The 44,476-nt window shown below is 59.4% G+C and carries 40 protein-coding genes; 27 read left to right on the top strand and 13 right to left on the bottom strand.

Annotated elements, in window-relative coordinates:
• The 10 genes from dgcN to CKF42_RS18920 all read left to right on the top strand — a co-directional run.
• Positions 1-935, top strand: a 935-nt coding sequence (dgcN, locus tag CKF42_RS18965; RefSeq protein ID WP_111208924.1) for an N-acetyltransferase DgcN, incomplete at its 5' end; no start/stop codon positions are given.
• A 1-nt stretch (position 936) separates the two neighbouring features.
• Positions 937-1,902, top strand: coding sequence for an N-acetyl-D-Glu racemase DgcA (gene dgcA / locus CKF42_RS18960; RefSeq protein ID WP_111208923.1), 966 nt, complete (start codon positions 937-939; stop codon positions 1,900-1,902).
• A gap of 15 nt (positions 1,903-1,917) precedes the next feature.
• Complete coding sequence (locus CKF42_RS18955; RefSeq protein ID WP_111208922.1) at positions 1,918-3,783, top strand: ABC transporter ATP-binding protein; 1,866 nt, start codon at positions 1,918-1,920, stop codon at positions 3,781-3,783.
• A gap of 22 nt (positions 3,784-3,805) precedes the next feature.
• The gene (locus tag CKF42_RS18950) at positions 3,806-5,347 is read left to right on the top strand and encodes a glutathione ABC transporter substrate-binding protein (RefSeq protein WP_111208921.1); all 1,542 of its coding nucleotides are present in this window, start codon (positions 3,806-3,808) and stop codon (positions 5,345-5,347) included.
• A gap of 83 nt (positions 5,348-5,430) precedes the next feature.
• Positions 5,431-6,363 carry an ABC transporter permease gene (locus CKF42_RS18945; RefSeq protein WP_111208920.1) on the top strand — a complete coding sequence of 311 codons (933 nt, stop codon included), beginning with the start codon at positions 5,431-5,433 and terminating at the stop codon, positions 6,361-6,363.
• Positions 6,360-7,244, top strand: a complete 885-nt coding sequence (locus tag CKF42_RS18940; RefSeq protein ID WP_111208919.1) for an ABC transporter permease subunit — start codon at positions 6,360-6,362, stop codon at positions 7,242-7,244. Before CKF42_RS18945 ends, CKF42_RS18940 begins: the two co-directional genes overlap by 4 nt.
• Before the next feature lie 2 nt (positions 7,245-7,246).
• The gene (locus tag CKF42_RS18935; RefSeq protein WP_111208918.1) at positions 7,247-8,290 is read left to right on the top strand and encodes a P1 family peptidase; all 1,044 of its coding nucleotides are present in this window, start codon (positions 7,247-7,249) and stop codon (positions 8,288-8,290) included.
• Positions 8,287-9,108 carry a M55 family metallopeptidase gene (locus tag CKF42_RS18930; RefSeq protein ID WP_046101681.1) on the top strand — a complete coding sequence of 274 codons (822 nt, stop codon included), beginning with the start codon at positions 8,287-8,289 and terminating at the stop codon, positions 9,106-9,108. Before CKF42_RS18935 ends, CKF42_RS18930 begins: the two co-directional genes overlap by 4 nt.
• Positions 9,109-9,278: 170 nt before the next feature.
• Positions 9,279-10,187 (top strand): LysR family transcriptional regulator, encoded by a 909-nt coding sequence (locus CKF42_RS18925; RefSeq protein WP_058956636.1) that lies wholly within the window; start codon positions 9,279-9,281, stop codon positions 10,185-10,187.
• Between the two features lie 191 nt (positions 10,188-10,378).
• Complete coding sequence (locus CKF42_RS18920; protein WP_111208917.1) at positions 10,379-12,235, top strand: hypothetical protein; 1,857 nt, start codon at positions 10,379-10,381, stop codon at positions 12,233-12,235.
• Positions 12,236-12,423: 188 nt separating this feature from the next.
• On the opposite strand, the gene CKF42_RS18915 is transcribed toward CKF42_RS18920, so the two are convergent.
• Together CKF42_RS18915 and CKF42_RS18910 are read right to left on the bottom strand one after the other, a co-directional pair.
• On the bottom strand, positions 12,424-13,482 hold the full coding sequence (locus tag CKF42_RS18915; RefSeq protein ID WP_111208916.1) for a hypothetical protein: 1,059 nt from the start codon (positions 13,480-13,482) through the stop codon (positions 12,424-12,426).
• A gap of 15 nt (positions 13,483-13,497) precedes the next feature.
• On the bottom strand, positions 13,498-14,166 hold the full coding sequence (locus CKF42_RS18910; RefSeq protein WP_111208915.1) for a hypothetical protein: 669 nt from the start codon (positions 14,164-14,166) through the stop codon (positions 13,498-13,500).
• 463 nt (positions 14,167-14,629) lie between these two features.
• On the opposite strand from CKF42_RS18910, the gene CKF42_RS18900 reads away from it, so the two are divergent.
• The 11 genes from CKF42_RS18900 (at position 14,630) to CKF42_RS18850 (ending at position 26,858) form a co-directional block, all read left to right on the top strand.
• A complete protein-coding gene (locus CKF42_RS18900; RefSeq protein ID WP_111208913.1) occupies positions 14,630-15,622 on the top strand; it encodes a sigma 54-interacting transcriptional regulator in 993 nt (330 codons plus the stop codon).
• Positions 15,623-15,759: 137 nt separating this feature from the next.
• Positions 15,760-15,999 carry a hypothetical protein gene (locus tag CKF42_RS18895; protein WP_058956631.1) on the top strand — a complete coding sequence of 80 codons (240 nt, stop codon included), beginning with the start codon at positions 15,760-15,762 and terminating at the stop codon, positions 15,997-15,999.
• 62 nt (positions 16,000-16,061) lie between these two features.
• Entirely contained in the window at positions 16,062-16,430 is a 369-nt protein-coding gene (locus tag CKF42_RS18890) for an EscI/YscI/HrpB family type III secretion system inner rod protein (protein WP_111208912.1), read from the top strand.
• A gap of 5 nt (positions 16,431-16,435) precedes the next feature.
• Positions 16,436-17,200, top strand: a complete 765-nt coding sequence (gene sctJ, locus CKF42_RS18885; RefSeq protein WP_111208926.1) for a type III secretion system inner membrane ring lipoprotein SctJ — start codon at positions 16,436-16,438, stop codon at positions 17,198-17,200.
• A gap of 3 nt (positions 17,201-17,203) precedes the next feature.
• Positions 17,204-17,788, top strand: a complete 585-nt coding sequence (locus CKF42_RS18880) for a serine kinase (protein ID WP_111208911.1) — start codon at positions 17,204-17,206, stop codon at positions 17,786-17,788.
• Positions 17,775-18,371, top strand: coding sequence for a type III secretion system stator protein SctL (sctL, locus tag CKF42_RS18875; protein WP_111208910.1), 597 nt, complete (start codon positions 17,775-17,777; stop codon positions 18,369-18,371). Before CKF42_RS18880 ends, sctL begins: the two co-directional genes overlap by 14 nt.
• Before the next feature lie 75 nt (positions 18,372-18,446).
• Positions 18,447-18,674 (top strand): HrpF protein, encoded by a 228-nt coding sequence (locus tag CKF42_RS18870; RefSeq protein ID WP_111208909.1) that lies wholly within the window; start codon positions 18,447-18,449, stop codon positions 18,672-18,674.
• 24 nt (positions 18,675-18,698) lie between these two features.
• Positions 18,699-20,747 (top strand): type III secretion system outer membrane ring subunit SctC, encoded by a 2,049-nt coding sequence (gene sctC, locus CKF42_RS18865; RefSeq protein ID WP_111208908.1) that lies wholly within the window; start codon positions 18,699-18,701, stop codon positions 20,745-20,747.
• Between the two features lie 17 nt (positions 20,748-20,764).
• Entirely contained in the window at positions 20,765-20,950 is a 186-nt protein-coding gene (gene hrpT / locus CKF42_RS18860; protein ID WP_058956625.1) for an HrpT family type III secretion system protein, read from the top strand.
• A gap of 62 nt (positions 20,951-21,012) precedes the next feature.
• The gene (locus CKF42_RS18855) at positions 21,013-26,412 is read left to right on the top strand and encodes an AvrE-family type 3 secretion system effector (RefSeq protein ID WP_111208907.1); all 5,400 of its coding nucleotides are present in this window, start codon (positions 21,013-21,015) and stop codon (positions 26,410-26,412) included.
• Between the two features lie 35 nt (positions 26,413-26,447).
• Positions 26,448-26,858 (top strand): type III secretion system chaperone, encoded by a 411-nt coding sequence (locus tag CKF42_RS18850; protein WP_111208906.1) that lies wholly within the window; start codon positions 26,448-26,450, stop codon positions 26,856-26,858.
• A gap of 27 nt (positions 26,859-26,885) precedes the next feature.
• On the opposite strand, the gene sctU is transcribed toward CKF42_RS18850, so the two are convergent.
• Genes sctU through sctW form a run of 11 tightly spaced genes read right to left on the bottom strand, consistent with a single transcriptional unit; the run spans position 26,886 to position 37,240 of the window.
• Complete coding sequence (gene sctU, locus CKF42_RS18845; protein ID WP_111208905.1) at positions 26,886-27,971, bottom strand: type III secretion system export apparatus subunit SctU; 1,086 nt, start codon at positions 27,969-27,971, stop codon at positions 26,886-26,888.
• Complete coding sequence (gene sctT, locus CKF42_RS18840; protein WP_111208904.1) at positions 27,968-28,783, bottom strand: type III secretion system export apparatus subunit SctT; 816 nt, start codon at positions 28,781-28,783, stop codon at positions 27,968-27,970. The genes sctU and sctT overlap by 4 nt, the downstream gene beginning before the upstream one ends.
• Positions 28,783-29,043: a type III secretion system export apparatus subunit SctS gene (gene sctS / locus CKF42_RS18835; protein WP_111208903.1), complete on the bottom strand. Its 261-nt coding sequence runs from the start codon at positions 29,041-29,043 to the stop codon at positions 28,783-28,785. Before sctS ends, sctT begins: the two co-directional genes overlap by 1 nt.
• Before the next feature lie 7 nt (positions 29,044-29,050).
• On the bottom strand, positions 29,051-29,704 hold the full coding sequence (gene sctR / locus CKF42_RS18830) for a type III secretion system export apparatus subunit SctR (protein WP_111208925.1): 654 nt from the start codon (positions 29,702-29,704) through the stop codon (positions 29,051-29,053).
• A gap of 5 nt (positions 29,705-29,709) precedes the next feature.
• Positions 29,710-30,753, bottom strand: coding sequence for a FliM/FliN family flagellar motor switch protein (locus CKF42_RS18825; protein WP_111208902.1), 1,044 nt, complete (start codon positions 30,751-30,753; stop codon positions 29,710-29,712).
• Complete coding sequence (locus tag CKF42_RS18820; protein WP_146239960.1) at positions 30,750-31,298, bottom strand: type III secretion system HrpP C-terminal domain-containing protein; 549 nt, start codon at positions 31,296-31,298, stop codon at positions 30,750-30,752. Before CKF42_RS18820 ends, CKF42_RS18825 begins: the two co-directional genes overlap by 4 nt.
• Positions 31,295-31,759 carry a hypothetical protein gene (locus CKF42_RS18815; protein WP_058956615.1) on the bottom strand — a complete coding sequence of 155 codons (465 nt, stop codon included), beginning with the start codon at positions 31,757-31,759 and terminating at the stop codon, positions 31,295-31,297. The genes CKF42_RS18820 and CKF42_RS18815 overlap by 4 nt, the downstream gene beginning before the upstream one ends.
• Positions 31,737-33,095 carry a type III secretion system ATPase SctN gene (sctN, locus tag CKF42_RS18810; protein ID WP_111208900.1) on the bottom strand — a complete coding sequence of 453 codons (1,359 nt, stop codon included), beginning with the start codon at positions 33,093-33,095 and terminating at the stop codon, positions 31,737-31,739. The genes CKF42_RS18815 and sctN overlap by 23 nt, the downstream gene beginning before the upstream one ends.
• Positions 33,095-33,961, bottom strand: coding sequence for an FHA domain-containing protein (locus CKF42_RS18805; RefSeq protein WP_111208899.1), 867 nt, complete (start codon positions 33,959-33,961; stop codon positions 33,095-33,097). Before CKF42_RS18805 ends, sctN begins: the two co-directional genes overlap by 1 nt.
• 2 nt (positions 33,962-33,963) lie before the next feature.
• Positions 33,964-36,087, bottom strand: coding sequence for a type III secretion system export apparatus subunit SctV (sctV, locus tag CKF42_RS18800; protein WP_111208898.1), 2,124 nt, complete (start codon positions 36,085-36,087; stop codon positions 33,964-33,966).
• Between the two features lie 10 nt (positions 36,088-36,097).
• On the bottom strand, positions 36,098-37,240 hold the full coding sequence (sctW, locus tag CKF42_RS18795) for a type III secretion system gatekeeper subunit SctW (RefSeq protein ID WP_111208897.1): 1,143 nt from the start codon (positions 37,238-37,240) through the stop codon (positions 36,098-36,100).
• A 274-nt stretch (positions 37,241-37,514) separates the two neighbouring features.
• Between sctW and CKF42_RS18790 the strand changes: the two genes are divergently transcribed.
• The 6 genes from CKF42_RS18790 to CKF42_RS18765 form a co-directional block, all read left to right on the top strand.
• Positions 37,515-38,060, top strand: a complete 546-nt coding sequence (locus CKF42_RS18790) for an RNA polymerase sigma factor (RefSeq protein WP_058956610.1) — start codon at positions 37,515-37,517, stop codon at positions 38,058-38,060.
• A 225-nt stretch (positions 38,061-38,285) separates the two neighbouring features.
• Positions 38,286-39,665 carry a PAS domain S-box protein gene (locus CKF42_RS18785; RefSeq protein WP_233501059.1) on the top strand — a complete coding sequence of 460 codons (1,380 nt, stop codon included), beginning with the start codon at positions 38,286-38,288 and terminating at the stop codon, positions 39,663-39,665.
• The gene (locus CKF42_RS18780) at positions 39,658-40,299 is read left to right on the top strand and encodes a response regulator transcription factor (protein WP_058956608.1); all 642 of its coding nucleotides are present in this window, start codon (positions 39,658-39,660) and stop codon (positions 40,297-40,299) included. The genes CKF42_RS18785 and CKF42_RS18780 overlap by 8 nt, the downstream gene beginning before the upstream one ends.
• A 320-nt stretch (positions 40,300-40,619) precedes the next feature.
• Positions 40,620-42,113: a cytosine permease gene (locus CKF42_RS18775; RefSeq protein ID WP_009090700.1), complete on the top strand. Its 1,494-nt coding sequence runs from the start codon at positions 40,620-40,622 to the stop codon at positions 42,111-42,113.
• Positions 42,113-43,819 (top strand): nitrilase-related carbon-nitrogen hydrolase, encoded by a 1,707-nt coding sequence (locus tag CKF42_RS18770; protein WP_111208896.1) that lies wholly within the window; start codon positions 42,113-42,115, stop codon positions 43,817-43,819. Before CKF42_RS18775 ends, CKF42_RS18770 begins: the two co-directional genes overlap by 1 nt.
• Positions 43,820-43,862: 43 nt before the next feature.
• A partial coding sequence (locus tag CKF42_RS18765) for a transporter substrate-binding protein (protein ID WP_146239959.1) occupies positions 43,863-44,476 on the top strand: 614 nt, incomplete at its 3' end.

The raw sequence follows: 44,476 nt of genomic DNA, 5'->3' as shown, positions 1-44,476 counted from the left end.
GTATTCATATCTGGCGGCCGGAGCAGTGCGTTGGCGAAATCAAACTGCCGGGCTGCACGGTCAGTCTGGGTCTGGATGAACTGGATATTTCCGGTGCCAAAGCGCGTGGCGCAAAAACCCTGGTGCTGGGCACGGCTAACGCAGGCGGCTATCTGCCTGCGCACTGGCTGGATACGGTGAAAAGTGCCATTAAAGCAGGCATGAATGTGGCCAGTGGTCTGCACCACCGTCTGGTAGATGAGCCGGAACTGGTCGCGCTTGCGCAGGCGTCGGGCGTTGCGCTGTTTGACCTGCGCCATATGCGTCCGGCGCTTAATGTTGGCAGCGGCAAGAAGCGTTCAGGTAAGCGCATCCTGACAGTGGGCACGGACTGCTCAGTGGGCAAGATGTACACCTCCCTGGCGCTGGAAGCGGCGATGCGTGCACGCGGCATGAAAGCGGATTTTCGCGCCACGGGCCAGACCGGCATTCTGGTCGCGGGTGAGGGCATTGCTGTGGATGCGGTCATCGCGGATTTTATTGCCGGCGCTGCTGAAGCGCTGTCACCCGCGAATGACGCGGACCACTGGGACATCGTCGAAGGGCAGGGCTCACTGTTCCATCCCTCTTATGCAGGCGTGAGTATGGGGCTGATGCACGGCGCGCAACCGCACTGGCTGGTCATGTGTCATGAAATGGGACGCCCGCATATGCGTCATCTGCCCCACCAGCCGATGGTCAGCCTGAAGGAATGCGTTGAAGCCAATCTGCGCGCCGCGCAGGTGACCAGTGAGTCGGTGCAGCTCGCGGGCTTTGCGATTAACACCTCAAATTACAGCGAAGAAGAGGCGCTCGCGTATTGCGCTGAAATCACCGCTGAGTTTGGCCTGCCGGCAACCGATCCTGTGCGTTTTGGTATCGACGGGATCGCCGCGCTGCTTCAGGAGCGTGGCTGAAATGAGAACATTGCAGATCGATGTGGTGGAGCTGCCGCTGGCGCGCCCCTTTGCCATCTCGCGTGGAACCCGGACCGTCGTGACGGTCATCCGGGTCACCCTGCAGCAAAACGGGTTCATCGGGCAGGGCGAATGCACTCCGACGGCCCGCTACGGTGAGACGCCCGAAAGCGTGCAGGCGATGCTTGAAGCCGTGCGTGCTGAGGTGGAGGCGGGCCTGAGCCATGACGATCTGCAACAGCGCTTACCCGCAGGCGCCGCGCGCAACGTGCTGGACTGTGCGCTATGGCGACTCGACGCCGCACGGACGCATCAGACGCTGTGGCAGAAGAGCCAGTGCCCTCAGCCACCGTCGGTGGTGACGGCCGAAACCCTCAGCCTCGACACGCAGGAAAATATGGCGCTCGCGGCGGCAGAGGCCGTCTCACGCGGGGCCATCCTGCTCAAAATTAAGCTCGACCGTGATGCGGTTCTGGAAAAGGTCGCCGCGATCCGTGCGGCGGCACCGCGCGCCACGCTCATTATTGATGCCAATGAAGCCTGGTCGGGGCTGGACCTGGAGAGCCTGCTGGTGGCACTGAAGGCCTACAGCATCGCGATGGTGGAGCAACCGCTGCCCGCCGGGCAGGATCATGACCTGCAACGCTTCAGGCATCCCATCCCGGTCTGTGCGGATGAGAGTTGTCATACGCGGGCGGATATTGCGGAACTGCGCGATCGTTACGAGATGGTCAACATCAAACTCGATAAGTGCGGGGGCCTGACCGAAGCGCTGGCGATGGTGGAGGCGGCCCGGGCGCAGAATATGCGCATTATGGTTGGCTGCATGCTGGGTTCGTCACTGGCGATGGAGGCCGCCTTGCCCGTCGCGGTCAATGCGGAGTTCATCGACCTGGATGGCCCCATCTGGCTGGCCGCCGACAGTTCTCCTTTTTTGAGCTACTCCCAGGGCCGCATCTGGCTATAACTTTGCGAGGCGACGATGACGGACACACGACTTACCTCTTTTGCAGCGCGCACAGCCTCTGCCTCTCCCGTGCTGGCGATTCAGGATCTCAGCGTCTCGTTTCGGGGACGCAGCGGTGAGAATCAGGCTCTCAGGGGGATCAGTTTTGCCATCAATCCGGGTGAGATTGTCGCCGTGGTGGGTGAAAGCGGCTCCGGTAAATCTGTCACGTCACTGGCGGTGATGGGCTTACTGGCAAACGGCGGCCGTGTCGATCGCGGCAGCATGCAGTTTCGCGATCGCAGTGGAAACGTGCACGCGCTGGAAACGCTGGATGAGAATCAGCGTCGCGCGTTACGGGGCCGTGAAATGGCGATGATCTTTCAGGAGCCCATGACCTCGCTGAATCCGGTGCTGCGCATTGACGATCAGCTGACCGAAGCGTTACGCGATCACCAGCAGTGCAGCAGAAAAGAGGCGCAGGCGCGCGTGCGTGAACTGCTGCGACAGGTGCGCATCGCCGATGTGGATCGCGTCATGAAAAGCTATCCGCACTCGCTGTCCGGCGGCATGCGGCAGCGTGTCATGATTGCGCAGGCGCTGGCCTGTGACCCGCAGCTCCTGATCGCCGACGAGCCGACCACCGCGCTGGATGTCACCGTGCAGGCGCGTATTCTGCATATCCTGCGGGAACTGCAACGCGAAAAACAGATGGCGGTGCTGTTTATCACGCATGATATGGGCGTGGTGGCAGAAATCGCCGATCGGGTGGTGGTGATGCTGCGCGGCGAAGTCATCGAGCAGGGCACCGTCTCTGAGATTTTTGCCGCTCCGCAGCACGCTTATACCAAAGCATTACTGGCGGCCGTGCCCAGACTCGGTGATATGCGGGAGCACAACTGGCCGCAACGTTTTCCTCTGCCGGGTGCCCGCGACGCGGTGCAACGCGAACAGCAGACCGCGCGCTACGACGTGGCGCCGCTGCTCGATGTGCGCGGGTTGAAAGTCTATTACCCGATCCGCAGCGGCATCTTATCGAGCCTGACGCACCATGTACATGCGGTCGAGCAGATTGATTTCACGCTGTGGCCCGGTGAAACCCTGGCCATCGTGGGTGAAAGCGGCTGCGGCAAATCGACCACCGGACGCGCACTGATGCGCCTCATCAGCAGTGAGGCCGAAAGCATTCACTTTGAGGGAAGAGAGATCTCCGACCTGAAAGAGGCGGCATTCCAGCCGCTCCGCCGTGAAATTCAGATGGTCTTTCAGGATCCCTACGCCTCACTGAATCCCCGCCTGACCGTGGGTTTCACCATCGCCGAGCCATTGCTCCTGCACGGCATCGTGAAATCGCTGGAGGAGGCTTCGCCGCAGATCGATGCGTTACTGAAGAGCGTCGGCCTGCTGCCGGAGCATGCGCGTCGCTATCCGCATGAATTTTCGGGCGGGCAGCGTCAGCGGATTGCCATCGCCCGCGCCATGGCACTGAAGCCGAAAGTCATTATCGCCGACGAGGCGGTCTCAGCCCTCGACGTCTCAATTCAGGCGCAGGTGGTCAATCTGATGATGGACCTCCAGCAGCAGACCGGCGTGGCGTGGATCTTCATCTCTCACGATATGGCGGTGGTAGAGCGCATTGCGAATCGCGTGGCGGTGATGTACCTCGGCCAGATTGTGGAGCTTGGACCGCGCCAGTCGGTATTTAATCATCCGCAGCACCCCTATACCCAGCGTCTGCTGGCCTCCGTGCCGGTAGCCGATCCTGAGAACCGTCAGCCCCGCCTTGTCGATGACAGCGAGATCCCTTCGCCGTTACGTAAGGTGGGCGAAACGGTCACTAAGCCCCGTTATCGACAGGTTGCGCCTCTGCACTGGGTCGCTGACGGCATTGCATTGCGATAATCCTCAACGACCAGGAGATTTCATGAAACCCATTTTTCGCCGTACCTCACTAGCCTTCGCCCTGACGACGATGCTGGTCTCTGCTGCGCAGGCGCAGGATCTGCGTATCTCCATGTATGCCGATATCACGGGGCTGGACCCGCACGACACCTCGGATAACATCAGCTACTCCGTACAGAGCGGTATCTTTGAACGCCTGTTCCAGTTTGATCCGCAGATGAAGCTGCAACCCTGGCTGGCGACCGGTTATACCGCCAATGAGAGCGCGACCGAATTTACCCTGACGCTGCGCAAGGGCGTCACCTTCCAGGATGGCACCCCTTTTGATGCGGAAGCCGTCAAAGCCAACCTCGATCGTCTGGCTGACCAGAAAAAAGGGCTGAAGCGTAACAGCCTCTACAAAATGATCGACAGGGTGACGGTGCTGGCACCCGACCAGGTCAGAATCGACCTGAATCAGTCGTTCGGGGCTTTTATTAACACGCTGGCGCACCCCTCGGCGGTGATGTGGAGCCCGGCGATCCTGAAGCAATACCCGGACGAAGCCCAGCTCCGGCTGCATCCGGTAGGAACCGGTCCGTTTAAATTTGTCGACTGGAAACCGGGCAAAGCCGTGACGATGGCGAAGTATGCGGGTTACTGGCAGGCGGGGTGGCCGAAAGTCGACCAGGTGATCTTCTCGCCGAGCCCGGAAGATGCGACACGCGTTGCGGCTTTAAAATCGGGGCAGGTGGATGCCATCTGGCCACTGCCGTCCGACCTCCTTGCGGCGGTGCAGCAGGACAGCCATCTGACGGTGCAGCGCGATCCGAGCATCTATCTCTATTACATGGCGATGAACACGCAGCATAAGCCGCTGGCGGATGTTCGCGTGCGTCAGGCCATCAACTATGCAATTGACCGTAATCTGTGGCTGAAAGTGGCCTTTGCCGGTCTGGGCAAACCGGCCACCTCGGCTATGCCGGAAGGGGTGCAGTTCTATCAGAAACAAACGGATCCCGATTACCACTATGCACCCGATAAGGCTAAAGCCCTGCTGAAAGCGGCAGGCTATCCGCAGGGGCTGGATCTCAAGCTCTGGGTCACCAATGCCACGGCCGCCGTGCGAGCCGGTCAGGTGCTGAAGGCGCAGCTGGCCGCGGTGGGTATTCGTGCCACGGTTACCCCGATGGATTCGGGAACGCGCAATGCGAAATTGTGGGGCGTGAAGGATCCGAAAATGGCGGAGTTTGACCTCTATTATGGCGGCTGGTCGACCTCTACCGGCGATGCGGACTGGGCGCTGCGCCCGCTGTTTGCCACCGAGTCCTGGGTGCCGACCTCCTATAATGTCTCCTACTTCAGCAACCCGGAAGTGGACAAAGCGATCGCCGCCGGGCTGGTGACGGCCGATGCGGCGAAGCGTGGCATCGCCTATGCGCAGGCCCAGACGGCGCTATGGAAAGCGGCACCGGTAGCCTTTCTTGGCACGCCAGACAACCTGGTGGGCAAGCGGAGCAACCTGAGCGGCGTTTCAATGCTGCCTGATGGCAATTTCATATTCACTCAGGCGTCCTTTAAATAAGACGATTTCTTCCTCCACGCCCCTGACCTCATGCGGGAGAGGGGCGTGGAAAGGCCCGTCGCACCTCTGTTTCAGGGAATCGCATGTTTGCATACATCCTTCGCCGATTGCTCGAGATGATCCCGGTTTTGCTGGTGGTCTCGCTGCTGGTTTTCGGTTTTATCAAGCTGCTGCCGGGCGATCCGGCGCGCATCTATGCCGGACCGGATGCGCCCATCGAGGCGGTAGAGGCGGCACGTCAGCATCTCGGGCTGAACGATCCGCTGCCGCAGCAGTATCTCCACTGGGTCGGCAGCCTGCTGCAGGGCGATCTCGGCATCACCTACCGCACGCAGCAACCGGTGCGGGAGGTGATCGCGCAGGGATTCATGCCGACACTGTGGCTCGCCCTCGCAGGGTTTACCTGGTCCGTGATCCTCGGCCTGCTCTTCGGCGTTCTGGCGGCGCTGAAACGGGGGAAATGGCAGGACTGGACATTGATGAGCGTGGCCGTCGGCGGCATCTCCATGCCCGCCTTCTGGCTGGGGCTGCTGCTGATCCAGTTCGTCGCGATGCCCTCTGGACTCTTTTCGGTCAGCGGCTTTAACAGGGCCAGCGATATTGTCCTGCCTGCCATCACCCTGGGGTCGTCGGTGGCGGCCGTGATGGCGCGCTTCACCCGCTCGGCCTTTCTTGAGGTGGCGCAGGAAGATTACGTGCGCACCGCAAAAGCGAAAGGGCTGCGAAAACGGCTGGTGACGTGGAAACATGTGATGCGCAACGCACTCATCCCGGTGATCACCATGCTGGGCCTGCAGTTCGGTTTTCTGCTGGGGGGCTCTATCGTCGTGGAGAGCGTCTTCAACTGGCCTGGTCTGGGCTGGTTACTGATTGAGTCGATCAAGGCGCAGGACCAGCCGGTCATTCAGGCGCTGGTGATGCTGTTCGTGTTTGAATTTATCGTGATTAACCTGCTGGTCGATCTGCTCTATGCAGTCGTCAATCCGGCCATTCGTCTGCGACAGGAGCCGAGATGAGTTCGTCATCACTGACTGAAAACCCGCCACAGATCATTCGTTCACCCTTGCGCGACTTCCTGCACGCCTTCGTGCGTAATCCCCTGGCGCTGGTGTCGGGCGGATTTGTGCTGCTGCTGATCGTGGTCGCTCTCTTTGCGCCCTGGCTGGCTCCCTGGGACCCGATGGCACCGGACTGGATGGCGTTATCGTCGCCGCCTACGGCCGCCCACTGGATGGGGACCGACGAGCTGGGACGTGACCTGCTGAGCCGGATTATTTACGGCGCCCGCATCTCGCTCTATGTCGGGGTACTGTCGGTCACGCTGGGCATGATCGTCGGGGTGATTCTGGGTTTACTGGCCGGCTACTACGGTCGCTGGATCGATATGCTGATTATGCGCGGCGCCGACGTGCTGTTCGCCTTTCCCGGCATGCTGCTGGCGATTGCGGTGGTGGCGCTGCTGGGAACGGGCCTGAACAATGTCATCATCGCGGTCGCGGTGTTCAGCGTACCGGTCTTTGCCCGTATCGTGCGTGCTTCGACGCTTTCACTGCGACAGGCGGCGTATGTTGAGGCGGTGCGCTGCGCCGGTGCGCCAGACCGGGTGATTATTCTGCGGCATATTCTGCCCGGCACGCTCTCCAGCGTGATTGTCTATTTCACCATGCGCATTGGCACCAGTATTCTCACGGCAGCGGGCCTGAGCTTTATCGGACTGGGCCCGGAACCTGACGTGCCTGAATGGGGCAATATTCTGGCGATGAGCCGCAGCATGATGATGGCCGGGGCCTGGCATATGAGCGTCTTTCCGGGGCTGGCGATCTTTCTGACCGTGCTGGCCTTTAACCTGCTTGGGGATGCGCTGCGCGACACCCTCGATCCCAAACTCAAGGGCTGACGATGAATTTTCAACATGTGCAGCGCACGCTGCTGCTGGAGCGCTGGCGTGAGACGCGTCAGCTGGGTCAGCCGCGCAGCGCCTGCGGAGCCACTAATCGCATCAGCGATGTGACGGGCGTGCGGGTCGGCCACTCTACGCTGAATGCAGGTGAGATTCAGACAGGCGTCACCGCTATCGTGCCGCCCGGCGACAATCTGTTTCTGACGCCGCTGCCGTGCGGGGCAGAGGTCCTGAACGGGTTTGCCAAACCGGTCGGGCTGGTTCAGATCGAGGAGCTTGGCGTGCTGCAGACGCCAATTCTGCTCAGCAACACGCTGGCGGTCGGCACGCTGTTTACCACGCTGGTACGGGATGCCATCCGTCGCAACCCGGAGCTGGGGCGAACGCTGCCAACGGTCAATCCCCTGGCGCTGGAGTGTAACGATGGCTGGCTCAACGATATTCAGGCACTGGCTGTCAGCGAGGCGATGGCGCAGACGGCCCTGCAGACCGCCTCAGCCGACTTCGCGCGCGGCAGCGTCGGGGCCGGACGCGGCATGAGCTGTTTCAGCCTGAAAGGGGGGATCGGCACCGCTTCGCGGCTGATCCCCTCGCTCAGCGCCACGCTTGGCGTGCTGGTGCTGGCCAATTTTGGTGCCCTGGAGGCCCTGACGCTCGATGGCGTGCGGGCCGGTGAGATGATTGCGCCGCTGCTGCCAGGCCACACGCCGCAGCGCGATGCCGGTTCTGTCATCATCATCATGGCAACGGATGCGCCGCTGGAGGCGCGACAGTTAAAGCGCCTCGCGAAGCGCGCCGGTGCCGGCCTGGGACGGCTGGGCAGCCACTGGGGCCACGGCTCGGGCGACATTGCGGTGGCGTTTTCAACGCAACCGCTGCCGCAACCGCCACAGGAGGAGCAGCTGGAGCCGCTGCTTGCCGCCGCGGCCGATGCCACCGAACAGGCTGTACTGGACGCCCTGTTGAGCGCGGAGGCCGTGACCGGCTTTCGGGGTCATCATCGGCCCTCACTGACTCAGATACTGGACAGGTTAACCTCATGAAAATTTTTATCTCTGCCGATATCGAAGGCATTGCGGGCGTCATGTGCCCGGAGCAGTGCACCCCAGGCAACCCGGAGTACCAGCTGGCCCGGGGGCTGATGGAGCAGGAAGTCAATGCTGCGATTGAGGGCGCTTTCGCGGGCGGCGCCACGGACGTGGTGGTTGCAGACAGCCATGCCCGGATGACCAACCTGCGGGCGGAAAATATCGATTCCCGCGCCCGGCTGGTGCAGGGCAAACCTCGCGGGCTGTCGATGGTGGAAGGCATTGAACAGCAGCAGTTCGACGGCTTATTTCTGGTGGGCTATCACAGTGCCGCGGGTGAACCCGGCGTGCTGGCGCATACCATTAACGGCCGGGCATTCTGGCGTATCCATATCAATGGTCTGGTGATGGGCGAAACCGATATTTACGCCGCCGCCGCGGCTGAGCAGGGCACGCCACTGCTGCTGGTGACGGGCGACGATCAACTGCAGGGCTGGATAGCGGAACACTACCCGACGGTCGATTACGTCTGTGTCAAACGCGCCATTTCCCACACCTGCGCGGAATCGATCAGCCCTCACGCCGCGCAGCGTGCGATTGCTGCCGCGGCACGCACCGCATTGCAGCATCAGCCTCAGGTGAGCACGACCCGCCTGACGGCACCCTACGCGATGCGGCTGCAGGCCAGCAGGCCGGTGCTGGCCGATCTGTTCTGCCTGATCCCCGGCGTCACGCGTCTTGATGGTGTCACCGTCGGCTATCGGGCGGAGAAAATGGCGACGTTAATCAGCCTGCTCAGTGCCTTCTCTTATCTGGCGACGACCCAGTCGTAGCGACATTACCCCGTAGATGTAACCCTGTCTGTGAGGCGGGTAACTGCCTCCTCTCTGGCTTTGCGGTACAGTTTTTGCATGAGGAGACGATTCGCCTCTCCTCCGCCCGGACCTGATCAGGCCACCTGGCGGAGGCGCCTTTATTCGCTATTCCATCCAGGGTAAAAATTATGCGGCTCCGCCATATAGAGGTCTTTCAGGCCATCGTTCAGACCGGCAGCATCAGCGCAGCGGCGCGCCTGCTGAATGTGTCGCAGCCGAACATCAGCCGGGTGCTGAATCACGCTGAGCAGCAGCTGGGGTTTGCGCTGTTTGAACGCCGTATTCAGGGGATGAGCGTGACAGCAGAGGGGCGGCGCCTGCTGCCGGAAATCGACGAACTCTGTCAGCGCCTGCAATCCATTACTCAGCTCGCCGAACAGCTGCGGCGCGGCGAAGGGCAGTTAGTGCGCGTCGGGGCGGCTCACGCATTTGGTCAGATGGTGATGGCTCCCGCCCTGGTGACCTGGCGGCAGCAGATGGCCTCTGTCAGCGTTGAACTGGTCACCGAGCACTTCAGTACCTTATGCCAGATGATCCTGGAGAATCAGCTCGATTTTGCCCTGGTTTTCGGTCAGCAGGTCGACGCGGCTCTGCTGGCTGAACCCCTGTTTCACTCCTCCATGGTGGCGCTGCTGCCACGTCATCATCCCCAGGCTGACCCCGTTACGCTGGCGTGGTTATGCGACAACAATCTGCTGATGATGCAGGCCCAGGACCCTTTAGGGCGCGTGCTCCATCGTGCGCTGCGCGATAAAAAACTGAATCCCGCCGTGTCGTTATCGATCAAAACCTACTCGGTCATCGCGGATATGGTGCTGGCGGGCGGCGGCGTGGGCGTCGTGGATCTCTTCACCGCCTGCCGCTATGCCGACCAGCTGAAATTGCTGCCCGTGGCCCAGCCCCTGCCGTTTGAAGTGATGCTGATCAGCCGGCGCGACCTGCCTCAGTCGCAGTCCACGCTGCAGCTTAAGCAGGTGATCCGCAACCGACTGTGGGAGATTGCCCGGCAGTGTGAAACGCAGTTTATTGCTGGCTGAGACGTCGCGCATTCCCGCGTCCCGACAGGGCGTTTTATGATGTGCATCACAAAACCTTAAGAATGTCGCTCAGGTATGAAACCGGACTCGCGCCTGCCGCACTCAACTCTCACGTTGCGGGGTGAGTCACTCACTTCGCAAGTCATCAACTGACCGGTTGCTGGTAACCGGCACAACCTGGCGGAGTGAGAATGATGGATGGAATCAGAAGTCACGGGCGCACACCTGCATCCGGACATGAGGAGATCGCCCTGCGGTCACGTACGACGGCGTCGACCGGCGCAGCGGCGGGCGTTGATGCCGCCGCGGCAAACCGGCTACAGGAGATTGCGCGTATTGAGCAGGTCCTGAAAAATGAATCCAGTAGTGCCGACGGCGTGCACGAACACATGCAGCGGGTCGCTGTCACGCTACATGATGAAATGGGGCAGACTGCAGATAATGTCAGCGATGTGCTTAAACACGCCCGCGACAGTGACAGACGAACATCGGCACTCGCCGAGTCTGCGATAGGGCTGGCTTACGGACTTTCCGGCGTGCCCGGTGACCTGGCGGGTAAGTTGCTGGCACATCAGCTCAATCTGGAGCCGGGCACCAAAGCACACGATTTTGTGACAGGTCTCACCGCTGGACTGACGGCGGTCGCCTTCAAGGCGGTTGTCTCTAAACTTGTCGATAACAGCCTTAAAGAGGGTAAGTGGATGCAGGCTGACGAAAATTACCTCGAACCCTTTATGCAGGAGGTAATGAAAAGGCACGACACGCTGGGGCATAAGACACAGCAGGCGGCGCTGGGAGGGACAGGGTATAACCTGCGCAACCCGATTAACGCAGCGATCTCCGCGGGTACACAGACACTCGCAGAAAACGCGCCGGGTGCGCAACCCATGAGTATCCTGAAGAGTGCAGGTAAAGCGGCTTATCTTGGCAGTCAGATGGCCAGTATGGCCTTAACCTACGGTGCCGGGGCGGCAAGTGGGGTTGCGCAGAACCGTTTCGACCGCCTGAATAACGCGGAGTACTTATTTGGCCGCACTGACTGGCAGGAACGTTATAACGCCTTAGCCAGCGGGCAGGGGCATAGCGCGCAAGGTGGCCGTTTTGATGCTCTGATGAACAATGCGAAGACGCCAAAAACCTGGTGCAGTGCCGTGCGAAATCTTGTCGCGCTCTCTCAGCTGGTTGAAGGCTTCGCGTTGGGCGGCGGGCTGGGACTGGCAAATATGTCGAAAAGAGGCGCGAGTGAGGCTATGGCATCGTCTATGGCCAAAGGGCTGGGCAGTATCGAGGAGGTCATGAAAAATCCGGCTAACCGCGCCGTGCGTGAACTTGCAGGTCAGGGGGCCTATATCCCGGTGGCGGCGGCGGCCTATTTTTCACAGGGGGCGGCCGCCATTGCCTATGATGAGCTGAAAAAAGCGGTGAAAAACAAACTGGGTCTGAATGACGAAGGCAATACAGGCTCTTCATCATCTGCCGTCACTGACACCACGGACGGTGACGCCCATACCGCTTCGGGCGCAGGAACACCTGAAGGTTCGCCTGCGCCAGATGGCAGCGCCGGAGCGAGCCTGCATGAATCAATGCCAGCCTCAGACGCGGATGCCAGGGCGGCATCCCCGGCCGGAACGCCAGCGCCAGGTGAAAGAACCGGAACCGCAACGCCGTCAGAAGCAGACGTGTCGGACAGCGGCAGTGTGCAGTCGGGCTATTCCGGCGAGCTGAGAAACAGCCCGCCAGCACGCTCACAACAGATGCACGAGACGGGCGATACCCATGCCTGGTGGAAAGAGTTCCCCTCGACGGAAGCGATAAAGTCAGATCCGAAAGAGCATACCGAGGCTGATAAGGCAGCCCTTGATGCGTTGCTGAACGTAGAAACAGCCAGCATGGAGGAGCGTATCGAAGAGATGATCCCGCTGTCAGACGCCTTAACCTCGTTGTCTGCCTCATCAGACGCCGCCGGGCCAGCCGCAGGATCGCCAGAACCGGCAGCCCCGGCAGCAGCCGCTCCGGCAGAAGCCGCCGAACCGAAAAAACCTTCCTGATACCTCCCGTCTGAAAGCCGCAGCGATGCGGCTTTTTTTATGCCTGAATTGTGTGGCCTCACATGTCCGCCGTAACCCGCATCTGCGCTGTCCACCCCCGGAAGCGCGCGTTATGGCGGGCACGCTACCGGCCTGAGCAAAAAAAAGTCCCTGTATCAGCTACAGGGACAAACGTCAGCTGCCAGAGATCAGGCAAACGGTGGCGGATCGTTCTTTCCTTTTCCGCCGGCATTCTCCATCGCAATCTGCACGGTATCGGTGGCTGCCGTAATGCCCCAGCCAACCGGCCCTCGTGCTGCACTCAGTCCGCCTTCGGCGAGTCCTTTCAGGCCGCCGGTAAAGACTTCACCCACGTTACGCGCCTCACCAATATTGTTAAAGAAAGGCGCAGCAACAGATTTCAGGATGGGGATGTTCGACAATATCTTGCCAAACTCACCCATCCCCCACTGGAAGTTATCTTTATTGGTTCCATCCGGACGCACATGTGTATCGTTCGTCTGTGGCAGCTGTTTATTCTCCGGCAGCATCTTCAGCCCCTGCTCGGCGATATCCTTCAGTACACCCGCCTCGGTACCGTGGCGGGCGTCGCCATCTCTGGTGATGCCCTCAATCTTGTCGTTCGCTGAGATCTCTTTTCGCTCGCTGCCGTCGCGGGCGTTAAGACCTTTGATGCTGTTCAGCACGCAGGCCATGTTATAGGCTGCATCAGCACGACTCTTCGGATCCTTATTGGCATCCGTCCAGTCGCCGAAGCGCTCCTTAAGCTGCTCGCGCTTGATATCTTTCTGATTGCCGAGGTTTTTCAGCACTGGATTCTCATCAATGATCTGTTCGGCGCTGCGGTTATCCCCCGGCGGGCGGCCCGTCAGGTTCTCCTCTGTCGGCCTGACGCGGGTGTCCTTCTCACTGCTCCGCACGCCATCGCCCGCTGCCTGCGGAACGTCTTCACCGGCTGTTTCGCTGACAAATAACGCCGTGGGTAGCGCGCCTTCATCAGCGGCGGCCGGATCGACCAGCGCCCCTGAACCCAGCTGGGATAACAGCTGATCCAGCTGGCACGTCGGATCGGTCAGCCCCGCGAGCGGGGTTCCGCCTGCACTGGCCCAGGAGACGGGAAGATCACGTCCCGCACCCGCCAGCGAAGCGCCGGACTGGAAAGCGGGCAAGGGCAGATTACCCGGCAGTTGCCTGCCGGGTGAAAACGCAGGCGTGATGCCGCCTGCGCCAGGTATATTCATCACCATAGAGTTTCCCCTGCATCAGCTTTGCGTATTTTTCCCGGAAGATTGCCCCTCGCCACCGCCCAGCAGCCCCTGCAACAATGAAGAGAGCCCCAACAGCGACAGCAGGTTCTGCATCATGCCACCCTGGCCTCCATTATCCGTTGCGCCCTGACCCGGTGCCTGTGGGGCATTACCGCCGGATTCTCCGCTCTCTGCGCCTTTACCTTTATCAGCCCCCATCATCTGCTGGAGCAGCTGCTGAAGCATCTGCATCAGCTGCTCAAGCGGATTGCCGCTGCTGCTCGCGCCCTGTGACGGCGCCGGGGTCGTCGCTTCCGCCGGCTGCTGCGCTTTGTTTCCCCCGCCCAGCAGCTGTTGCAGGCCGGTCAGCATCATAATCTGCTGCAGTAAGCCACCGCCGCCCAGAGCGTCAGGCGAGCTGGCTCCTTTTGACGGGCTATTGTTCTGGCTGCCGCCTGAACCGGTCAGCGAAGCCAGCGTGCTCAGGCCGCCAAAGGCGTTACTGGCAAACGAGAGGGGGTTGGTTTTCGCATTATCAAGAAAAGATAACGATGATTTACCCGGCTGATCGGGTAAATCAGCTTTACCTGCCGGACTGCCTCCCGCTTTGCCGGGCATTGTGGCCGACGGCAGATCGACTCTGTTCGCATTTGCCGCACCCCCACCCAATCCTGGAATTTTCATGATGTTACTCCTCAGTATTAATCAGTCAGTGATGAAATGGGCAGCTGCTGAAGCCGTAATATTTTGCAATCCTATTTTCTGCCGATTGCACAATTTTACTTTTCAGGCTGATGCTACCTCGCACTGTGAGTGGCGATTGTTCCGGGCTGGTTCCAGGCTGAATATTCTCTTTGTGATACGGGTTCAGATTCTCACCACGCAGAGGCGCCTTCAGGAAAATCATATCTTAATGTTTAATAGGGTTTTTTATTAAATCCTGTAAGGTAATCCTTACCGGCTGCACGTCAATCCCTACAAAACAATAATCCTGGACTGATAGCGGGCCTGGACAGATTGAGTGAGAGTGAAGCCGCGGTAAATTTGTAATTCTTTACATCAGGCTCTGCTTCCGGAATTTCCAAACGTGCTGAATTATCCGCGTGTCTTCTGTAAGACGCGCTTAAGTGAAGCTAACGGAGAATGTATGGTTCGTCTTTACAGGACACAGTCAGGCCAGGCGACTGTTGATGAGGAGAGGGCGGATAGCGTTTTACGTCAGGTTGATTCCCGTCCCTCTGTAGTGACGGGAGATGCCGAACCCGTAACCGATATCCATACCCATCTGTATAAGATTCTGAATACGATTGCGCCATTGAACATCGATGTCTTAATTGAGGGAGAAACGGGCACCGGGAAAGATGCGCTGGCCCAGCGGCTCTATCAGCTGTCCGGCTGTCGCGGCCCGATGGTGCCGGTCAACTGTGCAGCCATTCCGGAAACGCTGGCCGAAAGCGAGCTGTTTGGCGTCATGGCCGGGGCGTATACCGGCGCGAGCAGTTCCCGGGCGGGATATATAGAGAGTGCCAATCACGGCGTGCTGTTTCTGGATGAAATTGACAGTATGCCGCTGACGATGCAGGCCAAGCTGCTGCGCGTCCTGGAGAACCGCGCGGTGGAGCGCCTGGGCAGCACTAAAAGTATCGGACTGGATCTGCGCATCGTTGTCGCCTCGCAGATTCCGCTGGCGCAGCTGGTAGCGCAGGGGCGTTTTCGCCGGGATCTCTTCTTTCGCCTCGACACGATTAAAATTGCCACGCCAACCGTTCGATCACGACCGGAGCTGATTCTGCCGATGTTTCGCCAGTTTACCCAGGAGGCGGCGCTGCGCCTCAATCAGCCACTGCCGCCAGCGTCGCCCGCGCTTGATGAAACCCTGCTGCTGCATAGCTGGCCGGGAAATATCCGCGAGCTGAAAGCGGCGGCTGAACGCTTTGTGCTGGGCCTGCCGCCGCTGTGCAGTGAGATCAGGCAGGAAGGGGGTGGATTACTCAAGGAGAGAATGCGGCGCATTGAGCGCAGCCTGATCCACGACTGCCTGAACCGCCACGATCATCGTATCGACGATGTCATTCTTGAATTAGGTATCCCCAGACGTACCCTCTATCACCGCCTGAAGCTGTTAAAACTTATCGCCTGACCAGTCGCCCGCCTCACCCGGGGTGGGCCAGACGCCTTACCGGCAGAAATATTTACTTTGCGATGGAACCGGATCGCCTCCTTTTTTACTTAATGAAGGCAACACCCAACGACAAATCATCAACGCGAGGAATTATTATGTCAGGTGCGAGCTTACTTTCAAACGGCATCACCAACGCAGCGTCTGCTTACACGCAGGTTGCCGGAGCCTACAGCGGTGCGAAATATATGGTCCGGTCACAGCAGGCGATGGACAAAATGCAGGAAAATCAGGCCGATAAAATGGATCGTGATGTAGAGTTCCAGCGCATTAACGGCATCGCCGAAAGTAATGCGCAGGCTGCCTCTGCGGCTGCCCAGGTCAAAATTCAGTACTAATCCGCTCCGGCAGGGGGCCAGTTCCTGTCTCCCTGCTCTTTCATGCCACAGGAGTGCTACGGATGAAAGTCTCTCAATCTTCTTCACTCACCTCCGAACCGGTTCCCTCAGTTGAGATGTACAGCGATCCGCCGTCGGAGGGGGATATTCAATGGTTTAACGCACAGCTTAATGGCCCGGCACCTGACGGTCACAGTGGGACCGCTCCGGAACCCGGCGTGGTGGGCAATATCCTGCAATCGCTGAGCGGCAACCAGCGTGCGCAAAAAGAGGCCTTTCACGATCTCAGAGTCGCGTCGCGATCCTCCAGTGCGGAAGATTTTTCCCGCGCCAATGCGCAACTCTCTGATTACTACATCGAGAGCCTGATGAACGCCAAAGTGATCGCCAAAACCGTTCAGTCAGTCGACAAAATCAGCAATCTGCAGTGAATCCTATGAATGGCTCTGTAATGAAATGCCTCTGCGCCCTGTGTCTGGCGCTGCTGCTGACCGGCTGTGGCGACCAGACGCAGCTGCACAGTGGACTCTCGGAAAACGATGCCAATGATGTCGTGGCAGAACTGAGCCGCTTTAAGATAGAGGCGGAAAAGCAGGTTTCTAAAGAGGGGGTAAGCGTGAGCGTCGCGCGCGGCGATATCGAGCGGGCGGTCAATATTCTGAATGCCGCCGGACTGCCGCATCAGGCGCGAACCAATCTCGGCGCGGTGTTTCAGAAAAGTGGGGTCATCTCCAGCCCGCTGGAGGAGCGCGCCCGCTATATCTATGCGCTGTCGCAGGAGGTCGAAGCAACCCTGTCACAGATCGATGGCGTCGTGGTGGCGCGCGTGCACGTTGTCCTGCCGGAGCGTATCGCCCCTGGCGAGCCGGTTCAGCCCGCGTCCGCGTCGGTATTTATCAAATATCATGAAAATCTCGATCCGGACAGTATCGAACCGCGTATTCGGCGGCTGGTGGCGACCAGTATTCCGGGGCTGGTCGGCCGCGACGATCGCGACCTGGCGATCGTTTTTGTGCCAGCGAAAGCCTGGCAGGATAAGCCTGAAATAGTGCAGCTGGGGCCGTTTCAGCTTACCCCGGAACGATACGGGATGGTGAAGGTAGTTACAACATGCTTTGGGGTGCTGCTGCTGTTACTGGTGGCCAATGCCTTCATTCGTCAGGCTCTGAGCCGTAAGCGCCTGGCTGCTCAGGCGAAGTGAGGCATGATGCATAACGCTGCACCCGATGAAGAACTGGCTCTGCGCTGGCTGCGCTGGTGGCACACGGAGTGCTGGCTGCAGGCGGATGAAAGCTGGTGTCTGCCACCGCTGGCCCGTTTATCTGTCCCTGTGCAGAGGCAGTATCTGCGTCAGCACGCCTCGTGCTGGCAACATACGCTGGGTATCTCAGGGGAGCTGGCCGCACCCGAGCCGATGGTGCTGGCTATCAGCGATTTGCCCCCTGAGCAGCGCGCGCAACTCCTCATTCTGGTCGCTGAAATTTGCGGCGGGGCCATGCCACTCTCCGCTGAGCTGAAGATCTGGCTGCGGCGTCTGGCGAAGGGGACGCGCGTTGCATGCTGGCTGCCTGCCGGGCTTTTCACCACCGGCGGCAGTGCCGACAGCCTCTGCCTGCTGCAGGCGTTATTCCCGACAATCTGGCCGCGTCTGCGGCTGCTTTTTCCGGCAGAGGAAGCGCCGGTAAGCCCGGCACTTTCACTGCCCGATCACCGCCTGCGCCCCTTATGGGAAGTGGCGCTCTGGCAGGTGCAACATCCTTCGGGAGCGATGCGCAATGTGGAAACTTAAAAGCCTTTCCCTGCCGGAGGGCAGCCCGCCATCGGGTACGCTGCTGCGCCGCGAGGCGCTTGCGCTTGGGCTGGAAGCGGCTGCCATTATCCGCCAGGCGCACCAGCAGGCGCAGGCGATCCGTGAACAGGCCCGTGCCGAAGCGCAGGCTGAAAAAGCGGCCAGCCTGCGCGAATGGGAAGCCCTGTTCTGGCAGCAGGCGCAGACGCTCCTCACTGACTGGCAGCATCAGCGCACCGCCGAAGAGGCACAGCTGGTGGTACTGGCCGGCAAGGTCGTTAACGAGGCGCTGCAGCAACTGCTTGATGAGGTGGACGATGAGCGCCGGTTTCAGGTGTTGATCAGACAGCTGTTGCGTCACTCTCCGCGTCAGCAGCAGGCTACGCTCTATTGCGCCAGCGGGCAGGTGCAGCAGATTGCCGACTGGCTGACCACGCAGCCGTCGCTGCGCTGGACGCTGTACGCCGACCCGGCGCTTGAGCCCGATCGTTTGCGGCTGATAACCGACACCGGTGAGCTGGTCGTGGACTGGCGGACGCTGCATCAGCAGCTCGCACCCGCGCTGGCAGAGGAGAGCACATAAAAAACGAAAAATCTGTGGAACTGCTTTGCGTGCTGCGCCACTTAACAGGGGTGCCTAACAAGAGGAGTCACCATCATGAGTTCAAACGATCTGTTCCAGCGTCAGCTTTCTTCCAACTCCCACCGCAAACATCATGAAGCCTATCAGTTTGCCCGCGATATCTCAGGCGAATCGTTCAGCATTGCGGATATGTATGCTTTTCAGAATTGCCTGCAGGATATGTCCAACGCCAGCTGGGCGAGTTCGCAATATACCCAGTTCAAGTTTGGCATCCGTAAAGCGATTATCGACGCTGTTAACTGAGCCCCTGTCAGCAAGGAGTCAGGCGTGTTTACCTTTTCTTTTCCGGGCCGCCTGCTGGCGGTCATTACCCTGCTGGTACTGAGTGTGGGCCACGCCTGCGCCCGGGTGCCGGATGAATGGAAGAGCGGTGCCTATGCCTACTCGGCAGACAACACCCCGCTTAACATTATTCTTGATGACTTTGCCAGCAGCTTTGGTGTCGAGGTCAATCTGGGCACGCTGCCCGACAGCAATGTCACGGGTAAACTGCGCGCAGAAAGCCCGGAGGCGTTCCTCAATCGCCTGGCGCTTGAGTATCGCTTTCAGTGGTTTGTTTACAACAGCACGCTCTACGTCAGCCCACAGGCTGCCCAGACCTCCCAGCGTATTGAGATTTCGCCGGAAGCGGCACCCGATCTGAAAGAGGCGCTGCGCGGGGTCGGCCTGCTGGAGCCCCGCTTCGGCTGGGGTGAGCTGCCCGATGAGGGCGTGGTTCTGGTCACCGGGCCGCCGGAGTATGTGCGTCAGATAACGGAATTTGCCCGTAAATCGGAGAGTAAACCTGAAGCCGAGGGTAACAAAGATATGATGGCATTTCCGCTACGGTACGCCGCCGTGGCGGATCGCACCATCCGCTATCGCGATCAGGAACTGCGGGTGCCGGGGGTGGCAACTATCCTGAATGAGCTGCTGGGGCACGCCGGCAATGCCTCTTCCGGCAGCCAGGCATCGGGGCAGGGAGAGGATGAACAGGTTTCGCGTGAACAGTCGCAAAGCGTGCTCAATGAGCTGATTAATCGCAATATCCCGGTCTCCGGACGTAAGAAAGCGTCAGCCAGCAGGCTGGCGGGGAAAGTCTCGGCGGATGTCCGTAACAACCTGCTGCTGGTCCGTGACGATCCGAAAACCCGGGGAGCCTATCAGTCATTAATCAGCGCCATCGATGTGCCGCAGAAGCTGATCGAAATTGATGCGGTGATCGTCGATATTGATCGCAGCGCGCTGAAGCGCTTCTCCAGCAACCTGGCCGGTCAGTTTGGCAGCGTCGTCAGCGGTGCCAATATGCTCTCCGGTGCCAGCACCCTGTTCGTTACCGATTTCCAGCGCTTTTTTGCCAGCATCGAAGCGATGGAGGGGGAAGGGACGGCATCAATCATCGCTAATCCCACCATCCTCACGCTGGAGAATCAGCCAGCCGTGATTGATTTCAGCGACACCGCCTTTATTCGCGCCATTGGCGAGCGGGTGGCTGATATTCAGTCTGTCACCGCCGGAACCAGCCTGCGGGTCACGCCACGCGCGATCAGCACCTCACAGAAATCGGCCATCCAGCTCATTGTGGATGTGGAAGATGGCAAGCTCGATAAAGATGACGAGGGCGATGCCCAGGGAACCCACAATGCCGCGGTCAGTACCCAGGCGCTGGTGGAGGCGCGTCGTTCGCTGGTGCTGGGGGGATTCCATTCTAAAGAAACCGGCGATCGCGAGCGACGTATCCCGATCCTCGGCAGTATTCCGCTGATCGGCAAACTCTTTACCTCAACACGCTATGAAACCTCTCAGCGTGAGCGGCTGTTTATCATCACGCCGCATCTGATTGGCGATCAGGTCGACCCCTCCCGCTATATCGCCGCCGAGTCGCGCGAACAGCTGAATAATGCGATGGATGAGGTGAGCAACCGTCATAAATATACCGACATCAAAGGGATGGTCGAAGGGGCGATGCGCGACCTGGCACTGAACCGTGTGCCGACGGGGATGACCAGCGGCGGCACAGGCCAGACGCTCTCCTCACTCTGTCGTATTCCGGGGGCGTTCGGCAGCGATTTCCGCCGCCATCAGTGGTATGGCAACAGCAGCGTACAGATAACCGTCGGGGTGATCACCAATAACACGCGTCAGACGCAGCGGTTTGATGAGAGTGTGTGCCGCAGTGACCGCACGCTGGCGGTAGGGGTCTGGCCACGCGGGGAATTGCGGCCGGGTGAATCGGCAGAGGTGTTTGTGGCGTTTGACAGCCATGCGCCGGCCCGCCCGTCGCGCGCTTCGCTGCTCTCTGCATCAGGCGGCGCACCCGCCAAAAACGTCTTCTGAGCTGATAAGGAAAAAGCATGTTACTGAGAACAATCGGGCTGGCCGCCGCCGCACTGATGCTGAGTGCCTGCGCACGGCCACAGGCCGGGTGCAACGAGGTGAGCTGCCGCCCCTCATCCGACCTGCACACCCTCACCATCTGGTGGCAACCCCAACTGCGTAATGGTCCGGATGACTTTACGCGGATAGCCGTAGATAACTGACCGCATTCGGTAGTCTCAGACCCCGGTTGATCGCCGGGGCCGTATTTGAGCGAGGATCAACCATGGCGATTCACCTCCCGTTTTCGGGAAGCCTGCGTGCGACGCAATCTGTGTCGCCTGCCCGCAGCGATAACGCTATTCCACTACGTCAGTTTTCCCGCCGCCCGCAGCAGACCGCAGGTGGCGCCCTGCACCAGGAGGTAAGCCGTCAGCCCGCGCCAGCCCTGCGCCAGCGGGCAGCGGATGCCCGCCAGCGCACAGGCAGCCTGCGCCAGAGCCTCAGCCGCCTGCGGGATAAGTGCCGCCGCCAGCCCCCGCCCGATGTGCCAGAGAGCACCCGCCCGCCGGAGCTGAACCGCCGCGACCTGGCGGTGGAGAGGCGTCACAGTGACGCCGCGCCCGAGGTCCCCCCCTTACGTCCGATGACTGAGCCGGAACCCTGGCCGTCACGCCGCCGCCATCTGCTTTCGCCCATTGCAGAAGAACGCTACAGCGCGCTGCAGGAGAGCCAGCGCAATTCACTGCAGCAGCAGGCGTTCCGTGCGGCCGAAGAGGAGGCGACCACCGGGCAGGGCGGTCTGCAGCCGCAGTCTGCCCGACTGGCGCTGGCAGAGGATGGCACGTTAAACGTCATCCGGAGCGCGTCGGAATCGCTTACCGCTCTCCTCAGCGAAACGCTGGCCAGTCCGCAGTTTCGCTGGCTGGCGCATCAGGCCAGCGACGACGATTGCCAGCACGGCCTGATCGCCCCTGACGGCAGGCTCTTTTCGCTGCAGGGGTCGCCCACGATGTTTATCGGTCTGACCAGCAGCCGTCCAATGCCTGCCTGGCCACAGCTGACCGCGCCGCAGCGGCTTGCGGCGCTACCGGATGCGGCAGTCTCTGCGCTGATGACCGGCATCTTTCATCACATCCCTCAACCCTCAGATGACGAGGAAACCGGGATGACCCCGTCAGGCGCGCCGGTGTCGGAGCCATGGCGGGAGCATGGCGGGCGGCTCTATCGGCTTAACGACGCCGCTATGTGCTGGGAACAGGTCGATAAAGAGGAAGAAAAAAGTTTCAGCCGGTTAAGCAGGCAGCCTGATGGGATGCTGTATGCCATTTACGATAAGAAGAGCCTGCACAATCTCTCCAGCGGCGAAAAGTCGGCAAAAACCGATAAGATTACCGCCTACTGCGTCGGCTCGCACGGTGCCGCACTCCTGCTTCTCAGTGATGAGAAAACTGCCGGACAGTCGGTTATGTGGCTCAGTCGCCTCAGCGCGAAAAAAGAGGAACAGCAGAAAATAACCCTCAGCGCCCGGAATCAGGCGGGTGACAGGCAGGCGTTTCACGCCACCGGTATGGCGCTGCATCACAGACGTCTCTATGCGCTGAACAGCGAGGGGACGCTCTGGAGCGCAGCATTCCCGCCAGCGCAGCCGGGCAGCGAGATCGTGTTACAGCCTGATCTGAATCAGACAGTCCTCTCAGAGCAGCTGGGGGCTGGGGTCATGATAAGCAGCCTGGTTTCCCACCGGGATGGCGAACTGATGGCCGTGGTGAAAAGCGAGGCAGACCAGAAACATCTCTGTGTGCTGAATGCGCAGGGGCGGTTTGAGGCGCGCTGGAATCTCAGCGAGAGTCTGGTGCTGGATCATCACAACGGATTATTGCAGCCGCATCCCCTGGCGCATGAGAGAGTCGATACGGGCCGCACCGGACAGTTAACGGTTCATGAAGGCAAACTGTATGCCTGGGATAAAAATGCCGGGCGCTGGGAGGCGAGCCAGGAGAAGGCGGACACGCTGAAGCGGGCGCAGGACGGAAATGGCTGGGTGATCCGCGACGGGTTGCCTTCACGGGTAAAAATCAGCCAGAAGAGTGACAGGATTGACGGCGCGCATCACCGTTTTGCCCTGCGGCAGTTAAACGTCAGCCTGAGCGTAGAGCTGCCTCTGCCGGGGTTTGACGAAAACAATAAAGCACGCGCCATTGCACCACTGGATGGCGAAAACTGTGCGGCAATCAGTGAAAGCAACACCCTGCAATATCACCGCACCCAGGCCGGGCGTCGTCAGGCGTACAGGATGATGCAAACGCTGACTAAGGCGGGCATTGCGAACGCGCAGCCGCACACCCGCGCGACGCTGCCCGCGAACGGCGAAGGCAATACGCTGACCGATATCACGACCGATCAGAATCGCAGTCTCTATCTCCTCGACTTACAGGGCAGGCTCTGGACGATGCCGGAAGCGGACTGGCGCGCCTCGCCTGGCAGCCGCCCGGATGCACGCTGGCAGCCAGTCACGCTGCCTCCGCAACTGGGCCCCTTAGCGCGACTGCATAACAGTGCCAGCGGAGCGCTGGTGGTGGTCGACAAAGAGGGGCGCAGTGCGATATGGCAGCTGGCCGCAACGTCGCCGGAAAGGGCAGAGGTTCAGCCGGACGGTGCAGGCCCGCTGCCCCCCCTCACGGATGAGAACCGCTGGCGGGTCATGTCGGCGTCTGAGCTGACAGCGCCGCCCCCAGGTGTCTCGCGACAGACGCCGCTGAAAGCGATAGCGCGGCTTGATGAAGCCTCAAAAAGTGTCAACGTGCGTGGCATGACGCTGAAGGCAGAAACCACTATTGCCGGGATGAGCGGACGTGATGGTAATCATGTCAACAGCCGCCTGCGCGATCGGCTTGGCGCGCATTTACTCAATACCCGGATGACGACGCCAAGACCCCTGAAAACCGCCTGGTACGCCACGCGCCATCACTGGCAGGGGCGTGAAGGGCTGCGTCCGCTCTATGCGCAACAGGCGGATCTTTATGAGCGGCTTAAAACGTTGCTGGCCACGCCTGACGCGGCGGCGTACGGCACGCTGCAGGCGCGCCTCGCCGCACTCGATACGCGCGCCTTCGACCGGACGTTTATCGACCATCTGCACGCCTTTATCGACACGGTTGCCGACAGCGTACAGCACCACAGCAGCCTGCTCGGTCAGCATAGCGGGGCGCTGCACGGTGACGGAAGTGAAAAAGAGGCGTTTCATCCCTCACGGCTCAGGGCGGCCACCCAGGCGATCAACCCGTACAGTGATGATGAGAATCTGCTGGCCCGGCTGGATGAGGTCTGCCGACGCTATCCACTCCGTGAGGGGCGCCCGGCAGCGATTGGCCAGCTATACGCGAACGGCGTCGTGGCCCGGCACCAGAAGGCGCGGCCGCCACTGGGGCGAATGCGCGATCCTCATGATGAGATGGGGCTGGTGAAATCCCGTCTGATCCTCGACGGATTGATGATGGCCGCCCTGCACGATGTGGTGGATCAGATGGCTGCCTCTGTTGATCACGGCCAGGCCAGCCCGACACAGATTGCAGCCATCAAAGCGCGATTGCGTCTGTTACGTGATGAGGAGTATGGCGAAAATCTGGTGCAGAAAGCCACCGCTCAGGGTTTTGTGAATAACCGCCAGCTGGAGGCCTGCTATGACGCGATGAAATCTTTTATTAATGCGCTGAGTAAGCCGCACCACGGCCTGAATATGACGACCCGCACGGTTCTGAAAGCCTCCGATCAGCAGCAGATGGCCGCGCAACTTCTCACGACGCTCAACGCGCTGGAGCCGGGGGAAAACGTCGGCTTTGGGCGCAACTACGGCGGCATGGTGACCCTCTCGGTCATCCCCGGCGGGGAAGTGATCGGTATTCCAGGCGTGCGGGGCAATCTTGATCGCGCCTACAGCGCCAGTTTCGCTCGCGGCGAAAGTGGTATCAACGTCACCTTCAGCCGGAACGGGGGCGGCACCGGCACGGTGTTTGGCGCCGCAGGCTGGAACCCGCTGAGCCAGCCGGACGCCGCGGCTCTCCCGGCGTCTGGCGGCAACCGCAGCATCGTTCCCTCGCTGCGGCTGGGTGGCATGGTGGCCATCGCCCTGCAGCGCCAGTTACAGAACAGCGTCAGCTTTACCCTGAGCGAGGCGGAACTTCAGCCTTTTATCACGCAGCTGACTCAGGGTGAACTTCATCCCGGTGAACTGCTGGAAAAAGGTGTCAGTCATAAAGTGAAGCAGGGCACGACACTCACCTTTAACGTGGATGCCACTGCGATGGCGCTGGCCAGTGGCGGCCTGCGCTATCCCATCAGTGGCGGAGAAGGCAGGAAAAATCGTGTGATGATCCGCGCGGGTGGCATGGCGCAGATGGGAACGAATATCCTGAATGCGCAGCGTGAGCGTGCCACCACCCGGAGCGAGGCGGGCAGTACACTGGGCCGCAGTGATAACCGTCTGCGGATGTTCAACACCCTCAGCGCCAGCATTGGTCTGAATGGCGGGGTGGGCATTACCGCGAGTCCTTCATCCGGGCTGCGTATCCCCCTGTTTGGCGTCAACAGCACCACGATTCAGGCCAGTATGGATAACCGCACCCGACACAGCATGAGTATAGATATCGCCCGGGCAGAGCCTGTTCACCGTCGCCAGCTGGAGAAGCTGATCGAGCAGGCAGAGACGCACTTTGACGATCCGCAGACCAATGCGCTGCTGCAGGCGCTCAGAGACGCGGACAACGCGCCAGAGAAAGTGAAAAGTGAGAGCTCTGCAGGTCTGAACGTGCTGCTGAAAAAGAGCCTGAGCGAACGCCAGGCGCATCCTGGCACCCTGCGTCCGCTGTCTGAAGGCGAAAAAAAGAGGCTTGAGGCGCTGAATAAGGCGGACGGCACGACAACGGCCTCAGCACAGGCACGCCGTGACAGGTTCAGTACCTTTCTTCAGGATGAGTCGCAGGCCACAGCGAACAGGCTCGACAAACTGCTGACCCATCTGCTGGCGCTGACGCCAGCCGGAAATGGCCAGTATGGCGTCATTAACAGTGCCCGGGCACTGGATTTGCAGCGCCGTGCACATGCGCTGCACTGCCATCAGCTCAACAGTGCCGAGTATCAGAGCACATACAGTAATCTGCGCAAAGTAGACCGCAATAATCTGATGCATGTCGTGCATAGCCTCTTCGCCAGCGAACTGCCAGAGAGTGCCGCAGAGGCAATCAGCCGCTTTATGGAGGAGAAGCCCATGCTTAAAGCAATCATCCGCGAGTTGCAAAAAAACCGTAACACCCAGGCGGTGGTCACCCTTGAGCTGCATGATGAACAGCGCTATGCCCTTCAGCAGGCGTGGCTGCGTCAGGAAACCCAGCCGGAGACGGTCGCCGCGCTGCTGCGCGACCGGACATACCTGCGGGTTAAATCGATTGGTTTTAGTGAAACCAATACCAAACAGGAGGGGATCTCTGTGCCGCTGTTTGTCGCCGGGGGCAGCAGTGCCGCCAGCGTCAGTATCAGCCGTAACCTGGGGAAAATTACCTTTAACTATGGTGTTAATCAGCGATCACCTGTCGCCTTCACACTGGAGGGCGATATAACCCATGCCAGCCAGACGCTGGTGGATGCGTTAACGAATGCCGGACAGCAGGACAAGCGCGGGCGACGCTAAGCCCGGATCACCCCTTACACTGACAGGAGCTGAAGATGATACAGCAACAAGAGGTACAGCGGCTGCTCGACGATTTTGGTCGCCGCCAGGGCATTGCTCTGACGCTCGACAACGGCGTCTGCGCGTTGCAGGATGAGCAGGGCCGGGAGGCGGTAGTGCTGGAGCTTCCGCCGGGAAGTGATACGTTACTGCTGCATTGTCAGCTCTTCGCCTCAGCGCGGCTTGCCGCGCAGCTCGTGACCTGGCAGCGGTTAATGAAACTCAACTTTGACATGTATGCAATGCGTGGATGCTGGCTGGCGCTGGATGAAGAGGAGCAGATGCGGCTCTGTTATCAGCAGCCGCTGGCCGGTTTAACGCCGGCTGCGTTTAACGCCCTGATGCTCGCCTTTATTCACCAGGCTCAGGAAGTCCGGACGTTGCTGCCGGAGATGCTGGCTGCCTGATGCACTGATGCGGAGTGGCCCTCCGCATCACTCTTCCCGAATCTCAATCACCTCATCCAGGTAGTGATCTTCCAGCTCCCGCAGCAGACGGTAGACGTGGGCGACGGCATTTAACGTTTCGCGGGGAACATAGGCGCCTTCGCGGGTGGTGCGCCACAGGGTACGTGTCAGCCAGATAAAGCGGATCACCGGTCTCTTTTTGCGCTGCGCCTCTTCAATTAATGCGCGCGCCTCTTCATCACACGCTTTGAACAGCAGACGGGGCAGCGGCGTCTCATCCGGCCGGTAATAGAGGCCGACGGCAAAATGGGTCGGGTTAACCAGTAACACGTCCGCCTCTTCCACATTCACCTCGCGGGCAGGCACCGGCTCTTCATTCAGGATCGCCTGCGCCACCTGGCGACGGTGGCCTTTCATATGCGGATCGCCTTCGCTCTGCTTAAACTCGTTTTTGATATCTTCATGGCTCATGCGCTGCTGCTTCAGAAAGAAATAGCGCTGAATACCAAAATCGAACAGGCTGATAATCAGCATGACCATCAGTACCCGACGCGACACTTTCATAAACAGCGCCATCACCCCCTGCCAGAAGCCGTTGAGGTCGCCAAGGGCCAGCTGAGCCAGGCTGCCGAGGTCAGGCATGATCGCCTGCCAGACTACCAGGCCTATCACGACGGCTTTCACGATGCTGGTTAAAAGCTGGGTAAACTGACGGGCGGAAAAGAGCGTCTTCAGATGATTAACCGGATTCAGTGCATCCAGCTTCGGCGTCAGCGCGTCGGTGGAAAAGAGTGGGCCGAACTGCAGCCAGCCACCCACGACCCGCAGCAGGATGGCGATGGCGCACGCGATCCCCACCAGCACCAGCAGAACGGTGACACTTTCCCCGATCACCTCCTCCATCGCATGATCGAACGGATCGCGCAGGCGGGAGAGCGGCAGCAGCAGCATCGCCTGCATCCGCTGCATCCCGCTCTCCACCATAGCAAACAGGGTTTCAAGGATGCCAATTGAGATCAGCAGCTTAGGGATATCCTGGCTCTGGCTGACCTGGCCTTTTTTACGCGACTCCCGGAGTTTCTGGGGAGTAGCGTCTTCGGTTTTTTCGCTCATGGCGTCCCTCCGGCTGCAGGGGCAACGATCCGTGACAGGAGAGGGATGAGATCGCGCAGTTCATACAGTCGCGCATGACCCAGATGGTCCAGCAGCGGCAGATAGAGGATAAAAAACAGCATGCCGAGCAGGCATTTCAGCGGAATGGTCAGGGCCGTCGCCTGAAGCTGCGGGCTATAGAGGCTCATCACACCGATGGCAAAATCGAGCAGCAGCATCAGCGCCACCGGCGGTCCGGCATAGAGCACCATATCGCTGAAGAGTTTTCCCACCCGCGTAAGCCAGATGTGAAACCCCGCCTCGCCAGGAAAAGGGATCCACTGTGTGGCGGACCAGAGATGATAGCTGTCCCAGATCACCTGCGTGATGGTCGATAATCCGAGTCCGGTGACCAGCAGCAGTATCAGCAGCTGCTGCATCAGTTTCCCCAGCGGCGTCACATCCGGCCCCAGCTGCGGGTTGATTTGCCCCCCCATTAACGCGCCACGCTGGTTATCGAACAACGCCCCGACAGACTCATAGAGCCAGAAAGGCAACGCCAGCAACAAGCCGAGCAGGATGCCTATCAGTAACTCTTTGAGAACCAGGCCGGCCAGCAGCAGCATCGACGGCTCAAGCGCATCAATCTGTTCTTTGATGCCCGGCGCAATAAACAGCGCCAGTGCCACGGCAATGGCGGTGCGGAGTCCCCCTTTAATCACGCTGAAGGAGAATATCGGCGTCAGCAGGAGGCAGGGGAAAATGCGCGCCATGCCGAGTCCCAGCGCGAGGATCGCGTGAAAGGTATCAGTGAGGGGGTAACCTGTCAGCATCAGGCACTGACCGTTGACATCATCGCAAACGCAGCCTGCGCCAGCTCCATCAGCTCAACACCGACCCAGCGACCGGTGAGCGCCAGCGTCAGGCCGACGGCGACCAGCTTGATGCAGAACGGCAGGGTCTGATCCTGCAACTGCATCGCGGCCTGCACCAGTGAAATAATCACCCCGGCGATGACCGCGACCAGCAGCGGCGGCGCGGAGAGGATCACCACCAGCAGTAATCCCTGGCGAAACAGCGTCAGAATATCCATAAAAACCTCATAAATAGCTGTAGAACAGCCCGTCGAGCAGCCGTGTCCAGCCGCTGATCAGCACAAAAAGCAGGATTTTCAGGGGCAGCGAGACGGTCATCGGCGACACCATCTGCATCCCGAGCGCCAGCAGGATATTGGAGACAATCAGATCCACGACAATAAAAGGAATAAAGATCAGAAAGCCGATTTTGAAACCGTTCTGCAGCTCCGACAGCACAAAGGCCGGGATTATCAGCAGCATATTGTCCGGAGTAACCGTTTTCGCCATCTTCTCGGGCCACATACGCTGGGCATTTTCCTGCAGATGGATAACGATGTCCGGGTCGCTGTTTTTGCGCATAAAGGTTTTGAGCGGTTCGATACCGTTAGCGGCGGTATCGTCGAGCCGGTCCATACTGCTGAAATCGACGGGCATCGCTTTCAGCCGGTCGGTCATCTCACTCAACACCGGGGCCATAATGAACAGCGTGGCGGCCAGCGCGATGCCGTTCAGGGCCATCGTCGGCGGCACCTGCTGCACGCCCATGGCGTTGCGCGTTAATTGCAGCACCATGGTAATTTTTAAAAAGCTGGTACAGATGATGAGCATCATCGGCAGCAGCGCCAGCGCGCCGAGAAACAGCGCCAGCATAATCGGGTTCAGCGGCCCCATCTCCATCGGCATCATCTGTTTACATCCCCGACGCTCGCCACGCCCGGCAGCATATGGGTAATCTGCAGTCCCAGCCGTCCTTCGACATCCACCAGTTCGCCTTTCGCCAGCGGAAACTCGCCGTGACACAGCAGCGCTTCGCCGGGCACCACATTATCGACTGTGACCGTCGAGCCGACATCCAGACGATTCAGCTCACCCAGCGTCAGTCTGAGATGGCCACAGCGCACGGTTAAAGCCAGCGGCAGCGCATCAAAAGGTGATGCCACGGACGTCGTGGTTTCCGTCAGGTCGCCCTCCGGCTGGGGGGTATCGGCAGGCATATTCTCTTCGGGGGTCACATTCATGTAGGTATTCTCCAGACGGGTAATAAGAAAACGGGCAGGATGCCCCTCCCCGAACAGCAATTCGCCCTCAAGGTGTAACTGTGCAAGGCGAAGCTCGCCGCGACCGGTCGGGAAAAAACAGGGGGTAGCAGGGAAAACCACATCACCGGGGCGAAGTGTGCGTAACTGCGAGGGGGTAAACGAGAGCGCACCCAGTGTCAGCGGCAGCGATAACGGCAGATCGCTGCAGGGGGGCGCAGGCAGCGGCGCCCAGCCGGGCTGGTTTAACAGCGCCGCGAGCGTAGCGGGCGTAAGACAGAGCTGACTGTACGCCTGCGCCTCGCTGAGCGTGACGCTCAGCGTCAGCCACATCCCTCCGACCGGAGGGCAGGCCGTGTCATGCGGCGTCAGGTCGCCAAACAGCGCGCGCAGCGCCGGGCTGAGATGCTGGTTAAAGAGCGGCCAGTACCACTCCGCGCACGCCCCGGCATCGGGCATCAGCGGGCAGGTGGAAAAGAGACTCAGCAGCGCTTCGCTTCCCGTCAGGGATAACTCTCCTTCCCGGCAGAAGAAGTGGTGTGTCGGTGGCCGCCCGGCGGCGTCGGCAAGCCGAAGCTGAAGCTCACCCGCGTCGCCTGCCAGGGTGAACGCAAAGCGAAGACCGTGGCCGATACGCTGGCGCAGGCTGGCTTCCTCGCGCGGCAAGGTGCGCAGGATCAGGGGCGTCATTCCTGGCCTCCGCGCTGTTCAAAGCGGAGGCGTACAGCACAGGCCATCCGGCGGCGCAGCGAGGCCCGGCAGCGCTCCTGATGGGCTGCCATCATGTTCATGGCGGGGGGCGCAAAGCGCAGGCTGATATCCCAGCCCGCCGCAAAAGGCGTCAGACGGGCATCCACTTCGCCCAGCAGCGGCAGCAGCAGCGTCATGGCGACCGGTCCGGCAGGCTGCTTTTCCACCATGCCGAACAGAGGCGGCTCCAGCTGTTGCCAGGCCCTGACCGGCGAGGCGGCAGGGGCTTCATCCGGGGATAACGACGGACCGGAAGAGCAGGGGCCTTCCCACGGCAGGATCAGCGGTTGTGGCAGTGGCGGCGTTTCGCCGGGCGTGAGCAGCAGCGCATCAAACTCAGCGCGCGCTTCGCGGAACGGTTCGGCGCGGGAAGGCCGGCCGGATGCCGTCGCTTCTGAAGAGCCGCTTTGCGACATACGGCGCGACACCTCCGGACGGGCAGGCGTTGCCGTATGCTTTTGCGGCGGGTGGGGTAAGGCTGTCATCGTAATGCCTCGCTGTGCGCCATCAGATATTCCAGCTTTTCCACATCACGCAGACGTGCCTGTGTCTGCTGCTGTGCGTGCTGCACCTGCTGCTGCTGCGTCACCTGCTCTGTGCGGCACTGTTGCAGCTGAGTGCGTTGCCCGTTTACCGCCTCGCTGGCCTCGCGCTCCCTGGCCAGGCCGCCGACCAGACGCTCCTGCTTCTGCAGCCCCGACTGGTGGCGTCCGGCAAAGCTTTCGCGCAGCTGCTGATAATGCTGCCGGGCGGCGTCGAGCTGGCTTTCCGCTTCGGCGGCCTGACATTCTGTTTCGCGCAGCACCTGCTCCGCCTGCCGTTGCAACCGTTCACAGCGGCGTAAGCGCTGGCGGCGAATCGGCAGCAGCAGAGAAAAGGCCTGCTCCAGCTCTCTGTTTGTCTCATCAGGGAGTGTGTCGTGATCAGGCAGCGGATGATGGCGCATGCTGGCTTACCTCCGATAAGTGGTGCAGTGTGGTGTCATAGTCACAGGGCGCGTGCATCACCTGTTGCAGATAGTGATTAATTGCCGTCTGCGCCGAGACTGCCGCATCCGTCATCTCATCATGGCCCGGCTGGTATTCCCCCAGGCGGATTAACATTTCGACCTGCTGCCAGGCGGACATCATGCGGCGCAGCTGCGTGGCGGCGTGCAGATGCTCGCGCGTCGCGACGTTGCTCATGGTGCGGCTCAGGCTGGCCAGTACATCGATAGCCGGGTAGTGACCGCGCTCCGCCAGACGACGGGTCAGCACAATGTGGCCATCAATCAGGGATCGCACTTCGTCCGCGACCGGGTCGTTCATCGAGTCGGCTTCAATCAGCACGGAATAGAGAGCGGTAATCGACCCGCGTGAGGTCTGCCCGGCGCGCTCCAGCAGGGTAGGCAGCAAGGTATAAACCGAAGGAGGCAGGCCGCCGCGGCCCGGCGGCTCGCCCAGTGCGAGACCGATTTCACGCTGGGCGCGGGCAAAGCGGGTCAGGGAGTCGAGAATCAACAGCACTCGCTTGCCCTTGTCTCGCCAGGCTTCAGCGATAGCCGTGGCGGTGAACGCCGCCCTGGCGCGCTCCATACTGCTGCGATCGGATGTGGCGCAAATGAGCACCGTCCGGCTGCGCAGCGACTCATCCAGTTCATGGTCGAGAAACTCGCGCAGTTCACGTCCACGTTCTCCGATCAGGCCAAAAACGATGACATCGCAGGGCGTATTACGGGCGATCTCCGCCAGCAGGGTGGTTTTCCCGCAGCCCGCGCCGGCGAAGATCCCTACGCGCTGTCCCACGCCGAGGGTCAGCGGACCGTCAATTGCGCGAATGCCGGTGGGGAGCGGCGTCGCAATGCGCGGACGATCGGTGGGAGCCGGGGCATCACCCAGCACGCTCACGGCATTTTCTGCGGTACCGGGCAGGGCGAATGCGCCGTGCTGGTCGGGATCCAGAGGGCGGCCAAAGCCGTCCAGCACGCTGCCTAGCAGGGCGTCCGACACCACAATGCTGTGCGGCAGACGCAGCGGAATCACGCGCGCCCCCCGGGCAATGCCGTCGAGCTGGCCGAGGGCTGAGAGCAGCGTGTGCTGCGGGTTGAAGCCGACCACCTCTGCCAGCACCCTCTGGCCGTCATCCCTGACGATCTGGCAGAGGTCGCCAATCCGCGCCTGAGGCAGGCTGCTTTCCAGCAAAATACCGTTAATCCCGGTGATACGGCCAAAGCTTTCGACCGGCGAAAAGCGGGCAATCCGCTGCCGCTGCTGTTGATACCACTGTTCCAGCGCCACTGTCATTACCAGCTCACCTTGATGTTTTCGCGACCGTTAAACTCGATCTGGTCAGGGGTTATCGCGACCAGCCTCAGGTTGTCCACTTCATCGCCGACAAACAGACGCTGCCCCTCATCGGTAACGATATTGGCGCGGCTTCCGGTGGTGATCTGCACAATACGAAATGGCAGCCTGACCTTCAGCAGCCGGACCTGATTATTCAGCGGAGTCTCGCTGGGGTAGGTGGCGTTAAAGCGCGCGAGCATCCGGTTAAAGATTTGCATCTGTGACTGAGTGAGGTGCCCTCGCAGACGCAGGCGCTGGTTGTGCATATCCAGCTTCACGACGCGTGCCAGATCGCGTTCACGCAACATTTTTTGTAACGGGGCCTGCATCGTGGCGTGGGTGTGCTGTGACCGGGGGGCGGTAACCTGGGTCTGGGCAACGGTAGGCTGCAAAACCCAGCTCATGACCGTCAGGGTGAGCAGCAGCATCAGGCTCCAGGCCAGCGTGCGAAGCGTGCGGGGGAATATCCCTTTGCGTGCAGCAGCAGGGGGGACGTGCTCAGGTGTCGCGGCAGCCGGTTCGTCGGGCTGGGGTGGCGACGCAGGAGGCATACAGGCGGCCCACGGTGTCTCTGTGCGCGCAACGCAGAGCCAGACGTCAGCGATCTGAAATGCTTCTTCAGGATTGATACCCGATGCTTCGCCGCCGTCCGGCTGAATCTGCCATCCAGTCCCGGTCCGGCGCAACTGGCAGTGACGGGCAGCCACGTGCGCATCGCTAAGCATAAGATCGGCCTCTTCGGCGTGGCCAATCAGCCAGCTCTCGCCGAAGAGGGGTAACGCGGCGCCTAAATGCAGGCCAGACAGCACGCGCAGCTCGAACATGATTAATTCTCCCACGAGTTCAGTGAATAAGCGGCCGGATCCGGCGCGATACGCCCCAGCACATTGACGGCGAGATGAGGTTGCAACTCTGCAAACGAGAGCACCGGCACATAGTGGAACTCTTCCTGGATAAGCCCGCGCAGCGGGCTGCGCAAATCCTGCGCGACCAGCAGCACGGCGCTTTCCGGCGTGTCAACCGGGAAGGCGCTGGCGATGAGCGGGAGAATGGCGCTGATCTGCTCATGGGTTAGCGCAAAGAACAGGTCGTTTTGCGTCTGACGCAGCGAGTCGCGTAACTGTTCTTCCAGTTCCGGTGTCAGCAGCCAGACATGCAGGCCGTCCGGCCGGGCATACTGGTAACAGAGATGATTTTTTAACGAGATACGCACCTGATCGGTCAGCAGCCAGATGTCGCGCTCATGCTGTCCATGTTCGATCAGGGCTTCGGCTATCGCGCGGACGGATCGCAGCGGAATCCGTTCGGCAACCAGTTTTTGCAGGACACCGGAGAAACGTGAGAGGGGCATCACGCGCTGTAACTCCTGGGCGAGCTCCGGCTGCTCCGATTCCAGCCAGCTCACCAGTGCGCGGGTTTCCTGCAGACCAATAAAATGGGGGCTGCTGGCATGAATCGCGTTCTCCATGCGCCTGACCAGGATTTCGCGTGCCGACCACTGTTCGACCTCTTCGTTTTGCAGCAGCGGATGATCTGCCGTCAGCCAGATAATGTCCTCCTCCCGACGCTGCTCATCACCCTCTGTCAGGCTCTCCCTGTCGGCAGCGGCTAACGTGTCCAGCCAGCTGCGCTTCACCGCCCGGTGCGACACGGTAAAGGTGCCTTTTACTTTCGGGATCTCATACACCGAGAAACGAAACTCATCTTCCGCCTGCTGGTCGAGAAACTCGATATCGAAGGCGGGCAGGGTAAAGCCGAAGTGGTAAACGATGCGGTTACGCAGGCGGCGAATATCCTGCACCAGCTCCAGCATCTCCGGATGACCCCGCCATGAGGAGGAGAAGTTGATCAGATAAGGTCGCGTGGGATTGAACTGACGCAGATCTTCCCTGCCGTTCAGCTCAGGCGGAATGACCTCATTTTCCATTTGTGGCTGCGCCAGATTCAGGGTTTTTCTGACGCGCCAGATCTGAAAACCACCGCTAATCATCGTCAGCGCGGCCAGTACTAAAAAGATCGCCGTGGGCATACCGGGCAGCAGGGCAAAGCCCACCATCCCCATCGAGGAGAGCAGCCACGCTTTTGGCTGGCTGGTCAGCTGCTCGGCAATCTCGCGGCCGATATTATGATCGACCGTCTGTTCATCGTCTGAGGAGACGCGCGTGATCAGCATCCCGGCGGTCAGCGAAATTAACAGCGCCGGGATCTGCGCGATCAGTCCGTCACCAATGGTCAGAATCGAGTAGATATGCATCGCTTCACCGGCAGGCATACCCAGCTGCAGCACACCAATGCTGATGCCACCAATCAGGTTGATCACCACAATCACCAGCCCGGCAATGGCGTCACCCTTAACAAACTTCATTGCGCCATCCATTGCTCCGAACAACTGGCTCTCTTTAGCCAGCTCACTGCGCCGGTTTTTTGCCTGCACCACATCAATCAGGCCGGCGCGCAGATCGCTGTCGATAGACATCTGCTTACCGGGCATTGCATCCAGGGTAAACCGCGCCGCCACTTCGGCCACCCGTTCGGAACCTTTCGTGATCACCAGGAAGTTGACCACGGTCAGGATCAGGAACATCACCATCCCTACCGCCAGGTTGCCACCCACCACAAAATTACCGAAGGCGGCCACCACATGACCGGCATCCTGCTGGATCAGGATCTGGCGGGTCGTCGAGATAGAGAGCGCCAGTCGAAACATGGTGGTCAGCAGCAGCACGGCGGGAAAGGTTGAGAACGCCAGCGGCTTTGGCAGATACATGGCCAGTACGACCAGCAGGGAGGAGAGACAGATATTGAGCGCTATCAGCGCATCAATTAAAGGCAGCGGTAGCGGTATGATGAGCATAAACACCAGCGCCATAGCAAATGCCGCCCCCACGACTTCGGAGCGTTGCATGGCGCTGATTGCGAGGCGATTCAGTATCTGAAACAGGGTATTCATCGTTATGGCCTCACGACGCCGCGGTCCGGTTGCGGCGTTGCTGCTGCTGCTCTGTTTTGTTGACGTCCGTAATGATGCTGCGCAGCAGTTTTAGCGCGTTGTCACGGTTTTCCCGCTCGTGCCACAGTGAGGGAGGCACACCGTACAGCAGCGGAAACAGCGAACTGAAAAAGAGCGGCCGATGGTGTGTCTCCTGGCCGACAATCTCCTCTGCCAGACCGTTGAAATCACTCTGCCAGGCGCCGTTATGGCTGATTTGCAACATACGCCGGGCCAGCGTCAGGCTGTTCATGGCAACGTCGGGCACTCTGCTCCGCATGCGCTGCAGAAAGACCTGGCTGTCGCTCAGCGTCTGGCTTATCCCGGCGGCATCGCGCAGGCTGCGGTGGATTCGGCAAAGGGCCGTCACGCTGATGGAGGGGGCAAGGGCGGCGATATCATCCGCCAGCGCGCGCTGCAGGGTGCGCAGCGTCGGCTGGAGATGACGTGAGCCCATCCTCTCCAGCAGCATATCCAGCATCATGGTGGCAGACTGCTGGTGGACGATGCCGTCGTAATAAAGGTCGCGCAGCGACTGTTTTCGCTGCGGATCACGGGTATAGCCGGCGATAGCTGATGCCGTGTTGTTGCCAGCCCGAATGGTCTGACCGTGGCTTTTCTGCAGGCTTTCCAGCTGTGCTCCGGCCTGCGTGGCCAGTTCTCTGTCGCCTTCATCCTGTGCCTGTTCGCCCAGCATGCGCAGCAGAAGCGCGGTACGTGCCGGATCGCCGCCGCTTTTTTCCAGCACGGTGTCGCTGTCCGGCGGCGGAGTCTGGCGCAGCGCGCTGCGCAGCCACGCCATCTGCTCTGATGTCTGCTGTTCATCACCGCCATCAAGCAGGGAAAATAGCGCGTTCAGCTCGCCGACCTTGCTGATCGCGTGTCTGCCACGCTGCAGGTGACGTGAGGCATTGCGGCGCTCCTGCGCCTTTTGTTTACGCTCCATCTTTTCACTGAACGCGGCGCCAATTTCTTCCATCGCGTCATTCAATGACGTTTCCCGCACGCGGACATTATCCGGCACGCTATTTTTAACCACGGTCTGTGGCGTGTTTTTATGCAGGGCTTTTAGCGAGTGCGCCAGTGCCGGAATCGCATGTTGTATTTTGAGCATCGCCAGCCATCCTCAGTGGTCATTACTCTCTTTCTGTGTCAAAGCACGCATATCGGTTCCGAAAAAAAGCAGCAAAAAAAAGTGAAAATAATTTCGCCGGGAAATCAGTGCAATTTTTTGCATCAATCAGCCAGCGGTAAGGAAAAAAATTTCTCAGAAAAATCTGTATTAAAAATTAATTGTTTTCACAAACAGGGAGTTATTAAGAGGGCAGCGGATGGCATATCTCTTGCTGAGTAGCGTAATCACTGGCTACCACTCAAAGAGAGAAAAGATGATCAATTCAACGCTCGTATCCGCTGCTGCAGAGTCACCCTTTGCAATTAACGTCAACTGGGATGAGATCTTCGTTACGCATAATAAGAAGCTGTTAAACTTCATCCGGAAACGTATTGCCAGCCATGAAGATGCCGATGACATCCTGCAAATGACCTGTCTTGAAGTGTTATGTAACCGGCATAAGTTCCGTGGCGCATCCCGCCCGGAAACCTGGGTATTTGGTATTGCGGTAAATCTGATTCGTAACTATTACAAAGCGAAACAGATCCACTATCTGTTTGATCATCTTAATGATGAAATCACCGCCGATCTGTTGCTGGATAATGACCCCAGCGATCTGACGGAAAACCGGCAATTACTCAGCCATACGCTGGCCTCTCTTGAAATTTTATCGAAAGATGTCAGGGTTATGCTCTCTATCCTGGTTGAGGAAGAGGGCAGCTATCAGGATATTGCGCAGCAGTTAGATATCCCGGTCGGCACTGTCCGATCCCGACTTTCACGGGCACGGGAAACGCTGAAGGGGAGAATTTACGCCTGATCGGGCAAATACGAAAAATGGCAGATTCACTGCTAAAATTATCAGCTCGTTAATATTTAGCGGGTAAAGACTGTCATGCCGCTGGAAATTTATTCTCTGCGGCGTGATAAATCTCCGGAGGGAATAATGCTTTTACAGGGTGTATCTGGCCAGGATGACAATCATGAGGCGAATATCACCAGCTTATCAGATATCGCCTTAAACAAAATTCATGATGCAATATATTTGATAGACAGTCAGCTCTGTATCAAATATGTCAACGACAAGGCCTGCCAGTTGACAGGCTATTCGCGCGAAACATTTTCGCAAATCAGCTTTGACGTCATTGATAAAGAGCTGCGCGACAAGGATGTTTTTGCCCTGTGGTGGAAACTCAGTACCCGCCCGGAAGGCATACAATTCACGTCACATCACACCGGTCGCCATCATGTTTTTCCCGTTGAGGTCAGTTGCAGCGGATATGAACAGGAGGGTGAATTACATATCTTATGCATTGTGCGCGACATGGATGAAATCCGTCGGCAAAAAGAGCAGCAGCAACTGCGGGAAAAACAGCTTCATCAGGTCGTGGAAAATTCTCCTGACCTCATTTTACGTTTTGATTTGCAGACCCGCTGCCTCTACGCCAACCTGGCGGTTCGCAACGGCTTTAACCTTAGCGAAAGCGACATCACCCGGCTGCCGCTGACCGAAAGCGTGCAGCGCGGGGGGATAGGCCTGAGCCTGTTTAAGCTGGTCTCACGCACCATGGTGGATGAAAAAGTGGCTGAAGATGAGCTGGTGGTCAGGCGTAAGGGAGAGAAACGCATTCTGCATGTGCGCTGCGTACCGGAATATGATTTGCACGGCGAGCTGATGAGTGTGCTGGCGGTCGGGCGCGATATCACCGCTATCCGCCAGACCGAAGAGGAGTTAAGGCTGCTGACGCATAATCTGGAGCGGGCGCGGGAAGCGGAAAAGAAACAGCTGGCGCGTGATATTCATGACGAGCTGGGCCAGCAGCTGACCGCGCTGCGCACGGGGTTATCGCTGCTGGCGATGCGTAAAGATCTCTCTGTCGATGCGCAGGAGGCGAAAATTCAGGCGCTGATGGCGCATCTGGACAGCACTATCCAGGTGGTGCGTGATGTCTCGACCCGCCTGCGTCCCAATGTTCTCAATCTGGGCCTGGTTCCTGCGCTGGAGTGGCTGCGGGATCAGTTTATAAAAAACAATGGCATCCGCTGCATTCTGCTGGCACCTGACGAACACACCGTGGTGCTGGATGAGGTGACGCTGACAGCGGCATTCCGCGTGGTTCAGGAATCTCTCACCAATATCGTCCGTCATGCCCAGGCCAGCAACGTCTATATCTTCGTTAAACTGACGCCGGATGCGCTGCTGATCGAAGTGGTCGATAACGGGAAAGGCTTTCATCTGCACCGTGTGAAGAACGGAACGTGCGGGCTGCACGGGATCGAGGAGCGTGGACGCATGTTGAATGGAGAAGCGACCATCACCAGCACACCCGGTAAAGGCACCCGGGTTAAACTGAAGTTTCCTCTCTCCGGAAGTGTTAAATCAGCCCATCCTGTCCGAAAACCGGGAGTATTAACCGATGAGTAAATGCATACGTCTGATGATTGCCGACGATCATGCCATTATGCGCGAGGGCCTGAAGCAGATTTTTGCGCTGGATGACAACATCGAAGTGGCAGCCGAAGCCTCAGATAGCGGCCAGGTGCTGGAACGCCTGCGCCAGCACGAGGTCGATCTGCTGCTGCTGGATATTTCGATGCCGGGCATGAGCGGAGAAGATCTGATCACGCGCCTGATGCCCCTCTATCCTCAGCTGCGTATTCTGGTACTGAGCATGTACAACGAGCCACAGATTACCCGGCGGGTGTTAAACAATGGCGCACTGGGCTATATCACGAAAGACAAGTCGCCGGATGTTTTACTGAAAGCGATCCGCACCGTGGCGCAGGGATCACGCTATATCGATCACGATCTGGCGCAGGAGATTATCTTTTCTGACTACCAGAGTAATAATCGTGCGCCTCATGAGAGTCTGACGATGCGCGAGCGGCAGATCATGATCATGCTGGCCCACGGGGAGTCGATCAATGCGATAGCCGATGCGCTCTCCATCAGTAATAAAACCGTCAGCACCTACAAGTCACGCATGATGAAGCGGATGAAATTTACCAATAACGCCCACATCGTGAAATATTCCCTGCGCCATAACCTGGTGCAGTAAAGTCGGCAGCCACCGCCAGATGCGTTTCGGGCGGTGGCTCTCTGTCAAAACGTGCCTGCTGCATCTGAATCATCATGGTGCGCGCTGCACCGGCATTATGCGTCTCTCGCCTGCCATCCGCCTCTCTACCGCCTGTATGCGCCACTTTTAACAGTTGGCGCATTAATTGCTTCCTTATCGTTACCGCATCCTGCCGGGCAGGAACAGGCACCGTAGCCTGGTAAGCGGCCTGTGGCGAGCAGCCACTCCACAACATCGATTTCAGGCGAAGAAGCCCTGCCGGCAATGCTGCCGGCGGGGCTTTTTTTTGGAGCAAATCTATGAGTAAGTTAAAAGCATGGTTTCAGGGGCCGCAGGATATTACCGAAGCAGAGGCCGTTGAGGATTACGCGGTGGGCCGTGTGCCGGCGCACTATCGCTGGCCGATTCCGGCCATTATTCTGGTGCTGCTGGGCAACTCTACCGCGATGTTCTGGTTCAGCCTCGGGGCAGACATGAGCTACCAGGTCGGCTGGCCAATGCTGCTGCTGCCGATCGGTTATATGGTGGTGTTCGCCACCCTGATTGGCTCGTGCATCATGAAGATGGCGAGTAAAGAGGGGCTCTCACTCAATCTGATGACGCGCGGGCTGGGGTTTGGCTATATGGGCTCCGCCTTCACCTCGCTGATTTACGCCGTCAACTTCATCTTCTATTTCCTGTTTGAAGGCACCATTGTGTCTCACGCCATCGCCAACTATGCGGGCGTGCCGGTCAACTCCCTGACCGGCATCGCTATCTTTGCGCTGATGGGGCTGGCCGCCATCTGGTTTGTCTGGAAGGGCATGTCATCCATGCAGTTCCTGCAAACCTGGGGCGTTCCCATTTTCATTGTGCTGTTTGGCTTCTGTATCTGGCAGTTAACGCACCACTATCCGGCGGTCAGTTTCAGCGGCTGGCAGCCGAAAGGAGAGGCGGACAGTAACGCCCTGTGGCTGGTGATGAATATGGCCAACGGGCAGATTGTTTTTCAGGGACTGATGGCCACTGACTACGGTCGTTTTGCCCGTCCGGGGATCACGCATAAAGGCACCGCAACGATCATGCTGGGGATGCTGATCCCGATTGTTGTCGTCATGCTGTTTGGTGCCTTTATGGCCTACACTCTGATGCCGCATATTCAGGGCGAGGATGTCTGGTCGCTGGCGCTCGATCCGGGCTTCGTCTTCCCGCTGATTATGGGGCTGACCGGCGTGTTATTTGCGGTGATTACCCAGATCCGCATCAACGTACTGAATCTCTACTCAGGTTCGATTGCCCTGTCGAACACCATGGATATGGCGTTTAACTATCGCCCGGGACGTCAGTGGTGGATGCTGCTGGTCTGGTTGCTCGGCGTGCTGTTCTATATCTGCAATATCCTGCAGTATACCGGCACGTTCCTCTCCATTACCGGCATTCTCACCAACACCTGGGTCTTTATTATCCTTGCGGATTACTTTATCTGCCGCAAAGTGCTGCACCTTGCGCCTTCCGATTTCGTGGAGTATCGCAAAGCGTATCTGCGGATGTGGAATCCGTCCGGGGTCATTGCGTTGTGCGTCGCGGTGGCAACAGGCGCGGCAGGCGTGCTGGGCCTCTATCCGATGGTGTACGCCTCATTTATTGCCATGCTGGTTGGCCCTGTGCTGCATGTCGCTATCAGCGTGGCGACCCGCGGCAGCTACTACTTCAAAACCTTCCCGGAAGATATGCAAACCAGCTGGAAACCCTCTGATGCTTACCAGGGGCCGAAACCGGTGTTTAAACCCTTACTGAGCAAGGAGGCCGAATAATGCGCATCAACGTTGCAACCATTCAGTTTGAACCCACGCAGTTCAGAAAAGAGGAAAACGTCGCCCGGCTGCTGGCATCAGCCACTCAGGCGGCACGTGACGGCGCACGCTTAATCGTGATGCCGGAAATGGCCACTACCGGCTACTGCTGGCAGGATCGTGCGGAGGTCGCCCCCTACACAGAAACGGCGGATGGGCCCACCAGCCAGGCATTCGCTGCGATTGCGCGTGAGTTTAACTGCTTTCTGGTCTTTGGCATGCCGGAGCGGGACAGGGTAACCGACCTCTACTATAACAGCGCCATTCTGGTCGGCCCGCAGGGCGTGATTGGCGTCCACCGTAAAACGCATCCCTATATTTCGGAACCGAAATGGGCGGCTAACGGTGATGGCGGGCATCAGGTTTTTCAGACTGAGATCGGCAACATTGCGCTGCTGGTCTGTATGGATATTCACTTTATTGAAACTGCCCGGCTGGCTGCGCTGGGGGGCGCACAGATTATCTGCCACATCAGTAACTGGCTGGCTGAACGTACCCCTGCGCCTTACTGGCTCACGCGTGCCTGGGAGAACGGCTGTGCGCTGATTGAAAGTAACCGCTGGGGATGGGAGCGGGGCGTGCAGTTCAGCGGCGGCAGCTGCATTGTGGATAGCCAGGGAAATGTGCTGGCCAGCTGCGACAGCGGCGATCAGGTACTCAGCGCTGAGTTACCTCTTCCGGCGGAGAATCTACTTCTGAACAAGCGCCGGCCTGAGCTCTATCAGCGGCTGATGACCAATACTTTCCTCTGGAACCCCGCGGACTTTTTTGGCTTATATGGACGTGATCCCCTGCCTGAGGGCAAAGCGTCCCGTATTGCGGTGGCGCAGTTTCGCCCGCAAGACGAGGTGAATGCCAATCTGGCACAGATTCGGCACTGGGCCGGACAGGCAAAATCAGAGGGCGCGGAACTGCTGATTCTGCCGGAGCGCGCGCTGACCGGGGGTGACGGCAGCCATTGCGCGCTGTCGCGGGAGGATGCGCCTGTACAGGCGCTGATCGCGCTGGCGATGGAGCTGGATATCGCGCTGCTTGCAGGGTTCGCCGAGCGGGAAGGGGAGCAGTGTTACAACAGCGCGCTGCTGGTGAGCAGTGAGGGAGTCAACGCGCACTATCGCCAGATTCACCTCAGCGACCAGGATCGGCACTGGGCCTGCGCAGGGGATCAGTGGGTGACGTGCGATCTGCCCTGCGGGCGCGTTGGTATTCTGCTGGGTGAAGATCTGCTGGTGCCGGAAGCGGCCCGCATTCTGGCGCTGGAAGGCTGCGACATCATCGCCTGCCCGGCGCAGCTTCATTCACCTCTGCCCATGGCGCACCCGGGCACGGCGATACCCCATGTCTGGCCGATCCCGCGCGGCGCCGATCCTTACCACTGGCTGCTGCCGCGCGTTCGGGCGGGAGAGAATAACGTCTGGCTGGCTTTTGCCAACTGGCCCGCCGCCGCAGGCGAAAGCTTTGGCCTGAGCGGGATATACGGGCCGGATACCTTTGCCTTTCCACGCAGGGAAGCGAAAGCGACCGGTGCGAAGGGGCTGGCGCTGCTGGATATCTCCACGGGGTCAGCCGGAGATCCTTACCCCGATCATGTGGTAAGGCGTAAAGACCTGGTGCTGATGCGTCAGCCGCATTTCTACACTGCGCTGATTGCTCCATCACCGAAATGAGCCACAGACGCGGCCTGCGGGCCGCGCTGATTCAGGAGCTATTATGACTGCCACTCAGCCGCTGCCGAAACCCGTTATTCCGGTCGGTATTCTCTATTCAGTGTCAGGGGATTATGCGGTGATCGGGCGCGAGATGCTCAACGGCATCCTGCTGGCGATTGAGGAGATAAACGCCAATCCCGCCCATCCGTTTACCCTGGCGCCCGTGATCCGCGATCCGCAGGGGTCACTGGATCTCTATTACGACTATTGCCACGACTTACTCTATCGCCACGGGGTGCGTCACGTGATTGGCTGCTACACGTCGGCGGCGCGGAAGACCATTCTGCCGCTGATCGAAGGTGCCAACGCGCTGCTGTGGCATTCCGCGCGCTATGAGGGGTTTGAGAGCAGCAATAGCGTGATTTACCTGGGGGCCAGTCCCAACCAGCATATCCTGCCGATGCTCAGCTGGCTGTTACAGCAGCAGGCGGCGGAGATCTATCACATTGGTTCTAACTATGTCTGGTCATGGGAGATGGATCGCCTTACCCGTGAAGCCGTCATCCCCGCGGGCGGCAGCGTATTGCAGAGTAAATTACTGCCGATGGGGGACGAAAACGTGGAGGCGTTAATCGCGGATATTATCGCCTGCCGCCCGAAAGTCCTCCTGAATAC

Origin of the sequence: Pantoea sp. ARC270 (genome assembly GCF_003236725.1) — a bacterium.
Taxonomy (GTDB): domain Bacteria; phylum Pseudomonadota; class Gammaproteobacteria; order Enterobacterales; family Enterobacteriaceae; genus Pantoea; species Pantoea anthophila.
This window is presented reverse-complemented; position numbering and strand designations above follow the sequence as displayed.

Bases quoted from the DNA above. Each gene is read 5' to 3' on its own strand.
- dgcA (WP_111208923.1), top strand. From the start codon at position 937: ATGAGAACATTGCAGATCGATGTGGTGGAGCTGCCGCTGGCGCGCCCC.
- CKF42_RS18955 (WP_111208922.1), top strand. From the start codon at position 1,918: ATGACGGACACACGACTTACCTCTTTTGCAGCGCGCACAGCCTCTGCC.
- CKF42_RS18950 (WP_111208921.1), top strand. From the start codon at position 3,806: ATGAAACCCATTTTTCGCCGTACCTCACTAGCCTTCGCCCTGACGACG.
- CKF42_RS18945 (WP_111208920.1), top strand. From the start codon at position 5,431: ATGTTTGCATACATCCTTCGCCGATTGCTCGAGATGATCCCGGTTTTG.
- CKF42_RS18940 (WP_111208919.1), top strand. From the start codon at position 6,360: ATGAGTTCGTCATCACTGACTGAAAACCCGCCACAGATCATTCGTTCA.
- CKF42_RS18935 (WP_111208918.1), top strand. From the start codon at position 7,247: ATGAATTTTCAACATGTGCAGCGCACGCTGCTGCTGGAGCGCTGGCGT.
- CKF42_RS18930 (WP_046101681.1), top strand. From the start codon at position 8,287: ATGAAAATTTTTATCTCTGCCGATATCGAAGGCATTGCGGGCGTCATG.
- CKF42_RS18925 (WP_058956636.1), top strand. From the start codon at position 9,279: ATGCGGCTCCGCCATATAGAGGTCTTTCAGGCCATCGTTCAGACCGGC.
- CKF42_RS18920 (WP_111208917.1), top strand. From the start codon at position 10,379: ATGATGGATGGAATCAGAAGTCACGGGCGCACACCTGCATCCGGACAT.
- CKF42_RS18915 (WP_111208916.1), bottom strand. From the start codon at position 13,482: ATGGTGATGAATATACCTGGCGCAGGCGGCATCACGCCTGCGTTTTCA.
- CKF42_RS18910 (WP_111208915.1), bottom strand. From the start codon at position 14,166: ATGAAAATTCCAGGATTGGGTGGGGGTGCGGCAAATGCGAACAGAGTC.
- CKF42_RS18900 (WP_111208913.1), top strand. From the start codon at position 14,630: ATGGTTCGTCTTTACAGGACACAGTCAGGCCAGGCGACTGTTGATGAG.
- CKF42_RS18895 (WP_058956631.1), top strand. From the start codon at position 15,760: ATGTCAGGTGCGAGCTTACTTTCAAACGGCATCACCAACGCAGCGTCT.
- CKF42_RS18890 (WP_111208912.1), top strand. From the start codon at position 16,062: ATGAAAGTCTCTCAATCTTCTTCACTCACCTCCGAACCGGTTCCCTCA.
- sctJ (WP_111208926.1), top strand. From the start codon at position 16,436: ATGAATGGCTCTGTAATGAAATGCCTCTGCGCCCTGTGTCTGGCGCTG.
- CKF42_RS18880 (WP_111208911.1), top strand. From the start codon at position 17,204: ATGATGCATAACGCTGCACCCGATGAAGAACTGGCTCTGCGCTGGCTG.
- sctL (WP_111208910.1), top strand. From the start codon at position 17,775: ATGTGGAAACTTAAAAGCCTTTCCCTGCCGGAGGGCAGCCCGCCATCG.
- CKF42_RS18870 (WP_111208909.1), top strand. From the start codon at position 18,447: ATGAGTTCAAACGATCTGTTCCAGCGTCAGCTTTCTTCCAACTCCCAC.
- hrpT (WP_058956625.1), top strand. From the start codon at position 20,765: ATGTTACTGAGAACAATCGGGCTGGCCGCCGCCGCACTGATGCTGAGT.
- CKF42_RS18855 (WP_111208907.1), top strand. From the start codon at position 21,013: ATGGCGATTCACCTCCCGTTTTCGGGAAGCCTGCGTGCGACGCAATCT.
- CKF42_RS18850 (WP_111208906.1), top strand. From the start codon at position 26,448: ATGATACAGCAACAAGAGGTACAGCGGCTGCTCGACGATTTTGGTCGC.
- sctU (WP_111208905.1), bottom strand. From the start codon at position 27,971: ATGAGCGAAAAAACCGAAGACGCTACTCCCCAGAAACTCCGGGAGTCG.
- sctT (WP_111208904.1), bottom strand. From the start codon at position 28,783: ATGCTGACAGGTTACCCCCTCACTGATACCTTTCACGCGATCCTCGCG.
- sctS (WP_111208903.1), bottom strand. From the start codon at position 29,043: ATGGATATTCTGACGCTGTTTCGCCAGGGATTACTGCTGGTGGTGATC.
- sctR (WP_111208925.1), bottom strand. From the start codon at position 29,704: ATGGAGATGGGGCCGCTGAACCCGATTATGCTGGCGCTGTTTCTCGGC.
- CKF42_RS18825 (WP_111208902.1), bottom strand. From the start codon at position 30,753: ATGACGCCCCTGATCCTGCGCACCTTGCCGCGCGAGGAAGCCAGCCTG.
- CKF42_RS18820 (WP_146239960.1), bottom strand. From the start codon at position 31,298: ATGACAGCCTTACCCCACCCGCCGCAAAAGCATACGGCAACGCCTGCC.
- CKF42_RS18815 (WP_058956615.1), bottom strand. From the start codon at position 31,759: ATGCGCCATCATCCGCTGCCTGATCACGACACACTCCCTGATGAGACA.
- sctN (WP_111208900.1), bottom strand. From the start codon at position 33,095: ATGACAGTGGCGCTGGAACAGTGGTATCAACAGCAGCGGCAGCGGATT.
- CKF42_RS18805 (WP_111208899.1), bottom strand. From the start codon at position 33,961: ATGTTCGAGCTGCGCGTGCTGTCTGGCCTGCATTTAGGCGCCGCGTTA.
- sctV (WP_111208898.1), bottom strand. From the start codon at position 36,087: ATGAATACCCTGTTTCAGATACTGAATCGCCTCGCAATCAGCGCCATG.
- sctW (WP_111208897.1), bottom strand. From the start codon at position 37,240: ATGCTCAAAATACAACATGCGATTCCGGCACTGGCGCACTCGCTAAAA.
- CKF42_RS18790 (WP_058956610.1), top strand. From the start codon at position 37,515: ATGATCAATTCAACGCTCGTATCCGCTGCTGCAGAGTCACCCTTTGCA.
- CKF42_RS18780 (WP_058956608.1), top strand. From the start codon at position 39,658: ATGAGTAAATGCATACGTCTGATGATTGCCGACGATCATGCCATTATG.
- CKF42_RS18775 (WP_009090700.1), top strand. From the start codon at position 40,620: ATGAGTAAGTTAAAAGCATGGTTTCAGGGGCCGCAGGATATTACCGAA.
- CKF42_RS18770 (WP_111208896.1), top strand. From the start codon at position 42,113: ATGCGCATCAACGTTGCAACCATTCAGTTTGAACCCACGCAGTTCAGA.